This window comes from Cupriavidus sp. HMR-1, assembly GCF_000319775.1.
GTDB classification, from domain to species: Bacteria; Pseudomonadota; Gammaproteobacteria; order Burkholderiales; family Burkholderiaceae; genus Cupriavidus; species Cupriavidus metallidurans.
In genome coordinates, this window is record NZ_ANKP01000228.1 from 1 (window position 1) to 56,363 (window position 56,363).

General features: G+C 63.8%; 51 protein-coding genes, 3 tRNA genes and 1 riboswitch (1 of these 55 running past the window's edge). Of the genes, 27 read left to right on the plus strand and 27 right to left on the minus strand.

Going from position 1 to position 56,363, the window contains the following annotated elements:
• Positions 1-188 precede the first annotated feature (188 nt).
• Entirely contained in the window at positions 189-2,609 is a 2,421-nt protein-coding gene (locus D769_RS22295) for a bifunctional (p)ppGpp synthetase/guanosine-3',5'-bis(diphosphate) 3'-pyrophosphohydrolase (RefSeq protein WP_008649723.1), read from the plus strand.
• Here the strand turns inward: D769_RS22295 and greB are convergent.
• Positions 2,606-3,166: a transcription elongation factor GreB gene (gene greB, locus D769_RS22300; protein ID WP_008649726.1), complete on the minus strand. Its 561-nt coding sequence runs from the start codon at positions 3,164-3,166 to the stop codon at positions 2,606-2,608. The two genes, D769_RS22295 and greB, sit on opposite strands and share 4 nt — an antisense overlap.
• Before the next feature lie 124 nt (positions 3,167-3,290).
• Here greB and D769_RS22305 point away from each other — a divergent pair.
• The 4 genes from D769_RS22305 (at position 3,291) to D769_RS22320 (ending at position 4,418) form a co-directional block, all read left to right on the plus strand.
• Positions 3,291-3,367: transfer RNA gene (locus D769_RS22305), tRNA-Arg, on the plus strand.
• A 197-nt stretch (positions 3,368-3,564) separates the two neighbouring features.
• The gene (locus D769_RS22310) at positions 3,565-3,831 is read left to right on the plus strand and encodes a hypothetical protein (RefSeq protein WP_008649729.1); all 267 of its coding nucleotides are present in this window, start codon (positions 3,565-3,567) and stop codon (positions 3,829-3,831) included.
• Between the two features lie 163 nt (positions 3,832-3,994).
• A complete protein-coding gene (locus tag D769_RS22315) occupies positions 3,995-4,234 on the plus strand; it encodes a hypothetical protein (protein WP_008649731.1) in 240 nt (79 codons plus the stop codon).
• 107 nt (positions 4,235-4,341) lie between these two features.
• Positions 4,342-4,418, plus strand: a tRNA-Met gene (locus tag D769_RS22320).
• A gap of 178 nt (positions 4,419-4,596) precedes the next feature.
• Here D769_RS22320 and D769_RS22325 read toward each other — a convergent pair.
• Positions 4,597-4,857, minus strand: a complete 261-nt coding sequence (locus D769_RS22325) for a hypothetical protein (RefSeq protein ID WP_008649733.1) — start codon at positions 4,855-4,857, stop codon at positions 4,597-4,599.
• Between the two features lie 50 nt (positions 4,858-4,907).
• On the minus strand, positions 4,908-5,198 hold the full coding sequence (locus D769_RS22330) for a hypothetical protein (RefSeq protein ID WP_008649735.1): 291 nt from the start codon (positions 5,196-5,198) through the stop codon (positions 4,908-4,910).
• A gap of 244 nt (positions 5,199-5,442) precedes the next feature.
• On the opposite strand from D769_RS22330, the gene D769_RS22335 reads away from it, so the two are divergent.
• The 3 genes from D769_RS22335 to lpxO all read left to right on the plus strand — a co-directional run bounded on the left by D769_RS22335 (position 5,443) and on the right by lpxO (position 8,216).
• Positions 5,443-6,855: a DUF2252 domain-containing protein gene (locus tag D769_RS22335; RefSeq protein ID WP_008649736.1), complete on the plus strand. Its 1,413-nt coding sequence runs from the start codon at positions 5,443-5,445 to the stop codon at positions 6,853-6,855.
• A gap of 26 nt (positions 6,856-6,881) precedes the next feature.
• A complete protein-coding gene (locus tag D769_RS22340; protein WP_008649737.1) occupies positions 6,882-7,193 on the plus strand; it encodes a hypothetical protein in 312 nt (103 codons plus the stop codon).
• 120 nt (positions 7,194-7,313) lie between these two features.
• Positions 7,314-8,216, plus strand: coding sequence for a lipid A hydroxylase LpxO (lpxO, locus tag D769_RS22345; protein ID WP_008649738.1), 903 nt, complete (start codon positions 7,314-7,316; stop codon positions 8,214-8,216).
• A 59-nt stretch (positions 8,217-8,275) separates the two neighbouring features.
• On the opposite strand, the gene D769_RS22350 is transcribed toward lpxO, so the two are convergent.
• Together D769_RS22350 and D769_RS22355 are read right to left on the minus strand one after the other, a co-directional pair.
• Positions 8,276-9,754 (minus strand): GGDEF domain-containing protein, encoded by a 1,479-nt coding sequence (locus tag D769_RS22350; RefSeq protein ID WP_008649739.1) that lies wholly within the window; start codon positions 9,752-9,754, stop codon positions 8,276-8,278.
• Between the two features lie 114 nt (positions 9,755-9,868).
• Positions 9,869-11,332: a PLP-dependent aminotransferase family protein gene (locus D769_RS22355; protein ID WP_008649740.1), complete on the minus strand. Its 1,464-nt coding sequence runs from the start codon at positions 11,330-11,332 to the stop codon at positions 9,869-9,871.
• Positions 11,333-11,510: 178 nt separating this feature from the next.
• On the opposite strand from D769_RS22355, the gene D769_RS22360 reads away from it, so the two are divergent.
• The 3 genes from D769_RS22360 to D769_RS22370 are packed head-to-tail and all read left to right on the plus strand — an operon-like array spanning position 11,511 to position 14,123.
• Positions 11,511-11,930: a hypothetical protein gene (locus D769_RS22360; RefSeq protein WP_008649741.1), complete on the plus strand. Its 420-nt coding sequence runs from the start codon at positions 11,511-11,513 to the stop codon at positions 11,928-11,930.
• Positions 11,914-13,533 (plus strand): NAD(P)/FAD-dependent oxidoreductase, encoded by a 1,620-nt coding sequence (locus tag D769_RS22365; RefSeq protein ID WP_008649742.1) that lies wholly within the window; start codon positions 11,914-11,916, stop codon positions 13,531-13,533. Before D769_RS22360 ends, D769_RS22365 begins: the two co-directional genes overlap by 17 nt.
• Positions 13,530-14,123 carry a DUF1415 domain-containing protein gene (locus D769_RS22370; protein WP_008649743.1) on the plus strand — a complete coding sequence of 198 codons (594 nt, stop codon included), beginning with the start codon at positions 13,530-13,532 and terminating at the stop codon, positions 14,121-14,123. The genes D769_RS22365 and D769_RS22370 overlap by 4 nt, the downstream gene beginning before the upstream one ends.
• 48 nt (positions 14,124-14,171) lie before the next feature.
• On the opposite strand, the gene D769_RS22375 is transcribed toward D769_RS22370, so the two are convergent.
• Complete coding sequence (locus D769_RS22375) at positions 14,172-15,002, minus strand: SAM-dependent methyltransferase (RefSeq protein ID WP_008649744.1); 831 nt, start codon at positions 15,000-15,002, stop codon at positions 14,172-14,174.
• 216 nt (positions 15,003-15,218) lie between these two features.
• Between D769_RS22375 and D769_RS22380 the strand changes: the two genes are divergently transcribed.
• The 4 genes from D769_RS22380 (at position 15,219) to D769_RS22395 (ending at position 18,384) form a co-directional block, all read left to right on the plus strand.
• On the plus strand, positions 15,219-16,844 hold the full coding sequence (locus tag D769_RS22380; RefSeq protein WP_008649745.1) for a FapA family protein: 1,626 nt from the start codon (positions 15,219-15,221) through the stop codon (positions 16,842-16,844).
• A gap of 238 nt (positions 16,845-17,082) precedes the next feature.
• Positions 17,083-17,496: a response regulator transcription factor gene (locus D769_RS22385; protein ID WP_008649746.1), complete on the plus strand. Its 414-nt coding sequence runs from the start codon at positions 17,083-17,085 to the stop codon at positions 17,494-17,496.
• Positions 17,497-17,656: 160 nt separating this feature from the next.
• Positions 17,657-18,001, plus strand: a complete 345-nt coding sequence (locus D769_RS22390) for a hypothetical protein (protein ID WP_234706944.1) — start codon at positions 17,657-17,659, stop codon at positions 17,999-18,001.
• On the plus strand, positions 17,998-18,384 hold the full coding sequence (locus tag D769_RS22395) for a hypothetical protein (protein WP_008649748.1): 387 nt from the start codon (positions 17,998-18,000) through the stop codon (positions 18,382-18,384). Before D769_RS22390 ends, D769_RS22395 begins: the two co-directional genes overlap by 4 nt.
• A gap of 262 nt (positions 18,385-18,646) precedes the next feature.
• Here the strand turns inward: D769_RS22395 and D769_RS22400 are convergent.
• From D769_RS22400 to pepN, 3 genes are all read right to left on the minus strand, one after another.
• A tRNA-Thr gene (locus tag D769_RS22400) sits at positions 18,647-18,722 on the minus strand.
• 350 nt (positions 18,723-19,072) lie between these two features.
• Positions 19,073-20,089, minus strand: coding sequence for a class 1 fructose-bisphosphatase (locus D769_RS22405; RefSeq protein WP_008649749.1), 1,017 nt, complete (start codon positions 20,087-20,089; stop codon positions 19,073-19,075).
• A gap of 66 nt (positions 20,090-20,155) precedes the next feature.
• The gene (gene pepN / locus D769_RS22410) at positions 20,156-22,849 is read right to left on the minus strand and encodes an aminopeptidase N (RefSeq protein WP_008649750.1); all 2,694 of its coding nucleotides are present in this window, start codon (positions 22,847-22,849) and stop codon (positions 20,156-20,158) included.
• A gap of 246 nt (positions 22,850-23,095) precedes the next feature.
• Between pepN and D769_RS22415 the strand changes: the two genes are divergently transcribed.
• Both D769_RS22415 and D769_RS22420 read left to right on the plus strand, forming a co-directional pair.
• Complete coding sequence (locus D769_RS22415; RefSeq protein ID WP_008649752.1) at positions 23,096-23,707, plus strand: DUF4136 domain-containing protein; 612 nt, start codon at positions 23,096-23,098, stop codon at positions 23,705-23,707.
• Positions 23,708-23,894: 187 nt separating this feature from the next.
• Positions 23,895-26,216: an NADP-dependent malic enzyme gene (locus D769_RS22420; protein WP_008649755.1), complete on the plus strand. Its 2,322-nt coding sequence runs from the start codon at positions 23,895-23,897 to the stop codon at positions 26,214-26,216.
• Between the two features lie 152 nt (positions 26,217-26,368).
• Here D769_RS22420 and D769_RS22425 read toward each other — a convergent pair whose 3' ends face one another.
• The 6 genes from D769_RS22425 to D769_RS22450 form a co-directional block, all read right to left on the minus strand.
• Complete coding sequence (locus tag D769_RS22425; protein WP_008649756.1) at positions 26,369-26,614, minus strand: hypothetical protein; 246 nt, start codon at positions 26,612-26,614, stop codon at positions 26,369-26,371.
• A 252-nt stretch (positions 26,615-26,866) separates the two neighbouring features.
• Positions 26,867-27,952 carry a porin gene (locus D769_RS22430; RefSeq protein WP_008649758.1) on the minus strand — a complete coding sequence of 362 codons (1,086 nt, stop codon included), beginning with the start codon at positions 27,950-27,952 and terminating at the stop codon, positions 26,867-26,869.
• Between the two features lie 196 nt (positions 27,953-28,148).
• Positions 28,149-28,670: a 2-oxo-4-hydroxy-4-carboxy-5-ureidoimidazoline decarboxylase gene (gene uraD / locus D769_RS22435; protein ID WP_008649759.1), complete on the minus strand. Its 522-nt coding sequence runs from the start codon at positions 28,668-28,670 to the stop codon at positions 28,149-28,151.
• Positions 28,667-29,611, minus strand: coding sequence for an allantoinase PuuE (gene puuE, locus D769_RS22440; RefSeq protein ID WP_008649761.1), 945 nt, complete (start codon positions 29,609-29,611; stop codon positions 28,667-28,669). The genes uraD and puuE overlap by 4 nt, the downstream gene beginning before the upstream one ends.
• A 182-nt stretch (positions 29,612-29,793) precedes the next feature.
• Positions 29,794-31,200 carry a nucleobase:cation symporter-2 family protein gene (locus D769_RS22445; protein ID WP_008649762.1) on the minus strand — a complete coding sequence of 469 codons (1,407 nt, stop codon included), beginning with the start codon at positions 31,198-31,200 and terminating at the stop codon, positions 29,794-29,796.
• Positions 31,201-31,411: 211 nt separating this feature from the next.
• The gene (locus tag D769_RS22450; protein WP_008649764.1) at positions 31,412-32,155 is read right to left on the minus strand and encodes a GntR family transcriptional regulator; all 744 of its coding nucleotides are present in this window, start codon (positions 32,153-32,155) and stop codon (positions 31,412-31,414) included.
• Between the two features lie 343 nt (positions 32,156-32,498).
• On the opposite strand from D769_RS22450, the gene uraH reads away from it, so the two are divergent.
• Positions 32,499-32,852 (plus strand): hydroxyisourate hydrolase, encoded by a 354-nt coding sequence (gene uraH / locus D769_RS22455; protein ID WP_008649766.1) that lies wholly within the window; start codon positions 32,499-32,501, stop codon positions 32,850-32,852.
• A 31-nt stretch (positions 32,853-32,883) separates the two neighbouring features.
• A complete protein-coding gene (locus tag D769_RS22460; RefSeq protein WP_008649771.1) occupies positions 32,884-34,092 on the plus strand; it encodes a urate hydroxylase PuuD in 1,209 nt (402 codons plus the stop codon).
• A 165-nt stretch (positions 34,093-34,257) separates the two neighbouring features.
• Here the strand turns inward: D769_RS22460 and D769_RS22465 are convergent, their stop codons facing one another.
• The 7 genes from D769_RS22465 to xdhA form a co-directional block, all read right to left on the minus strand.
• Positions 34,258-34,833, minus strand: a complete 576-nt coding sequence (locus D769_RS22465) for a TMEM165/GDT1 family protein (RefSeq protein WP_008649773.1) — start codon at positions 34,831-34,833, stop codon at positions 34,258-34,260.
• A 61-nt stretch (positions 34,834-34,894) separates the two neighbouring features.
• A riboswitch (yybP-ykoY riboswitch) is annotated at positions 34,895-35,084 on the minus strand.
• 91 nt (positions 35,085-35,175) lie between these two features.
• Positions 35,176-36,357 (minus strand): fatty acid desaturase, encoded by a 1,182-nt coding sequence (locus D769_RS22470; protein WP_008649774.1) that lies wholly within the window; start codon positions 36,355-36,357, stop codon positions 35,176-35,178.
• 210 nt (positions 36,358-36,567) lie between these two features.
• Positions 36,568-37,908 carry a guanine deaminase gene (gene guaD, locus D769_RS22475; protein WP_008649776.1) on the minus strand — a complete coding sequence of 447 codons (1,341 nt, stop codon included), beginning with the start codon at positions 37,906-37,908 and terminating at the stop codon, positions 36,568-36,570.
• Between the two features lie 77 nt (positions 37,909-37,985).
• Complete coding sequence (locus tag D769_RS22480) at positions 37,986-39,050, minus strand: adenosine deaminase (protein WP_008649777.1); 1,065 nt, start codon at positions 39,048-39,050, stop codon at positions 37,986-37,988.
• A gap of 44 nt (positions 39,051-39,094) precedes the next feature.
• The gene (gene xdhC / locus D769_RS22485; protein WP_008649778.1) at positions 39,095-40,093 is read right to left on the minus strand and encodes a xanthine dehydrogenase accessory protein XdhC; all 999 of its coding nucleotides are present in this window, start codon (positions 40,091-40,093) and stop codon (positions 39,095-39,097) included.
• A 19-nt stretch (positions 40,094-40,112) separates the two neighbouring features.
• Positions 40,113-42,464: a xanthine dehydrogenase molybdopterin binding subunit gene (xdhB, locus tag D769_RS22490; protein WP_008649780.1), complete on the minus strand. Its 2,352-nt coding sequence runs from the start codon at positions 42,462-42,464 to the stop codon at positions 40,113-40,115.
• A gap of 11 nt (positions 42,465-42,475) precedes the next feature.
• Positions 42,476-43,972: a xanthine dehydrogenase small subunit gene (gene xdhA, locus D769_RS22495; protein ID WP_008649782.1), complete on the minus strand. Its 1,497-nt coding sequence runs from the start codon at positions 43,970-43,972 to the stop codon at positions 42,476-42,478.
• Between the two features lie 277 nt (positions 43,973-44,249).
• Here xdhA and D769_RS22500 point away from each other — a divergent pair, with 277 nt between their 5' ends.
• On the plus strand, positions 44,250-45,200 hold the full coding sequence (locus D769_RS22500; protein ID WP_008649783.1) for a LysR substrate-binding domain-containing protein: 951 nt from the start codon (positions 44,250-44,252) through the stop codon (positions 45,198-45,200).
• Between the two features lie 64 nt (positions 45,201-45,264).
• Here D769_RS22500 and D769_RS22505 read toward each other — a convergent pair whose 3' ends face one another.
• Positions 45,265-46,119 carry an extracellular solute-binding protein gene (locus tag D769_RS22505; RefSeq protein WP_008649784.1) on the minus strand — a complete coding sequence of 285 codons (855 nt, stop codon included), beginning with the start codon at positions 46,117-46,119 and terminating at the stop codon, positions 45,265-45,267.
• A 142-nt stretch (positions 46,120-46,261) separates the two neighbouring features.
• Between D769_RS22505 and D769_RS22510 the strand changes: the two genes are divergently transcribed.
• From D769_RS22510 to D769_RS22540, 7 genes are all read left to right on the plus strand, one after another.
• Positions 46,262-47,359, plus strand: coding sequence for a substrate-binding domain-containing protein (locus D769_RS22510; RefSeq protein WP_008649785.1), 1,098 nt, complete (start codon positions 46,262-46,264; stop codon positions 47,357-47,359).
• Positions 47,360-47,455: 96 nt separating this feature from the next.
• Entirely contained in the window at positions 47,456-48,052 is a 597-nt protein-coding gene (locus D769_RS22515) for a DUF4126 domain-containing protein (protein ID WP_008649786.1), read from the plus strand.
• Between the two features lie 66 nt (positions 48,053-48,118).
• Entirely contained in the window at positions 48,119-50,674 is a 2,556-nt protein-coding gene (locus D769_RS22520) for an FtsX-like permease family protein (protein WP_040011197.1), read from the plus strand.
• Between the two features lie 15 nt (positions 50,675-50,689).
• Positions 50,690-51,133 carry a group II truncated hemoglobin gene (locus D769_RS22525; protein ID WP_008649788.1) on the plus strand — a complete coding sequence of 148 codons (444 nt, stop codon included), beginning with the start codon at positions 50,690-50,692 and terminating at the stop codon, positions 51,131-51,133.
• The gene (locus D769_RS22530) at positions 51,120-51,722 is read left to right on the plus strand and encodes a DUF924 family protein (RefSeq protein WP_081596849.1); all 603 of its coding nucleotides are present in this window, start codon (positions 51,120-51,122) and stop codon (positions 51,720-51,722) included. Before D769_RS22525 ends, D769_RS22530 begins: the two co-directional genes overlap by 14 nt.
• Before the next feature lie 101 nt (positions 51,723-51,823).
• Positions 51,824-52,534 carry a TetR/AcrR family transcriptional regulator gene (locus D769_RS22535; RefSeq protein WP_008649790.1) on the plus strand — a complete coding sequence of 237 codons (711 nt, stop codon included), beginning with the start codon at positions 51,824-51,826 and terminating at the stop codon, positions 52,532-52,534.
• The gene (locus tag D769_RS22540; RefSeq protein WP_008649791.1) at positions 52,531-53,115 is read left to right on the plus strand and encodes a TIGR00730 family Rossman fold protein; all 585 of its coding nucleotides are present in this window, start codon (positions 52,531-52,533) and stop codon (positions 53,113-53,115) included. Before D769_RS22535 ends, D769_RS22540 begins: the two co-directional genes overlap by 4 nt.
• 43 nt (positions 53,116-53,158) lie before the next feature.
• Here the strand turns inward: D769_RS22540 and D769_RS22545 are convergent, their stop codons facing one another.
• The 4 genes from D769_RS22545 to D769_RS22560 form a co-directional block, all read right to left on the minus strand.
• Positions 53,159-53,593: a diacylglycerol kinase gene (locus D769_RS22545; RefSeq protein WP_008649792.1), complete on the minus strand. Its 435-nt coding sequence runs from the start codon at positions 53,591-53,593 to the stop codon at positions 53,159-53,161.
• On the minus strand, positions 53,583-54,701 hold the full coding sequence (locus D769_RS22550) for a glycosyltransferase family 1 protein (protein WP_008649794.1): 1,119 nt from the start codon (positions 54,699-54,701) through the stop codon (positions 53,583-53,585). Before D769_RS22550 ends, D769_RS22545 begins: the two co-directional genes overlap by 11 nt.
• 99 nt (positions 54,702-54,800) lie before the next feature.
• Positions 54,801-55,838, minus strand: a complete 1,038-nt coding sequence (locus D769_RS22555) for a UDP-2,3-diacylglucosamine diphosphatase (RefSeq protein WP_040011202.1) — start codon at positions 55,836-55,838, stop codon at positions 54,801-54,803.
• A 72-nt stretch (positions 55,839-55,910) separates the two neighbouring features.
• Positions 55,911-56,363: the final stretch of an alpha/beta fold hydrolase gene (locus D769_RS22560; RefSeq protein ID WP_008649797.1), read on the minus strand. Its footprint extends 582 nt past the window's final position; 453 of the gene's 1,035 nt are visible here — the last part of the coding sequence; the start codon falls outside the window, past its right edge — the gene reads right to left on this strand; it ends in the stop codon at positions 55,911-55,913.

Consider the following 56,363-nt stretch of genomic DNA (forward strand, 5'->3'; position numbering starts at 1 on the left):
CCGCCCCTGCCGTCCCCCCCCCCGCCGAACCGGCGTCGCGGGCTCCGCATGGCCGGCCGGCGACCAGCGGGCAGTCCGCCTCCGCCATGACAGTGGCTTCCGGAGCGCCGCTGCCGGCTTCCTCCGCACTGGCGTCCACACCATCGCAAGCCGGACCGACCGGACGTAAGCGTCCAGGACAATCCACTGTGACTGCCCGTACCGGTGCTCCCAATCTTCCCGATCCGCTCGGCGACAACGTCGTCGGCGAGCGTTCCGTCGTACCCCCGATTCAGCAGGGCAAGTCACGCGCCGCGTTGACCAACGAGCTCAATGCCGAGCCTGTGGCGGGCACGGTGCCCGCGGCTCCTGGTGGCGATCTGTTCATCGACGCCGTGCTGGCGCAATCTTATCGGCACTTTTTCGGGCCGACCTCGCAGCCGGCGGTGCCGCCGCGCCAACAGGTCATCTCGATCACGAGGCTGATGGAGAAGCTCGTGTACCTGAAGCCTGCCGATCAGGCCCTGGTGCGCGAGGCATTCCAGTTTTCCGACGAGGCCCACCTGGGCCAGTATCGGCAAAGCGGGGAACCGTACATCACGCACCCCGTGGCGGTGGCCGAGCTTTGCGCCGACTGGAAGCTTGATGTGCAATCCATCATGGCGGCGCTGCTGCACGACGTGATGGAGGACCAGGGCATCACGAAGAGCGAACTGGCCGAGAAATTCGGTCCGAAGGTCTCCGAACTCGTAGATGGTCTGACCAAGCTGGACAAGCTCGAATTCCAGAGCCGGGAGCAGGCGCAGGCGGAGAGCTTCCGCAAGATGCTGCTGGCGATGGCGCGCGACGTGCGGGTGATTCTGGTCAAGCTGGCCGATCGTACGCACAACATGCGCACGCTCGATTTCGTGCCGCCCGAGAAGCGGCGACGGATTGCGCTGGAGACCATGGAGATCTACGCGCCGATCGCGCATCGGCTGGGTCTCAATACGATCTATCGCGAGCTGCAGGAACTGTCGTTCAAGGTCGGCTCGCCATTCCGATACGCCACGCTCGAGAAAGCCGTGAAGGCCGCGCGCGGCAACCGGCGCGAAGTGGTCAAGCGGATTCTGGAAGCCGCCCAGTCCGCGCTGGCCGGGGCCGGTATCGTGGCGGAACTGTCGGGCCGCGAGAAGACGCTCTACAGCATCTATCGCAAGATGCACGACAAGCAGTTGTCGTTTTCGCAGGTACTTGATGTCTACGGTTTCCGCGTGGTCGTGGAAACGCAGATGCACTGCTACATGGCGATGGGCGCGCTGCACGGCCTTTACAAGCCGATGCCGGGCAAGTTCAAGGACTACATCGCCATTCCGAAGATCAACGGATACCAGTCGCTGCACACGACGCTGGTAGGCCCGTTCGGTACGCCGGTGGAGTTCCAGATCCGCACCCGTGGGATGCACCAGATCGCCGAGGCCGGCGTGGCTGCGCACTGGATGTACAAGCACCAGGCGGACCATGCCAACGATATCCAGCAGCAGGCGCACCAGTGGCTGCAGTCGCTGCTCGATATCCAGAGCCAGACCGGCGATTCGCAGGAATTCCTCGAACACGTCAAGATCGATCTGTTCCCGGACGCCGTGTATGTGTTCACGCCGAAGGGGCATATTCGCGCGCTGCCTCGCGGCGCGACGGCACTCGACTTTGCCTACGCAGTCCACAGCGATCTGGGCAACCAGTGTGTGGCGGTCAAGATCAACAACGAGCTTCTGCCGTTGCGCACGGAGCTCAAGAGTGGCGACATCGTCGAGGTCGTGACGGCGCCGTACTCAAAGCCGAATCCGTCATGGCTGGCGTTCGTGCGCACGGGCAAGGCGCGCGCGGCGATTCGCCACTACCTGAAGACCACCAAGCTCGACGAAGCGATCCAGCTCGGCGAGCGCCTGCTGGAACAATCAGCGCGCCAGCTCGGCATCGAACTCAAGGCGGTGCCGCAGTCGGTCTGGGATCGCATGATCCAGTGGACAGGCAATAAGCTCAAGGAAGACATCTTCGCCGACCTCGCGCTGGGACGCCGTGTGCCCGCAGTGGTCGCGCGCCGGATGGAAATCCTGCTGCAGGAACTGTCGGGAGATGTCGACAGCGCGTTGCTGGCAGCCGTCCAGACGTTCGCGGGCGAAGACGCGCCGGCCGTGCCGATTACCGGCGACGAAGGCATGTCGATGATCTTCTCGGCCTGCTGCCGTCCGATCCCCGGCGATTCGATCGTCGGCTACCTCGGCAAGGGTGAAGGGCTGCAGATCCACGTGCAGGATTGCAAGGTGGCCAAGCGGCTGCACAGCAAGGACCCGGAGCACTGGATCGAGGTGATGTGGGCCAAGAAGACGACGCGCGCCTTCGACGTGTCGATCAAGATCATGGTCCGCAACGTCAAGGGTATCGTGGCCCGCGTGGCTGCGGACCTGACCTCCGCAGATGCCAACGTCGCGCACGTGGCGATGGAACCGCAGCAGGGCGGCCATCAGGAGGCTACCTACATGCAGTTCGTGATCCAGGTACAGAACCGCCTGCACCTGGCCAACGTCATGCGGGCGCTGCGACGCAACCCTGATGTGATCCGAATCTTCCGCGACCGCAACGACGGCTAAGACTTCTGCGGGTAGCGGACTTCCAGAATATCGATCTGTTCGATGCCGGCCGGTGTGCGAAGCGGCACCGTGTCGCCCTCGCGCGCCTTGATCAGCGCCTTGGCGATCGGCGAAATCCAGCTTACGTGATTGCTGTCGAGATCGACCTCGTCCATGCCTACGATCGTGATCGTCGTTTCCTCGCCTGACTGATTGGCATAGGTGACCGTGGCGCCGAAGAAGATCTGATCGTTGTCGCCCTGCATCGAAGGATCGACGACTTCGGCCTTGTCCAGGCGACGGGTGAGGAAGCGAATGCGGCGGTCGATTTCGCGCAGGCGCTTCTTGCCGTAGAGATAGTCGCCATTCTCGGAGCGGTCGCCGTTCGAGGCGGCCCACGACACGATCTGCACGATGTCCGGACGCTCCACGTCGATCAGGTGCATCAATTCGTCGCGCAAGCGCTTGTAGCCTGCGGCGGTGATGTAGTTCTTGGTGCCGGCGGGCAGCGGGGTCGCGCCTTCGGGAAGATCTTCGTCGTCATCGTTCGACGACTCTTTGACAAAAGCCTTGTTCATGGTCCGGATCACTTCATCGGGTTCTCATTATAGGAAGTTGCGACTGCCGAACCCTTCACATGAAAAAAATGCACGAAGGGGGTTCACAAAACTGAAAACTTCTATATAATCTCTTTTCTCGGTTGCGGCTGTAGCTCAGTTGGATAGAGTACTTGGCTACGAACCAAGGGGTCGTGGGTTCGAATCCTGCCAGCCGCGCCAACCTATACGAGAAAAGGGCTTCCAGAAATGGAAGCCCTTTTTTCATTTGCGCATTCGGCGCAATCTTCATCTTCTCCTCCCGTACTTCCCAGGCTCTCGCGCCTATCCTTTCTCCAGTGGTGGATCTTCGAATCGGAACGCATCGCGGCGGACCGGCTCCAGTTTCATATCGTCAGGACCGTCGAGGGAGGCAGCATATGCAGCAGCAAGCAGAAGAGTGGCGAGTGGAAGGTTATCGCGGCATGGATGCGTATGTGCTGGTGACGGAAGGCGCGGATGCTGCGGGAAGGCGCTGCTGGGGCTATGAGGTCCGCGTAGGTCAGGAGGGGATGGATCCTTCAGATGCCGGCGATACCGAACTCCTGTCATGTGCTCCATCCTTCGTCACGCGCCATGCGGCGGAGGTTGCCGCATTCAGTGCGGCATATGCCCTGATCGACAAGTTGATTGGGCCGATGCGCTGAGTCCGGCAGTAGCGGGCCAGCCATTGCGATACACGCAATGACGCATATCAAGCCGAATCCGGCATCGTTTGATCGCGATCATTTTTGCTTCCGGGGATGACTCCTAGCCTGAATGTGAGGCGCGCCAGTACGTGCGCGTCAGCAGCAGAGAAGGGAGTTCACCATGCCCGAGTACGATGGATTCAAGATCATCTACGAGGTAGTTGCCTTGCCGAGGGGCAAGTGGGCCATCATGATCGAAATCATTCGCCGTGAGGATGGCGAGGTGTTGATGGCATTGCACAACCCGTTCCCGCGCCAGCCGTTTGATACCAGGCTGGAAGCGCTGGATAACGTGAATCGCTATGTCGATGCCACGATCAACGAGTTCGAGGCCGCATCGCGTGCGAGCCGCGCCGCATAGGTGCATCGGGGAGGCGATGCTGGTGCCGTTCGCGCGGTCATTCTTCGGATTGGTGCAGGAAAGGCTTGCGATGCTCGTGCAATTGCGTCATAATCTCCTTCTTCAGACGCGGGGTGGAGCAGTCTGGCAGCTCGTCGGGCTCATAACCCGAAGGTCGCAGGTTCAAATCCTGCCCCCGCAACCAAGACCTTTATGTCTTGGGTCTAAGTCCTCAAGTTGTTCATCGGCCGTCCGGCCAACGTTTCCCAGTTATACGAATTGAAGTTGAGTGCGCGTAAGCGCGGCACTTTTTCGTGCGCCGTGTTCGCATGTGCTGCGTAGAAGCTTGTGTCGTGCTCGTGTGTCGGAAGGGAGCTAGCAGCCTAGCCCTGAATCAGCGAAGCAGCCATGGCGAAGGTGTCGCGTACTTGAGGCTGATCCTCGCGATCAGCAGCGTCAATGCGATCTCTCAATCGCGACGTCAGCACTTCGAGGTTGCCGCCGGAGCAATGTCGTTTTGCCTCATGCATGAGCTGCGTGAGTTCCTGACCCACATCCGCCCCATCAAACGCACTGACGGACAGCGCCGAGATGCGCTCGAGGTAGTTGTTGACCAGCGCTTCGTCATGCTTCGGTTCAGGCATGGCAACTCCTTGTCGAGCGATTGAGAAACGCCTCGGCGCCGGTCAACGAGTTACCGGTCGCGCAGCAGACGCTCCGGTATCGTGGCGCGTCGGCGCACGGGTTTCAGCGCGCGGTTCGGCCACAGAACATAGTTGGTGTGCGGGTCCATGGGCTTGCCGAAGTAGGAGACCCATACCTGCACACCTTGTTCGGTTTCGGCAACGATCGCAGCGACCGCGCGGGCCGCGGCGGAAGGGGACTTAAGCAGGTCCGACAGCGCTTCGACGCCTTGGACCACATGATGCTTGACCCCTTTGAACCACACGTATTGACGCATGGCAGCAAGAAAACTTTTGGTCATGAAATTCTGATGTTCTCGTTGGCAATGCGAAACTCAGACCACAGCTTACACGGATAGTTGTGACAGATTTGTAGGGGCCCGTCTGATTTTCTGTGGGCGATCAAGGGAATGTGACGCTAAGGCACTTTCATGGAGGCTGTACCCAGTGTGGGGCGCCAAATTGACAAGCCGTCGGCGTTCGCTTAGCGTGGTTGCATATGCTGCACAAATCAGAAATGTCGTAACGCCCAGACATGGAGGATGTGTGGAAAACGTGGCAGAAGTCGAAGAACGCCGCGCGCGCGGCAAGGCCCTGCGGCAGAAAGTGCAGCGCCGTGATCATGCAGTGATTGGCAACGTCGACCGCGATCCGATTTCGTTGCTGGAAGAGAGCAGCGCTGGTCGCGTCTCACGCCTCATCCCCCTGCGTTACGGGCGAATGATCGCTTCGCCTTTCACGTTCTATCGCGGCAGCGCGATCATCCAGGCGCACGATCTGGCCGGAACGCCGAACTCATCGCTCACGATGCAGATCTGCGGCGACTGCCACCTGATGAATTTTGGCGGCTTTGCCACACCCGAGCGCGCGCTACTGTTCGACGTCAATGATTTCGACGAAACCAGCCCGGGACCATGGGAGTGGGACCTGAAGCGCCTGGCCGCAAGTTTTGTCGTTGCCGCACGCCATCTTCGCCACGGCGCCACTGCCGCCGACAACATGGTCTACCAGGTCGCCAACAGCTACCGTGACCGTATGGCCGAGTATGCGGAGATGGCCATTCTCGATACCTGGTACGATCGCATTACCTTCGAGCGCCTGCTCGAATCCGCGGTCAACCCGGAAGTGCAGAAGCGCATCCGGCGCGCGATGGAGAGGGCCGCGGCGCGAACCCATGAATCGCTGTTGCCAAAGCTTACCGAGCACGATGGGGACCGCTGGCGCATTCTCGATGCGCCGCCTGCGGTGTTCCATGTCCATGGCGCGCAAACGCTGTTCGAGACCGACGATGACTGGCTCAGCATCGACGATCCGTCCAAGCTGATCGACCAATCCTTCAGCGACTACAAGTCGACGCTTGCGGCCGACCGGCGCCGGCTGCTCGACCATTTCAAGCTGCAGGACATGGCTTTCAAAGTGGTCGGCGTTGGCAGCGTCGGCACGCGCTGCCTGATCCTGTTGCTGATCGATGGCCACGGCAAGCCGTTGTTCCTGCAGGTCAAGGAGGCTACCAAGTCGGTGGTCGCGCGCTACTTCAAGTCGGCGGCGGTGTCGCATGAAGGCCGTCGCGTCGTGGACGGGCAGCGTCTGATGCAGGCGGCCAGTGACCTGTTTCTCGGTTGGTCGAAGGGGCCGTTCGGGCGCCATTTCTACATCCGCCAGTTGCGCGACATGAAGTTCTCGGTCGATATCGAACTCATGGACGCCGATCTGCTGGCGACCTACGGCCAGGTGTGCGGCTGGGTGCTGGCGCGCGCCCATGCCAAGGCCAGTGGACACGCCGCCGAGATCAGCGGGTATCTCGGCGCCAGCGACCGCATGGCTGAGTCCCTGATCGCCTATTCGAACGCTTACGCCGACCAGGTGGAACGGGATTACGATCTGTTCGTGAAGGCCTGTCGTTCCGGGCGCCTTGAAGCACGTACAGATGTCGACATGGCTGCAGATTTCCGCGTGTGACGATCGCTTGTCAGAGGAGGTTGCCGATGACCGAACAGATGCTGCTGCAACTGATGGTGGAGGTGGAGAAGGCCGATCCCATCGACTATGCAAACCTGCCGTTCGACGATGAAGCCCTGCGGGCGATGGCCTGCAAACTGATCGCCGAGCGTTCCACCGAACTCGAGACTTCCGGTATGTCGCATGAGGCGCTGCTGGCCACGCTTTGGGCGTCCACCGCCAAGCTCGTGCTCGAGAACATCGTGCTCAATGCCAGGCTGCTTACCCTGCAGGGCAAGTCGGATGACGCGCGTGTGCTGATCGACAGGATCTCCCGCCAGTCGCGAGGCAAGTCCTGAGAGCCTGTGGGAAGATAAAAGAGTTGCCTGAATCACACGAGTGCACCGGGATCGCCGATTCGCTAAAATAGCGCGTTTCCCGCCCGGCACTCGGGCGGCGTCTGTCCTGGAGGATTTCGGGTGATCAAGTGGATTATCGTCGCGGCCTATCTGGGTGCCATCCTGTATGTGCACTTCCGCGGCAAGGTACGTCTGCCTTTTATGCGGCAGTTGCTGGATCATTCAGCGCTGGTCGCGCCTTTTAACTGCTTCATGTACATCTTCTCCGGAGTGCCGCGCACGCCGTACATTCCGGTCGAGCGGTTTCCCGATCTGGAGAAAATCCGTTCGGCCTGGCCGCAGATTCGTGACGAAGGCCTGGCGCTGATCGCGATGCGCAAGATCAAGGCAGCCGACAAGAACGATGACGCCGGATTCAATTCGTTCTTCAAGTACGGCTGGAAGCGCTTCTACCTGAAGTGGTACGAAGCCCAGCACCCGTCGGCGGAAGCGCTGTGCCCCAACACGGTCGCACTGCTGCGCGATATGCCATCGGTCAAGGCCGCGATGTTTGCCGAGCTGCCGCCCGGCGGCAAGCTCAATCCGCACCGTGATCCATTCGCCGGATCGCTGCGCTATCACCTGGGCCTGGCCACGCCGAATGACGATCGCTGCTTCATCGAGGTAGATGGCGAGCGGCATAGCTGGCGTGACGGGCAGGGTGTGGTGTTCGATGAAACGTACCTGCACTGGGCCGAGAACAAGAGTGAGACCGATCGCCTGATCCTGTTCTGCGATATCGAGCGGCCGATGCGCTACCGCTGGGCTGCTGCGGTCAACCATTGGTTGGGTCGCAAGGTGATGACCGCCGCGAGTTCGCCGAACGACGAAAACGACCAGACCGGCATGATCAACAAGCTGTTCCGCTTTGTCTGGCTCGGCGGTCAGTACCGTCGCCGCTTCAAGGCCTGGAACAAGAACCTGTACTACGTGACCAAGTTTGGCCTGATCATCGGTGGCGTCGCGTTGATCGTGTTTATCTGAGTGACGTGCGTCGCTGCAAACGAAAATGAAAAAGCCGGCTTAGCCGGCTTTTTTCGTACTCAGTCGTTCTGCGTCGCGCGTTCGTTGCCCAGCGCCTCGTAGTAGGCGCGCTTGGCGTCGTACATCCGTCTGTCCGCAGTTTTCACGGCATCGGTCAGGCGGTCGCCCTGCATGCAGGTGGCCGACCCGATCGAGAATGACAGCCGCGCGCCGGGATAGAACTGGTTGTTGAGGACGACCACCTCTTCGATCTGCTCCACCACCGTCGCAGCACCCCGCTCGTCGCGCCCGGGAAGCAGCACCATGAACTCGTCGCCACCGGTGCGCGCGATGCAAGCCTGTTCGCCCACGGCTTTCTTCAGCACTTCTCCAGTACGGCGTAGCAGGCCGTCGCCGTCCCCGTGGCCGAACTGATCGTTCACGGCCTTCAGTCCATTCAGGTCCACCGCGATCACGCTGACCGGCCACGGCCCCTTGCGGCCCAGCCGCGCCAGTTCATCCTCGTAGTACGCGCGGTTGTAGAGTTTGGTCAGCACGTCGTGCTTGCCGAGGAACTCGACGTAGGCTTCGGCCTTCTTGCGTGCCGTGATGTCGGTCAGCGACACCAGCACCTGGTCCCAGTCAGCCTCTCGCCCCGGAAACACCGACCACTGCATGAACACGTCCACCGGGCGGCCGTCCAGCGCGTAGTTGATGACTTCGCGCTGTTGCCAGAGCTTTTCATGCCAGAGGTCGACCAGTTGCTCGGCAAAGTGGATGCGCATGTCGTCGCGAAACACGTCGCCGAGTCGCGACAGCAGGATTTCCTTGCTGGGTGCGCCGAACATCGCCAGCGTCTGCTGGTTGACGTCGAGCACGCGGATCTCCTGCATGCAGCGCGAGACGAAATCGGGGTGCACGTTCAGGAACGTGCGGAAATCCGTGATCCCTGCCGCGCGGACTTCGTCGAGCAGCATCTTGACCACGCTGAAGTCTTCCACCCAGAGCGATACCGGTGAATGCTCGAACAGGCCCACGGCGTACTGCTGGGCCCGGCGCAGGTCACGTTCGTTGCGCACGCGGGCCGTGATGTCCTCGATCGACAGCAGCACACTCGACCAGTCGTCCTCGTGCCCGGGCATGACGCGGGCCTCCAGGCGGATGTCGAGTCGCTCGCCGTCCAGCGTGTAGTTGACGGTCTGGCTCGAGAAACGATTGTCGCCGTCCCACAGTTGTCCGAGTTCCTCGACGTGTTGATCGAACATGTCGTCGCGAAACACGGTGTGGAGGTTGGCAACCAGCGTATCCAGATCGGCGGCGCGGAAGAGGTCCAGCGTCCGGCGGTTGACGTCGAGCACGCGAATCAGAGAAGAGCACCGTGCCACTTCCGAGGGGTTGTCGCGCAGGTGGCGGCGCAGATTGGTGACGCCATCGGCCCGCAACTGCGTGAAGGCCTGCCGCACCGCGCTGAAATCCTCCAGCCACAGCGAAACGGGCGCTAGCTGGAACAGCGTTCGATAGTCATCGTCGAGCCGCGAAGCGGCGGGTCCTTGCGCCAATTTTTTCTCCCCATTTTTTGTGTTCGGCGTATCGCGCAATAGGATAGGCGAGCGTGCCCGAATCGGGGAAGAAATCTCGCAAGAACGATGCCGGCGTCGGCATCGGCGCCACGTTCAGGCGGCCATGCGCCGAACCACGCCCGCCACGGTATCGAGCGCGCGCTCGATTTCCGGAGATCTGGGAATGCCGCAGTTCAGCCGCAGGTAGTGATTGAATCGATTCGAGTTCGAGAACATGGCGCCTGGCATCACCCGGATGCCCTCGGCCAGCGCCTGTTCGAAGACCGCTTCCGACGAGATCGACTGGGGCATTTCCACCCAAAGATGCAGTCCGCCGCGCGGCAGCGTCAGGCGGGTACCCGACGGGAAGGTGGCTGCGATCCTCTGGGCCATCCATTCGCGCTGGGTTCGCAACTGGGTGCGCAGGCGACGCAGGTGACGCTCGAATGCCCCCGTGCCCATGAACTCGGCCACGGCGATCTGCGTCAGCATCTCGTTCGGGCGCGACAGGCCGAACTTGAGCATCTCCACGCGCGCCTGCCACTTGCCCGCCGTGATCCAGCCGAGTCGCATGCCGGGTGCCAGGATCTTGTGGAGTGACCCGCAGTAGATCACGGAGCCCGTTGTGTCCCATGCCTTGGCGGCCGTCAGCGGCACCTCGTCGTCGAAGGTGGCCGAGCAGCAGTCGTCTTCGATCAGCGTGAGGCCGCGTGTGGCGCACCAGTTCACTAGGCGCTGTTTGTGTGTGTCCGGCATGACGCAGCCGAGTGGATTCTGCAGGTTCGGCACCACGCAGACGGCCTTGATGTTGTCGTAGGTCTGGGCAGCCAGATCCAGCGCCTCGAGCGACATGCCGGTCTGCGGGCTGCAAGGAATCTCGAGCGCGCGCATTCCCAGGCTTTCGAGAATCTGCAGCAGGCCGTAGTACGTCGGCGATTCCACGGCGATGACATCGCCGGGGTTGGCCACGGCCCGCAGGGCCAGCGTCAGGGCTTCGGTGCAGCCGTGTGTGACCACGATGTCCTCGGGCGCGACGTTGATCCGCGCGCGCAACGCGTGCCTGGCCAATGCCGCGCGAAACGCGGGGTGGCCGTCGAAGTCGACCGAACTGCCAAAGAGCATCGGGTATCGCCGCAGTGCCCGCGTGGCGGCATAGCGCAACGCGGCGGCCGGATACAGCTCCGGCGCCCCGCAGGCACCGCCGAAGTTGATCCGGTAATGCTGGCCGCGCGCCAGGATTGCGGAGATGCGCTGGTGGATGCCGACGTACTGCGCGGGGTCCGGCAATCCGGTGGCCGGTTCTTCGATCGGGGCCAGCGAGGGCCGCGCGGGAGCACGCACGAAATAGCCCGAGCGCGGCCGCGCTTCGAGCAGGCCGGCCGCCTCAAGCTCGCGGCAGGCCTGGAGCGCCGTGGACAAGCTCACGTCGTGCAGCCCCATCAGCGAACGCACGGACGGCATCCGGTCACCCGGCGCCAGCGTGCCCACCGAAATCGCCTGCCGATAATGGCCCGCCACCTGCTGGTAGAGCGGGGCGGAGGACTGAGGCGATGCGGCGGGGGCGAGGTTGGCGGTCATGGGGGCATCTTCGCGCGATGGGGCGAAGTGGAACAGATACAGATGCGGTGTCTCTGTATCGTAACAGGGCGCAAGTTTGACATCTGTTCTGCTTGCGCTCGCGATGGCTTGTGCCTGTTGGCAAGGCGGGCGGCTCGGTAGCCTTGTTTGCATGATTTTGCGACCCAGGAGCCACGCCATGTCATTCATCAAGCCCGCCGAATCTACCGAATCGACCGAACTTCCCGGACCCGTTTCCCGCACTATCCGGCTCGCTGCCGGCCAGTGCTTTTTCGAGCACCTGTCAGCCGGCACGATCGTGCATGTCGAGGGCGGGGGCATTGTCGTGACCACCGCGCCACGCTGGCTGGCCAGCGATATCAGCCAGGCCGTGCACACGCTGTATGCCGGGGACGTGCTTGTGATCCAAGTCACAGGTTGGACTTGCCTGGCCGCGCAGGGGGCCGCGCGCTGCCAAATCATGGTGCCGGCGCCGCGCCCAGGATGGTGGCGGCTGATAAAATCCCGCTTCGGCCGTTCTGGCTTCCTGCTGGGCAACTCCCGGCCACCAGACACCAAGGCCACAGAACCATCGGTACCCCATGCTACGTCTCAGTGAAGTCAAACTCCCGCTCGACCATACCGAAAGCGACCTGGACGCCGCCGTGCGCGCCCATCTCGCGCAGATCGGCGTCAAGGGCGACGGGCTCATCGGTTTTACCGTCTTTCGCCGCGCGCATGACGCGCGCAAGCGCGACGATATCAAGCTGACCTACATCATCGATATCGAGGTCAAGGACGAGGCGGGCGCCCTGAAGCGGATGGCTCGCAAACCGAACTGGAGCGTGACGCCGGACATGGCCTACCACTTCGTTGCCCGCGCACCCGAGGGCGGGCCGAAGTCGCGACCAGTGGTGATCGGCCTGGGCCCATGTGGCCTGCTTGCCGGCCTGATCCTGGCGCAGATGGGCTTCCGCCCGATCATTCTCGAGCGCGGCAAGGAAGTACGCGAGCGAACCAAGGACACGTTCGGACTCTGGCGCAAGAGCGTGCTGAACCCCGAGTCGAACGTGCAGTTCGGCGAAGGCGGCGCGGGCACGTTCTCCGACGGCAAGCTCTACAGCCAGATCAAGGATCCGAAGCACTACGGCCGCAAGGTGCTCGACGAGTTCGTGCGCGCGGGCGCGCCGGAGGACATCCTGTACAAGGCGCGGCCGCACATCGGCACGTTCCGGCTGGTGAGCATGGTCGAGAAGATGCGCGCGGAGATGCTGTCGCTGGGCGCCGAGATCCGCTTCGAGACGCGCGTGGACGATGTCGATATTGACAACGGCCAGGTGCGCGGGCTGAAGCTGTCCACTGGCGACTATCTGCCTTGTGACCACGTGATCCTGGCTGTGGGCCACAGCGCGCGCGACACGTTCGAGATGCTGCATGACCGAGGCGTCTTCATGGAGGCCAAGCCGTTCTCGCTGGGCTTCCGCATCGAGCATCCGCAAGGCTTGATCAACCGCAGCCGCTTCGGCAAGTTCGCCGGTAACAAGCTGCTGGGCGCCGCCGACTACAAGGTGGTTCACCACGCCAGCAATGGCCGCGCGGTCTACAGCTTCTGCATGTGCCCGGGCGGCACCGTGGTGGCCGCCGCGTCCGAGCCGGGCCGGCTCGTGACCAACGGGATGAGCCAGTACTATCGCGCCGAGCGCAATGCCAATGCCGGTATCGTCGTGGGGATCACACCCGAGGAGGACTTCCCGGGTGGCCCGCTGGCCGGGATCGCATTCCAGCGCAAGTGGGAAGAGCGCGCGTTTGCGCTGGGCGGCAGCGACTATCGCGCCCCGGGGCAACTGGTTGGCGATTTCATCGCAGGGCGTGCCTCGACGGCGCTCGGCTCGGTGGAGCCGTCGTACAAGCCGGGTGTGACCCCGACCGACCTGAGCACGGCGCTGCCAGACTATGTCATCGACGCGATCCGCGAGGCGCTGCCCGAGATCGACAAGAAGATCGCAGGGTTTGCGATGCACGATGCGGTGCTGACCGGCGTGGAGACGCGCACGTCTTCTCCGCTGCGGATTCGCCGTGATCGCGAGAACTATCAGAGCATCAACGTGAAGGGGCTCTATCCCGCTGGCGAAGGTGCCGGTTATGCCGGGGGAATCTACTCGGCGGCGATCGACGGCATCGAAGTCGCCGAGGCCGTGGCCTTGAGCATCGCGAACGCATGAGCGTGAACACGACCGATCAGGCAAGGCTGGCCAATCCCGCCGACAACGATGGCATCATCGCGGACGTGCGCCACTGGTTGGCGCGCGCTGTGATTGGCCTGAACCTGTGCCCGTTTGCCAAGAGCGTGTATGTCAAGGATCAGGTCCGCTACGTGATCAGCGACGCGACGCGCGACGAGGACGTGCTGGACGATCTCGAGCGCGAGTTACGCCTGCTGGAGACGTCCGATCCGGAGAAGATCGACACGATTCTGCTGATTGTGCCGCACGCGCTGGGCGACTTCCTGGCCTACAACGACTTCCTGTATTTCGCCGATCGCCTGCTGCGTAGCCTGAAGCTCGAGGGTACGTTGCAGATTGCGAGTTTCCATCCGCGCTACCAGTTCGAGGGCACCGAGCCCGACGACATCGAGAACTACACGAATCGCGCACCGTATCCGATCCTGCACTTGCTGCGTGAAGACAGCATCGCGCGTGCCGCCGAAGCGGTCCCGGAGGCGGAGGATATCTACGAGCGCAATATGGAAACGATGCGCCGGCTCGGCCACGCAGGCTGGCTCGAATGGATGGCTGGCAAGAGCGATCTCTGACTCGATTGCTGACGCGATCTCCGATGCGTCCTCCGACCGCAGCCCGGATCAGGGCGCGGTGAAGAATCGCTCGTTCAGTTCTTCCAGGCCGAGCGATTCCAGTACATTGTGCAAGCGCTCCGCCGGACGGCGGCGCGGCAAATCCTTGTACTGGGCGATGATCAGTTCGTTCTTCATCGAGTGTTCCCAGCCCACCAGCTCCGTCACGCTGACCTGATAGCCGTGCGCTTCAAGCTGCAGGCAGCGCAGCACGTTGGTGACCTGGCTGCCGAACTCTCGCGTGTGCAGTGGGTGGCGCCAGATTTCCGTCAGCGGATTGCCGGCCAGCAACTTGCCTTTGTGCTTGCGCAGCACGCTCGCGACCTCGGCCTGGCAGCAGGGCACCAGCACGATGTGCCGCGCCTGCTTGGCCAGCGCGAAGTGGATCGCATCGTCAGTGGCCGTATTGCACGCGTGCAGGGCCGTCACGACGTCGATGGTCTGCGGCAATGCGGGCGACGTGATCGAATCGGCCACGGAGAGGTTCAGGAACGACATCCCACCGAAGCCCAGGCGGCTGGCCAGCGCCTGCGAGCTGGTCACCAGTTCCTCGCGGGTCTCGATGCCGTAGATGTGTGAGCTGTCCTTCAGGTCCTTGAAGAAGAGATCGAAGAGGATGAACCCGAGATACGACTTGCCCGCGCCGTGGTCCACCAGCGAGACCGTGCCTTTTTCGTCCTTTACCTCGCGCAGCAGTGGCTCGATGAACTGGTACAGGTGATAGACCTGCTTGAGCTTGCGGCGGCTGTCCTGATTCATCTTGCCGTCACGCGTCAGGATGTGGAGTTCCTTGAGCAGTTCGATTGACTGGCCGGGACGGACTTCGTAGGTGCTGGACATCGGGGTGGTGCCTTGGGGCGGGGACATCGGAGGGCGCTAGTTTACCGAAATTGCGCCCCCCCTACTTTTGTGGGCTCAAGTTCACACCGCCGGCGCCGTTGAACATGGATCGACGACAAGCACAGTTGGCGACGGATTCGGTGGGTCTTTGCGGAAAGTCCCCGGGCGATGGGCCCAGGCCGGCTGTTGCGACATGCAGCATAGAGGCGGGGACACATGACAGCCGACGCGGGGTTGCGCCTGGAACTCAGCCAGCCTGGGAGCCAGGTCAGGGCTTGCTTTACACCGGACGTGGGCCACTTGCCGCCCGATCGCGCCAGCCTGGACGCTTCGCTGGAAGCTTGCCTGGCCGAGCACGGCTGGCAGGGCGCGCGGCTGGACGCCGCCGCCGTGACGGGCTTCCTGACGCAATGCCAACTGACCGATCGCGAGATTGACGCAGTGATCGGCAGCGTCCTGGATGGCGAATTCGAACTTGAGATCACGGCCGACAAGCTGCGGCTGTTGCTGACGCTGGTGGCCTCGGAAGGCGGCCGGCCAATCACGGCCGAAGAGATCGCCGCCGCCGCGGCTTCGATGGGGGTGGTGGCCTTGCTCGACAGCGCGGCAATCGGCGTTGCACTGGAGGCCGGTAGCTGCGAGGGTCGCGAGATCGCGCGCGGCGTGGCGCCCGTGCAGGGTGAGACAGCGCGCTTCGAGAGCCTCGTCCAGCCCCGCAGGCCTGTCCTGGCGGAGAACGAGGACGAGCGTGTCGACCTGCGCGATCTCGGTAGTCTCCTGCTCGTCAACCCGGGTACCGCGCTAATGCGCCGCACGCCGGCCAGATCGGGCAAGGACGGCATGGATGTGCTTGGCAAGACGATTCCGGCCGACCCTGTGGTGGATACGCCCTACGCGTCCGATCTGACCGGCGTGGCAAGCGATCCGAATGATCCACTGCTGCTGATCGCCGTGATCGCAGGCTCGCCCCGGGTGCTGCCACATGGTGTGATCGTCAGCCCGGTGGTCGACGTCGATGCCGTCGACCTGCATTCCGGCAACGTCAATTTCGATGGGTCGCTCCGCGTGTCGGGCGATATCCGCACCGGCATGTCGGTACGTGTCACCGGTGATGTGGTTGTGCAGGGGACGATCGAAGCCGCCAGTGTGCAGGCCGGCGGCGATGTGATCGTCAAGGGCGGCATCATCGGCAAGGCAGAAACCGCGAGCGGTGGCGCCCCGAGTGAGATTGCCAGCGTGCGCAGCAAGGGCTCCGTTCATGCGCGTTTCATCCAGAATGCGATTGTCGAGGCAGTGGCCGAGGTGATCGTGGAGAGCGGGATCCGGCAGAGCGACGTCTCCGCGGGCGAACGGGTGGTGGTTGGCGTGCCGAGCGCGCCAGGCAGCATCAGCGGCGGGCGTACGCGGGCGATGCAGAGTGTCAGCACTGGGACCCTGGGCGCGCCGGCGGGTACCGCCACTACCGTGCAGGTCGGACTCAACCCGCTTGCCGACGAGCAGAAGGCGGAACTGGAAGTCCGGCGCGGCAAGATCGTCGAGGAACAGTGCAAACTCCAGCAACTCGTGGCGTTCTTTGCCAAGCACCCCGAACGCGCCACGGGGGACATCCGCGAGAAGGCGCGTGCCACGATGTACAGGATCAATCGCGACCTGTTCGAGCTCGACGCGGAGATCGCCCACCTGGCCGAGCAGATGAAGCCGTCCGAGCAGGCGCAGATCGCGGTGGGCCGGCATATCCACGGCGGCGTGACGCTGCAGGTCGGCCACAAGGTGCTCAAGGTCATGGAAGACAAGCCAGGCGGCCAGATACGCGTGGTGGACGACCGCATCGCCGTGAACTGACGCGGGTGGCGCACCTTCCGTTCCTGCTTCCAAACGGATGCAGCACGTTACGGGGAACGTGACACGTTACGCGAGTCGTAACGTCGCCGCCCCAGGCCACTCTGGCGCGATCGCCCGCCATCCCGCCTCCGGTAACGCATCGCCGCCACGCCGCGCCGTCGTCCGGTGCGCGCCACCGCTGGCACGACGTTTGCGCCATGTGTCTCCGCAGACAAACAGCGGAGCACAGGAGCACACCATGGGCGCGATCGTGATTGAGAGCCATCCACTGACCAGGCTGGGTATGCAACGCCTGCTTGAACGTATGCCAGGCATCGGCCCGGTGGAGAGTATCGATCCCGAGGGGATCCTGCTGTTCGCGCATAGCCTGGAAGACGTGCTGGTCATCTACGGCATGACAGTGGACGCCTTCGACAACTGGTATCTGCTGCGGCGCTTGCACCAGGCGCTGCCCAATGCGCGCATCCTGCTGCTGTCGGACAACATGTGGATGCATGTGCCGTCGTCGCTGCGCGCGTGCGGTGTACAGGAGCATCTGCCGAAGTCGGCGTCGATCGAGCGGATGGAAACGGTGCTCGTGCGTATGCTGGGAGACCCCGATGTTGCGGTCGATGCTCCGATGGATGACTCCATGTTCCGATCGCATCGATAGTCGGCACGCTTTCGGACTGTCTTTGGGCAGCCAGTGCGCGGCCGTTGGGATGAGACGAATCGCATTTTGCAGGTCCCTCGGTTTTTCACCGTTCCCCACGCCTAGAATTTCCGTCATCCAATGTTGGATGGTCACTGGCAGGGAGGGAATGATGATGGAAATGACTCTGGACGATCGGACCACGAGATGCGAGGTGGAGCTTGGTCCGATGCAGGCAATGGCGCCTGTCGTGTCGTTGAGCGGCGACGGCGGTCTGCCAGACGATCCCGAAGCGGCGCATCTGGAGGCGGCCGACGAACTGCTGCATCGCCGTGGCATGTCGCTCGCGGACTGTGAGGTCTCGCGTGTCTATGCAGGTTTTGACGGCGGTGACGATGCGGTGCTGCTCGTCGTGCGCGTGGGTCGTGGCGTTGATATGTTCGCGCTCAACGAGGCGTTGACCGCCGTCCAGCTTGCGCGAGGCCTGTTGCCTTCGGCCCAACTCGACGTTGTGTTTCAGGCATGAGTGTCGATGCGCGGGAGATGCTCCATTTCGCCGCCGACATTGCCGGGGCGGCGATGGGGGAGGTGGCCTACCGCTCGTCGATCAGCCGTAGCTACTACGCGGCCTATCACGCGGCCTACGCCTGGCATACCGCGCTGCCCGTTCCGGGTAGCGCGGGTTCGCGCCGGACAGGACGGCACGAAACACTCGTCAACCAGCTCTACCAGCCGGGGGTAAAACGGTCTCACTTCGCCTATTGGCAATCGATTGCACTGGCAAGAATGCTGAATCGCAACAGGCTGCTGCGAGTCGAGGCCGACTATTACGTCGACGCGGTGGTCGAACGCGGCAAGATGATGGAGGCGCTTGCCAACAGCACGGCCATTGTCGAGCGGTGCACGTAGCGGGAGACTCCGATGCCGACTCAAGCATGGTGCCGGCACGACAGTTGCCGCGCCCGAGGAATGTGGCGGCCAGCGGACGGCATGAGGCAGATGCACGCAGGTCGTGCCAGCCAGGCTGGCGTAGCCCAGCGCAGGTCGGGGGAGAAAAAGAGGGATGGCGATGTGGCAGCTGCGGATTATATGGGCGTCGTCGTGCCCAAGTTATCTGTCGACTGCAAAGCAAAAAGGGCAACCCGTGAGGGTTGCCCTTTCTACTTTCAAGTGGTGCCGGAGATAGGAGTCGAACCTACGACCTTCGCATTACGAATGCGCTGCTCTACCAACTGAGCTACACCGGCGAAACCTTAAACTTGCGAAACCTGTTCTACCGCTTGATCTCGATTTGCGCTGTTGCTTGCGAATCGATCGAATCGGATAGAGCCCGCAATATTATCAGCGACTTTTTATTTTGTGAAGCCCCCGATGCGACTTTTTTCAAAGTTCCGCTGTGGCAGTCCCTGTTCGCTGGGAGTTGCCAGCCACGGCGGTGGGCGACAGATGGCAATCATCGCACGAGTGGCGCTCACGCCGCGGGCGAAAAAACGGGCAAAGCCTGCCGCTTTTTTACGGATCGCCGTGAGGCTGTTGGCTTCAGGAAAGCAGACAGGGCGCCGAGGCGCCCTGTGCTTGTCGAAACCAGATCTACCCGTTACGCCTTGGCGGCGTCTTCCTGGTGATACCGCGTGACGCGTTCGACTTCATTCTTCGAACCGAGGATGACCGATACGCGCTGGTGGAGCTTGGTCGGCTCCACGTCCAGAATGCGCTGCTGGCCATTGGTGGCCGCGCCGCCTGCCTGCTCGACCAGGAACGCCATCGGATTGGCTTCGTACATCAGGCGCAGCTTGCCCGGTTTCTCGGGCTCGCGCTTGTCCCACGGATACATGAAGACGCCACCGCGCGTCAGGATGCGGTGCACGTCGGCCACCATCGACGCGATCCAGCGCATGTTGAAGTTCTTGCCGCGCGGACCTTCGTCGCCGGCCAGGCATTCGTCGATGTAGCGGCGCACGGGCGGAGCCCAGTGGCGCATGTTGGACATGTTGATCGCGAATTCCTTGGTGTCTTCCGGGATCATTACGTCCGACTGGGTCAGCACGAAGCTGCCTGCCTCGCGGTCCAGCGTGAACATGTGCACGCCATTGCCGACGGTCAGCACCAGCGTGGTCTGCGGGCCGTACACGGCATAGCCGGCCGCCACCTGCTGGGTGCCCGGTTGCATGAAGTCATGCTCGGTCACGGTCTGACCGGGCTTGTGCATGTGCAGAACCGAGAAGATCGTGCCGATCGACACGTTCACGTCGATGTTCGACGAGCCGTCGAGCGGATCGAACAGCAGCAGGTATTCGCCCTTCGGGTAGCGGTTCGGGATCTCGTAGAACGAGTCCATTTCCTCGGACGCCATGGCAGCCAGATGGCCACCCCATTCATTGGCGTCGAGCAGCACCTCATTGGCGATCACATCGAGCTTCTGCTGCGTTTCGCCCTGAACGTTGCCGGTGCCGGCCGAGCCGAGCACACCCGCGAGGGCGCCCTTGCTGACGGCGTTGGAAATGGCCTTGCAGGCGCGCGCGACCACTTCGATCAGCAGCCGGAGTTCCGGCTCGATCGTGTTGTGCTTGCGCTGCTCCTCGACCAGATAGCGGGTGAGGCTGATGCGTGTCATGGTGGGGTTCTCCTTGGATGGCCGCAATTCTACATGTGTGCCGCTGCGGACATGCCACTTTCCAGGTCAGGCCGACAGGGCCTTGCTGACGATCTCGCGCACATCGCGCGACAGCGTCGACGAGGCGGCCACGCGTTCCAGCGCCGCTCGCATCCGTTCGCGCAGGGGCATCTCGTACTTCTGCCAGCGGTCCATGACGCGTGCCAGGCGCGCGGCCACCTGCGGGTTGATCGCATCTAGCGCCAGTACCTGGTCGGCCCAGAATGCGTAGCCCGAGCCGTCCTCGGCGTGGAACTGCGCCGGGTTGCCCGAGCAGAAGCTGAAGATCAGCGAACGGGCACGGTTCGGGTTGCGCAGATTGAAGGCCGGATGCTGCATCAGCGCGCGCACGGTATCAATCGTGCGCTTGCCCGCGTGCGGGCCAACTTCGCCGCGCTGCATTCCCTGCAGCGAGAACCACTTGTCGATGACCAGCGCGTCGTCTTCGAAGCGCTCGTAAAAATCAGTCAGCGCGTGTTCGCGGCCCGGCGCGAAGCTGTTGACCAGCGCAGACAGCGCGGCGAAGCGGTCTGTCATGTTGTCGCTCTGCTGGTAGTGGCGGTCCGCAAGTGCCTGCATGTCGGCGTCTCCACTGTCGGCCAGATAGCCGAGCGCGAGATTGCGCAGCGCGCGGCGGGCCATCGAGTCGGCATCGGGGCTGTACTCGCCCGGTGTCGCGTTGGCCTCGTATGCGGCCAGCCATTCGGCCTTGAGCGTGCGGGCCAGGCCTTCGCGCAGGAACAGGCGTGCGCGGTGAATCGCCGTCGGGTCGGCCACGCCCATGCGTTCTGCCAGATAGGCCTCCGCGGGGAGCATCAGTGCCTGTTCGCGGAAGGCGGGATTCAGCGCACCATCGGTCAGCACGCTACGGAACGCCGACACCAGCGCCGGGTCGAGCTTCAGTTCACGATTGGCCTGGACGTCGGCCACCAGATGCAGCAGCGCGCGCGTGGCCAGGCGTTGGCCGGCTTCCCAGCGGTTGAATGCGTCGGTGTCGTGCGAGAGCAGGAAGGTCAGTTCCGCATCGCTATATTCGTAATCGACAACGACTGGTGCCGAGAAATTACGCAGCAGCGAGGGCAATGGCGCCTTGCCACCGCGAGGCAGGTTGATGAAGCGGAAGGTCTGCTCGGCTTGCGTGAAATCGAGCACGCGTGTGCTCGCGCCTGCCTTGGGCTCCCCTTCGCGTTGCAGCGGCAGGTCGTTGCCTTCTGCGTCGATCAGGCCGAGCGCGAACGGGATGTGGAACGGCTGCTTGTCCGGCATGCCAGCGCGCGTTTCGATGCCAACCTTCGGGCAGCGCTGCGACAACGTCAGCGTCAGCGTGCCGGAGGCGCCGTCCCATGCGGTCTTGACCGTGACCACGGGCGTGCCAGCCTGGCTGTACCAGAGGCCGAACTGCTTCAGGTCGCGGCCGTTCGCGTCAGCCATCGCCGCGCGGAAGTCGTCGCATGTCACCGCCTGGCCGTCATGACGCTGGAAGTACAGGTCCATGCCCTTGCGGAAGCCGTCACGGCCAAGCAGGGTCTGGTACATCCGCACGACTTCGGCGCCTTTCTCGTAGACCGTGACCGTGTAGAAGTTGTTGATTTCCTCGTAGCTGTCCGGGCGCACCGGGTGGGCCATCGGACCCGCATCCTCGGGAAACTGCACCTGGCGCAGCACGCGCACATCCTCGATGCGCTTGACCGCGCGGCCCGATTCCGAGCCCATCATGTCGGCCGAGAATTCCTGGTCGCGGAACACGGTCAGGCCTTCCTTGAGCGACAACTGGAACCAGTCACGGCAGGTCACGCGGTTGCCGGTCCAGTTGTGGAAGTATTCGTGCGCCACCACCGATTCGATATTGGCGAAGTCGACATCCGTCGCGGTCTGGGCGTTGGCCAGCACATACTTGGTGTTGAAGATGTTCAGGCCCTTGTTTTCCATCGCCCCCATGTTGAAGTCGCCCACGGCGACGATCATGAAACGGTCGAGGTCAAGTTCCAGGCCGAAGCGCTGCTCGTCCCAGCGGATCGCGTGAACCAGCGAGTCCATCGCGTGACGCGTCTTGTCCAGGTCCTGCGGTTCCACCCAGACTTGCAGCAGCTTCTGCTTGCCCGATGCCGATACGATGGTCTGCTCGATACGCTCGAGCTTGCCGGCCACGAGGGCAAACAGGTATGACGGTTTGCGGAACGGGTCTTCCCAGACGGCTTCGTGTTTGCCATCCGGCAGATCGCGTTGCGAGAGCAGGTTGCCGTTCGAAAGCAGTACCGGGCTTGCGGCGCGATCGGCGCGCAGCGTAACGCGGTAGGTCGTCATCACATCCGGGCGATCCAGGAAATACGTGATGCGGCGAAAGCCCTCGGCTTCGCACTGGGTGAAGAAGTTGCCGTTGGAGACGTACAGGCCGGACAGCGTGGTATTGGCGGCGGGATTGCAGGCCGTGGTGATTTCCAGCGTGCCAGCTCCCGGCAGGCCAGTCAGGGTCAGCGAGTCGCCGTCCTGCCTGACGCCGGAGAACGGCTGGCCATCGAGGCGCACGCCAACCAGTTCCAGCTCCTCGCCGGCCAGAATCAGCGGCGCGTCGGCCGCGCCAGTGCGCTGGATCTTCAGCGTGCTGGTGACGACGGTACGCTGCGGATCGAGGTCGAGCACGAGATCCACGTGGTCGATGGCGAAAGCGGGCGGAGTATAGTCCTTGCGATAGACGGTGACGGGCGTATCGGTGCGCAGCATGGGGAATCCTGTCTTCGGAGTGACCGGGGGGCGGGCGGCGTGCTGAAGATCGCGACGGCCCTCGAAGCCCTCATTGTAGCCAAGGGGTTCGGGCAATGCGGGATGCCAGATGCGGCGTGGGAATTCAAAAGGGTTGTTCCTGTCTGAGGAAATGCAACCAAATCAGGAAGAACGAGGTATCAGGGAATGCGTGCATCAGGGAAAGCAGTGACGAAGTGGGGAAGACGGGGCGCCTTCTGGGCGCTGATGGCGCTGGGCTCGCTCTGGCTGGCGGGATGTGCCACCACGGTGACCACCGAGGTCACCGCGTTCCGGCAGGCCGGCTGGCAGAACGATGCGCCGCGGACCTACGCGTTCGAACACACGTCGCAGCAGGAAGAGCAACTCGAGCGCCAGACCTTCGAGCAGTGGCTGGCAGACACCTTGTCCGGACTTGGCTTCGAGCAGCGCCCGGCCGGCCAGGCACGCTATCTGGTGACAATGGACTACGACGCCGCGCCCGGGATTGCCCAGGTGGCGGAGACCGTCTATCCCGACCCCTGGTACGGACCTTGGGGGCCGTACTGGGGCCCTTATGGCGGGTATCGACCCTATGGCCCCTGGGGATGGGGCCCCGGCTACTGGCCGCCCCAGACCGTGATACGCGACGTGCCCGTGACGTATTCGAGCGTGCGCGTCTATTTCAAGGATGCAGCCAGCGGCAAGCGTGTCTATCAGGTCACCGCCACCAATACGACAGAGAGTGGTAATCCGGCGGCGGTGATGCCCTACATGATCCGCAGCGCGTTCGCGGACTTCCCGGCCGAGAGCGGGCGGCCGCGTCGCGTGACGCTGGAGGTCGACAAGGACAAGAAGTAGCAGGGCGCCGCGCAATATCCTTTCGCCGGCGGGGGTGAAAGGTATTGGCTACCGTACGGTAAAAGGAGTTTTGCGTCCGGTGGCGGCAAAATCTTCCAATCGGGCGTGCCAAAGCCCTGCCGCCGCGTGGCGGCTGGGCTAGAATGGCTCCTCGATTTTTTCCCGCCTTTACCCGGACGAGCAGAGAATGAGCAGCAAGACCACCGGTGATGCACCGCAACATGCCCCCAATAGTCCCGAAGCGCAACTGCGCCTGGCTGCGCTGGAATACCACCGCAGCCCGACCAAGGGCAAGATCCAGGTAACGGCCACCAAGGCGCTGTCCAATCAGCGCGATCTGTCGCTGGCCTACTCCCCGGGCGTGGCCTACGCCTGCGAAGAGATCCACAAGGACCCCGCGATGGCCGCCGAGTACACCTCGCGCGCCAACCTCGTGGCCGTGGTGACCAACGGTACCGCCGTGCTGGGCCTGGGCGACATCGGTCCGCTGGCCGGCAAGCCCGTGATGGAAGGCAAGGGCTGCCTGTTCAAGAAATTCGCCGGCATCGATGTGTTCGACATCGAACTCGATGCACGCGACCCGGACAAGATCGTCGAGATCGTGGCGGCGCTGGAGCCGACGCTCGGCGGCGTGAACCTCGAGGACATCAAGGCTCCCGAGTGCTTCTACATCGAGCAGAAGCTGCGTGAGCGCATGAACATCCCCGTCTTCCACGACGATCAGCACGGCACGGCAATCATCTCGACCGCAGCGCTGCTGAACGGCCTGAAGGTGGTGGGCAAGGACATCGCGAAGGTCAAGCTGGCCGTCTCGGGCGCGGGCGCCGCCGCAATCGCGTGCCTGGATACGATGGTCAGCCTGGGCGTGAAGCGCGAGAACATCTACGTCGTCGACTCGAAGGGCGTGATCTTCCACGGCCGCGACGCGAACATGGAGGCCAACAAGGCTCGCTACGCACAGGACACGACGGCCCGCACGCTGGCCGACATCGTCAAGGATGCGGACGTGTTCCTGGGCTGCTCGACCGCGGGCGTGCTGACCGGTGACATGGTCAAGACCATGGCCGACCGTCCGATCATCCTGGCGCTGGCCAACCCGGAGCCGGAAATCCGCCCGGAAGTGGCCAAGGCCGCGCGTCCGGACTGCATCATCGCCACGGGCCGTTCGGACTATCCGAACCAGGTCAACAACGTGCTCTGTTTCCCGTACATCTTCCGCGGCGCGCTCGATTGCGGCGCCACGAAGATCACGGAAGCAATGAAGCTGGCCTGCGTGAAGGCGATCGCCGAACTGGCCGAAGCCGAACTGAACGACGCCGTGGCCGCCGCCTACGGTGGTCGTGAACTGAAGTTCGGCCCGGACTACATCATCCCGACGCCGTTCGACCAGCGCCTGATCGAGAAGATCGCGCCGGCCGTTGCCAAGGCCGCCGAGGAATCCGGCGTGGCCACGCGCCCGATCAAGGACCTCGAAGCCTACCGCCAGCAACTGACCAGCTACGTGTACCACACCGGCATGATCATGAAGCCGGTGTTCACGGCCGCCAAGGCCGCGCCGAAGCGCGTCGCCTACGCCGAGGGCGAAGAAGAGCGTGTGCTGCGTGCGGTGCAGGGCGTGGTGGACGAAGGTCTGGCCCGCCCGATCCTGATCGGTCGCCCGCACGTAATCCAGATGCGTATCGAGAAGGCGGGCCTGCGTCTGCGTCCGGGCGTCGATTTCGAACTGATCAACCCCGAGGACGATCCGCGCTATCGCGCCTATCACGAGGAGTACCACGCGCTGCGCGGCCGCGATGGTGTGACGCCGGACATGGCCAAGGTGGCGCTGCGCCGTTCGAATACGCTGATCGGCACAATGCTGATGCACATGGGCGATGCCGATGCACTGTTGTGCGGCACGGTGGGCCGGTTCGAGGCACATCTGGAGCACGTGCGCGACGTGATCGGCCTGGCGCCGGGTGCCAAGGTGTTCGCGGCCATGAACGCGCTGATGCTCGAAAAGTACACGCTGTTCATCACGGATACGTTCGTCAACGATGATCCGAGCGCCGAGGAACTGGCTGCCATCACGCAGCTTGCAGCCGAGGAAATCGCACGCTTCGGCCTGCACCCGAAGGTGGCGATGATGTCGCACTCGATGTTCGGTTCGTCGAACCGACCGTCGGCGCGCAAGATGCGCGACGCGGCCGAGATCCTGGCCCGTGTGGCCCCGCAGCTCGAAGTGGAAGGCGAGATGCAGGGCGATGCGGCGCTGGTCGAGGAAGTGCGCCGTCATTTCCTGCCGGGCACCAAGCTGGCCGGCAGCGCCAATCTGCTGGTGATGCCGACGCTGGATGCCGCCAACATCGCGTTCAATCTGCTCAAGATCACGGGCGGCCAGGGCGTGACGGTGGGTCCGATCCTGCTGGGCGCGGCCAAGCCGGTGCACATCCTGAATCCCCAGGCGACCACGCGCCGTATCGTCAACATGACGGCCGTGGCCGTGGCGGAGTGCAACGCCATCCGCTGATGTTCACGATCTGAATATCTGCCGGAAGCAAAAAGAAACAGGGCCGCGAAAGCGGCCCTGTTTCATTGTCGGTGCGCTGGCACGTCTGCCGGAGTGTCAGCGCGTCGGCGGGTCAGTACGCACGGGTCGTGCCCTGTCATGCCTACTACTCTCTACTGCAGCACGTTGTACTGCTCCCGCATCACCACGATGATCGAACGGGCCGCGGCCATCTGCTGTGCCAGATCGGGGAAAGTCTCCTGGCGAAAATCCACCTCGGCGCTCCAGTTGCAACCCGTATGGTCCGGCTGATGCACGCGCATTGCGTGCAACTCAACCTCGCCGCACTCCGGATTGTTGTCCAGGCACTGGCTCAGGATGGCCATCAGTTCCGACCGGGATTTCACATAGCGCCGCATGCGTCACCTCATTCGTTCCTGTTTACGTGGCCCAGCACAGAGGCCGGGAAACTAATCTAGGCAGCGGACGAAGGGCTTGCCAATTGAATCCGCCTATGGAGCAGTGGCTTCCCATCCTGCTTTGATTGCGCCTTGTTGCAATGCGGCGCAGCATTGTGACGCCTGTGTCATGGGGACACGCAACAAAAAAGCCCGCCGGAGGCGGGCTGTACGACCATTGATCCGGCGGAATATTCCGGGATCAGAACGGGATCAGAAGCGGTGGCGAACGCCGACACCGAAGGTGTCGCCGTGCTCGACGCCCGACACCTTGTCGTAGTAGTAGGCACCATAGACGTCGGTGCGCTTCGACAGGTTGTAGTCGTAGGCGACGGCGAACGTGTTGCGCTTGATGCCGGCAACTTCGTTCAGCACGCGGCCGTAGGTGTACGACGCCAGGATATTGCCTGCGCCAACCGGCACCGCGACGCCGGCCTGGCCGTCGATGTGCTTGATGTCGCCGCCATTGGAGCTCGTATTGAAGTTCGTCTTGATGTACTGGCCTTGCAGGAAGGCCTTGACGATCTTGAAGTCGTACGTCACGCCAGCCTGCACGGCGGACTGCTTGTCGAGGCCCGCGAGATTGGCATTCTGCGGGTCAAACGGAGCAACGTCGAACTTGACCTGCTGGAATGCCAGCGTCGCAGCGAAGTTGCCGGAGAAGTAGGTCAGGTTGCCGCCCCACTTGTTCTTGCCGTTGTTACCGGGCGATTCGCCAAAGCCGTAGATGAAGTTCGCGGTCAGGCCACCGAAGTTCGGCGTCGAGTACAGCAGCGAGTTGTTCCAGCCCGAATCGCCCAGGATGCCCGGATCGGACACGCCGCCAACGTTCTGAGGCGTCGGGAAGTACGTGTGGAAGATCATCGGGCTGAACGTGTACGAGTCGACCAGCGGGTTGAACAGGATCGTCGACACGAAGTACGGCGTCGTGTTGCGGCCGATCTTCAGCGTGCCGTAGGTTTCGTTCGTCAGACCGACGAAGGCATTGCGGCTGAACATCGAGTCGCCGGTGAAGCGGCCCATGCTACCGGTGTCGGGGCGGAAGAAGCCGTTCAGGTCGAAGATGGCCTTCGTGCCCATGCCCAGGTCCTCGGTACCCTTGATGCCCCAGTACGAGGTTTGCATGCCACCCGAGTTGACTACGTAGGCGCGGTCGCCCGAGCCCGGATTCTTGACGCCTCCGATGAAAGCATCGGCCATGCCGTACAGCGTCACGCTGGACTGGGCCATGGCCGCGCCGGAGAAAAGGGTGGCTGCGATCGCCGCCAGCTTGAGAGCCGGCTTGTACTGCTTCTTCATGTTTAAGACCTCCGTGGTTGTAATGCTGCTCAGAACGCTTGCCTGTGTGCTGGAACCTGCTGGGTTCTCTCTAGTTCCGTGCCTGGGCGGCGCGCGGGAATTGGCGCCGCCTGGCACGTTCTTGTCTCACAGTGATGCTCGATCTGCTGCTGAACGCTCCTGATTTCTCTCTCTTTTTTCGATGTGCTTTTTTTGGTCAGGCGGATACTAAGTCGTTCAGACGGAACTGCGCAATCCGATGAATCTGGTTGATGCAAGTTTGCAACTCGACCTCCGGCGTGTTTTCCAGGCGCCTTGCAAAAGCGTCGATGATGCCGTGCCGGTCATAGCCGCGGACCGCGAGGATGAACGGGAAGCCGAACTTGCGGTTGTAGGCTTCGTTCAGTCCCTGCAGGCGCTGGAATTCCTCGGGCGTGCACTGATCGAGTCCGGCGCCAGCCTGCTCGCGCGTGGATTCCGCCGTCAGCTCGCCGCGCACCGCGGCCTTGCCCGCCAGTTCCGGGTGAGCGCGCACGAGCTTGAGCTGTGCTTCCTGGCCCGCGGCATCTACGGCGCCGCGCAGGGCCGATGCCAGTTCCGCGGTATTGGCGAATGGGCGCTTGTGTGCCGCCGTTTCGGCGAACCAGGGGGAGTGTTCGTAGATGCCGCCGAGGACCGCGATGAATTCGGCCTCGGGCATCGTGTTGAGTTGGGCGATCGTGTAGGTGGTCTGGCTCATGCGTGGCTCCGATAGGGGTGGGTCTCAATCCAGTGGCGGGCGATATCGACACGCCTGCAGATCCACACCTTGTCGTGAGACTGCACGTAATCCAGGAATCGCTGCAGCGCGCGGAAACGTCCCGGGCGGCCCAGCAAGCGGCAATGCATGCCGATCGACAGCATCTTCGGGCGGTCCTGGCCCTGCGGATCGCCTTCGGCGTAGAGCACGTCGAAGGCATCCTTCAGATACTGGAAGAACTGCTCGCCCGTGTTGAAGCCCTGGGGCGTGGCGAAGCGCATGTCGTTGGTGTCGAGTGTGTACGGCACCACCAGATGGGGCTTCTTCTGGCCACCGGTGATTTCCACATCGGTCCAGAAGGGCAGGTCGTCGCCGTAGTAGTCGGCGTCATAGAGCAGCCCGCCGTGCTCGACAACCAGCCGGCGCGTGTTGGGGCTGTCGCGGCCGGTGTACCAGCCCAGCGGCATCTCGCCGGTCAGCTCCTTGATGATCTCCATGCCGATGCGCATGTGCTCGCGCTCGATGGCTTCGTCGATGCCCTGGTAGTGAATCCAGCGGTAGCCGTGGCAGGCGATCTCGTGGCCGAGTTCGACGAACGCGCGGGTCAGTTCCGGATGGCGCTGCAGCGCCATCGACACGCCGAAGACCGTCAGCGGCAGCTTGCGTTGTTCGAACTCGCGCAGCAGGCGCCAGACGCCGGCGCGCGAGCCGTATTCGTAGATGCCCTCCATGCTCATGTGTCGAGCCGGATAGGCGGCGGCACCAACGATCTCGGACAGGAACTGCTCGGATGCCGCGTCGCCGTGCAGCACGCAGTTCTCGCCGCCTTCCTCGTAATTGAGCACGAACTGCAGCGCGATGCGCGCGCCGCCCGGCCAGCGGGCGTGCGGCGGCTGCGCGCCGTAGCCAATGAGATCGCGTGGATAGTTATCGTGTGTCATTTCTATATTTCTGCTTCAGGAGAAACTGCCGCGCCCCGCGGGAGCCATGCTTCGAAGCGACCAGACTTACGCAAGGCGTATGCCAGAAACGCTCCCGTAGGGCTTGACAATCTGATGCCGACCGATGTCGATTGTCGGTGTCAGATTGTCGCTATTGATTGTTGTATTTGAATTGTCCGGAATCACTCCGTGCCGTGCGAGTTCGCGGCGGCATTGCGCATGGCTTCCTCGGCCGACTGGATGCCGTTGAAGAACAGGTTCAGCGCTACGGCGACGATGGTGCCCAGCACGATGCCACTGTGGGTGAACGGGTCGGTCCACTTGGGCAGGTACTGGAACAGCGTCGGCGACAGCGTCGGGATCATGCCGAAGCCGATCGAGATCGCAACGATGAAGAGGTTGTGGCGGTTGCGATTGAAATCGCACGAACCGAGGATGCGGATGCCGGTGGCGGCCACCATGCCGAACATCACGATGCCGGCGCCACCCAGCACGAACTGCGGCACCGAGGCCACCACGTGGGCCATCTTCGGGAACAGGCCGAACGCGATCAGGATCACGCCACCGGCTGCGGCGACGTAGCGCGAGCGCACGCCGGTCACCGTGACCAGGCCAACGTTCTGCGAGAACGACGTGTACGGGAACGTGTTGAAGATACCGCCGATCACGGTGCCCAGGCCGTCTGCGCGCAGGCCGGCGGTCAGGTCGTCACGGCTGAGCTTGCGGCCGGTGATGTCGGACAGGGCCAGGAACATGCCAGTCGACTCCACCAGCGTGATCAGCATCACGATGCACATCGAGAGGATGGCGGTGAGTTCGAACTTCGGGATGCCGAAATGCAGCGGGGTGATCACGGCGACGTAGCTGGCTTCGTTGAGGCCTTCGAACGAGACCTTGCCCAATCCCATCGCCACCAGCGTGCCGATGATGATGCCGAGCAGCACCGCGCAGTTGGCCACCAGGCCACGACCGTACTTGGTCAGCAGCAGGATGACGACGAGCACCAGGCCCGCGATGGCCAGGTTGCTGAGGTCTCCATAAGCGAGGTTGGGCACTTCCTTCACCACGCCGTCGATCACGGCGCGCGTGGTCGGCTGTCCGCCACCGGCCCAGTTGATACCCACCCGCATCAGCGACACCCCGATCAGCGTGATCACCGTGCCGGTGACCACAGGCGGGAACAGTCCCAGCATCCGGCCCATCATCGGTGCGATCAATATGCCGAAGATACCGGACGCGATCACCGCGCCATAGATGCCGAGCAGGCCGACATTCGGATCGTTGCCGATGGCGATCATCGGCGCCACCGACGCGAACGTGACACCCATCATCACCGGCATGCGGATGCCGAATTTCCAGAAGCCGAAGGCCTGAATCAGCGTGGCCAGGCCGGCGGCGAACAGGTCGGCGTTGATCAGGAACGCGAGTTGATCCTTGGGAAGCTTGAGCGCACCGCCGACGATCAGCGGAACCGCAACCGTGCCGGCATACATCACCAGCACGTGCTGCAGGCCCAGGGCAAGCAATCGCCCGGAGGGCAACCGCTCGTTTGTGAGATCCGTGGGGACCGTGGTGCTTGCGGAATTCATGGGTGTGTCTCCTCTCCTTTGGATTTGGATGGGAACGCGCGCCGGGTTTTTGTCCTGGCCATTCGCCGGTGTCTCTTTTTGGTGGACTTCCGTCGATGACTCTTGTCCGGTCTCGTGCCTGGCCTCTGGTTGGGCGTCTTTCGGCAGATGAGACCGCTGGTTCTAGATCGGCAACAGGGGGTGGCTGTTGCCCGGCGGCGGGAACATTGCGCTAGGTGGAGCGGCCCAGCACACTGCGAAGATCGAAGTTGCCGGGTTCATCCGGCTGAACGCGTTCCGCGCAGGCGCCAAGGTGGTGCGCCATGCGCGCCTGGGCCAGGGCGGCATCGCCCTGTTCCAGTGCATCGAGGATTTCGTCGTGCTCGTCGAACGAGCAGGCGTTGTGGCCCGGCGACTCCACGCTGGCAATCATCAGCGTGGTGCGCGACACCAGCCGGCGCATCATCGTCACGAGCAACTGGTTGCCGGACAGTTCGGCCAGCGCGGTGTGGAACTCGGCCGAGAGGCGGATCCAGCGCGGGCGCTCATGCGTCAGGAAGGCCTGGCGCTCGTCGTTGACCATCTTGCGCAGCGGGGCGATCACGGTGCGCACGTTGGGCAGGGAGGCGAGCTTCTCGAGCACGGCGCGCTCCAGCATCTGGCGCAGTTCGAACATGTCGTGCGCCTCGTCGGTGGACGGGCTGGCGATAAACGCGCCGCGATTCGGCTCCAGGTCGACCATGCCGTCGGCGGCCAGGCGCGACAGCACCTTGCGTACCGTATGACGGGCCGTGGCATAGATCTCGCAAAGCGAATGCTCGGTCAGCTTGGTCCTGGGAGGCAGCCGGTGCTCCATGATCGCGTCATAGATCTCGTGATACATGCGCTCCTCGACGGAGCCCTTGCGGGCCGGTTTGTTGTCGGTGAGCGCCGGCAGGGCGTCGGTCGCGGCAATAAGCTTGAGATTCTTGGACATCCTGGTCACTCGCAATGCAAGGTGGCGATGGTCGGCGATCGTAGCGAGTGGTTATCAAACCGACATCACGCGCCTTGATACCGATCATGCGGCCGTGCAGATCTAAAAATTGTTGACAATTATTTGGATATGCAAGCACCATTGTCAACAAAACCGCCTCAGGTTTTCGACAACTACGGGTATATACCGAGTTGTCATCAGGATGGCGCGGGCGCATTGTCGCCTCGCACCAATCCAGCGCCGGGATGCGTTGAAACACGTACCGAGCGGGCACCATTCCTCAAAATGGTGCTAGTGAAGGCAGCGGCGCCCCTCACAACCCACACCCCAAAGGAAGAACAGGATGGGACGCTTGACCACTCACGTTCTCGACACGGCAGCCGGGACGCCTGGCGCCGCAATGTCGGTCACTCTCCATAAAATTGTCGACAATCGTCGCGAGACCCTGAAGACGGTCACGACGAATCACGATGGCCGTTGCGACCAGCCGCTGCTGGAAGGCGCCGACCTCGTAGCGGGCGTCTACGAACTCGAGTTCGGCGCCGGCGACTATTTCCGTGCCCAGGGCGTCAAACTGCCCGAACCGGCATTCCTGGACGTGGTGACGCTGCGCTTCGGCATTGCCGATACCGCCGCGCACTACCACGTGCCGCTGCTGGTGTCGCCGTGGTCGTACTCGACCTACCGCGGCAGCTGATCAAGGCGGACGGGAATAAAGGAGACAAGTCATGGAAGGCTATATTCTCGACTGGGCCAATTTGCTCTTGCGTTGGCTCCACGTGATCACGGCGATTGCCTGGATCGGTTCGTCGTTCTACTTCGTCTGGCTGGACAACAGCCTGACGCGCCCCACGGCCAGCGACCTCAAGGTCAAGGGTGTCGACGGTGAACTCTGGGCCGTGCACGGCGGCGGCTTCTACAACCCGCAGAAGTACCTGACCGCGCCGAAGAGCCTGCCGGAGAACCTGCACTGGTTCTACTGGGAGTCGTATTCGACGTGGATGAGCGGCTTTGCGCTGCTGGTGGTGCTGTATCTGTTCAACGCGAGCACGTTCCTGATCGACAAGAATGTGTACGACATGTCGCCCGGCGCCGCCGTTGGCTTTGCCGTGTCATACCTCGTGCTTGGCTGGGTGGTCTACGACTCGATCTGCCGCATCTTCGGCAAGAGCGACCGTACCGTAGGCATTCTGGTGGCGGTCTATGTGGCAGTCGCGGCGTTTGTGGCGTGCCATATCTTCTCGGGCCGCGCGGCATTCCTGCTGACCGGTGCGATGATCGCGACGATCATGAGTGCCAACGTGCTGTTCTGGATCATCCCGGGCCAGCGCAAGGTGGTGGCGTCGCTGAAGGCCGGCCAGCCGGTGGATCCGATCCACGGCAAGCGCGGCAAGCAGCGTAGCGTGCACAACACGTACTTCACGTTGCCGGTGCTGTTCGCAATGCTGTCGAACCACTACAGCATGACGTACGCGGCCAAGAACAACTGGCTCGTGCTGATCATGGTGATGCTGGCCGGCGTGCTGATTCGCCAGTTCTTCATCCTGAAGCACAAGGGCAAGATCAACTTCGCATGGCCGACGGCCGGCGTGGCCTGCCTGGGCGTGGTGGCGTTCATGATCGCGCCGCAACCGCGTCCGCAAGTTGCCAGCAATGCTGCTGGTGACGCCGCCAATGCCGTGAGCTTCGTGAAGGTCCAGGAAATCATCAACACGCGTTGCGTGCAGTGCCACGCCGAGCAGCCGAAGATGATGCCGACCGCTGCCAAGGGGATCAAGCTGGACTCCGTCGATGGCATCAAGGCACACGCTCAGCTGATCTATCAACAGGCCGTGCAGCAGAAGGCGATGCCGTTGGGCAACGTCACGCAGATCACGGACGATGAACGCGCGCTCCTTGGCCAATGGTTCGAAGGCGGCGCGAAAACCACCAACTGATTTTTGACCGAGCATCGGTGATCGACGGTCCGGAGGCTGCGCAGTTTGCAGCTGGCTGTTCCGGACCGGCGAGGGTTTGAGCGGGGCTTAGGCCCCGTTTTTTTATTTCCGGATCGGAATTGCTTCTCCCCGCGCCCGCTGAGCGGGAGAGGGGAGCCACGATCCTCAGCCGCCGACGTTGAACAGCGCCAGCAGACCCAGCACCAGGAAGATCGCAGCGGCGATCTTGTGCACCAGGGCGATCGGCATCTTGTTGGCGAAACGGTCGCCAAGCAGGACGGCGGGGGCGTTGGCGAGCATCATGCCGAACGTCGTGCCGGCCACCACCGCAATCACTTCGCCATGGAAGCGCGCGGCCAGCGCCACGGTGGCGATCTGCGTCTTGTCGCCCATCTCGGCGAAGAAGAACGCGATGATCGTGGTGCCCAGGATGCCGAGCGCGCCCTTGACGGGTTTGGCTTCCTCGGCGTCGTCGAGCTTGTCTGGAATCAGCATCCAGCCGGCCATCGCAATAAACCCGAGGCCGAGAATCCAGCGCAGCAGGTCTACACCGACCACGCCTGTGATCCAGCCGCCGAGCGCGCCGGCAAAGCCATGGTTGACCAGTGTCGCGATCAGGATTCCCAGGATGATGGGAATTGGCTTGCGGTAGCGAGCAGCCAGGACGAGCGACAGCAACTGCGTCTTGTCGCCCATTTCAGCGAGCGCGACGATGCCTGTGGAGACGAGGAACGATTCCATTTTTTGTCGTTTGAATAACCGGGCCGCAAATGCATCGCGAGATGCCAATGACGCACACCTTTCCCGGCCCGGCCAGAAAGGTGAGGTCATCGGTCTCGCCAGGCACTGGACGCAAGGTCCTGGGCTGCGCACGCCATAACCGCCTGCCATGTCGGCATTTGGTCAAGTCTGTTGACGTACGCCCCTGTCTTCCGGGTGCCGCATTGCGCGGCGCGGTGAGATCAGGGCGGCTACTCCCCAATGGAAGGTCGCATTTTAGCGAGACTGGCGACCGAAGTCCACCCGTCTCGCAGTTTCTGTCAATTCAAGGGAATGTCGCTAACGCCGCCATTCCCGATGTGCTCAGACCGGAGTCGGAGCGTTTTCGCTGGTCTGGCGACCGCGGAAATCCGTCCAGCACAGCGCCTTGAAGTCGTAGAGCTTGCAGCGGCGAGCTGTATGGAAATACCAGCGCCACGAGAACTTCTCGATGATGATGCGACCCGGCAGTGCGTGCTCGAGCAGCGCCTGGGCGCGCTTGAGCTGGTACAGCGGGATGCTCATGTCCACGTGGTGGGCCGTGTGCTCCATGATGTGATGCAGGGCCGCGCCGATACCGAAGTTGAAGCGCAGATGCACGGTCGTCGACACGAACGGCTGGGCCTTCGCCCACATGGCCTTGGTGTCGTACCACGCCACGCTGGTATGCGTATGGTGGACGTACAGCACGAAGCCAACGGTGGCGTTCCAGATCAGGAAGGGCAGCACGAAGCCGGTGCCGACCAGCAGCAGCGGGGATTGCCCGGTGGCCACGGCCAGCCAGACCAGCGCGCCGATCCAGAGCGCGCCGAAAGCTGCCACGAGCGCGCAGTCCCACATGAAGATCGGGCGACGGGTCGCCATCTGGCGCTTGCTGGGGAAGAACAGCTTGAACCACCAGATCTCGATCAGGTAGTAAAGGCCGGCGCCAAGGCCGTTGCGGTAGATGCGTTCCAGAATCCGGCGGCTGCGCGGCAGCGCGCGGAATTCCTCGAGCGAGTAGGGCGCCCAGACGAAGTCGAAGCCCTTCAGGTTCGTGTAACCGTGATGGACGACGTTATGGCCGACTTCCCAGAGGCTATAAGGCGTGAGCGACGGCAGGAACGTGAGCCGGCCCAGCCACTTGTTCAGGCCACGATGGTCGGTCAGGCTCTGGTGGCAGGCGTCGTGGCCGATGATGAACAGGCGCGCGATGATCAGTCCGGCCAGCACGCCGAGCCCAACCTTGGCCCACCAGGATGATGCCAGGACCACGCCGGCCAGTACGGCAGCGAACAGCGCGTAATCGAACGCGAACAGAAGCAGCGCGCGCGCGGTGCTGCGGCCGCCGAGGGGAATCAGCCAGCTGCGGATCGTCTTGCGGTTCGGAAACGGGGCCTCGAAGGCGATTGGCTCCGGCAGGGGGATGTTCTTGGCCGGGCGTTTGGGGCGGTTCGTGCTGTGGTTCGGCGCTTGCGAGATCGCGTCGGCGTCGGCCGGCGAGAGGGTGTCGGATGGGGCAGTCATCAAAGGTCTGGCGAGTCGGTATGCATGTGCGTCTGCCCGGATGGGCGGACTTTATATGCGTGACAGGCTAGAAGGCTTTGATGACCGTTGTGTTGATTATGGTCAATGCTCCGCGAGGGCGGATTCGCATTGAGACCAAAAAAGCACATCGGCGGACCATGTTTGGGTGGAATCGGCCGATCCACACAAATATGCCCCGCCTACGCCCGATCAGGCGGCGACCGGGCTGGTGGCCTCGCCCATGATGTAGACGTTCTCGATGACCCGGTCGTCGCCAAGCATCGCGAACGCGAACAACTGCTCTTCGAGCGTTTCCGAGCGGCTGCTGCGGCGCGAAATCAGCGGCGTGGCGTCCGGGTCCAGCACGACGAAGTCGGCCTCGCAGCCCACCTCGAAGCTGCCGATCCGGTCCTGCCAGCCCAGCGCCTCCGCGGCGGCGCGCGTGGCCAGGTAGAACATGCGCAGCGCTGTCAGGTGGTAGCCGCCCATCCGCGCCACCTTGTGCGCGGCGTTCATGGTGCGGAACATCGAAAACGACGTGCCGCCGCCAACGTCCGTCGCCAGCGTGACGTTCAGGCGATTCGCATCCGATTGGTGGAAGTCGTAGAAGCCGCTGCCCAGGAACAGGTTCGACGTAGGGCAGTGCGCCACGGCCGCGCCGCTGTCTGCCAGACGGCGGCGGTCATCCTGGTCGAGGTAGATCGCGTGGCCGTAGAACGCGCCCGGGCGCAGGAGGTTGTAGCGGTCGTAGACGTCCAGGTAGCTGCGCGCATCGGGGAACAGCTCGGCCACCCATTTCACCTCGTCGCGGTTTTCCGCCACGTGGGTCTGGATGAAGACGTCGCTGTGGGCTTTCGCCAACTCGCCGCAGGCTTCCAGCTGTGCCTCGGTGGAAGTCGGCGCGAAGCGCGGCGTGATCGCGTAGGCCAGGCGATCGACGTTGTGCCATTTCGAGATCAGGTCGGCCGATTCACGCGCGCCGCTCTCGGCGGTGTCGCGCAGGAAGTCCGGGCAGTTGCGATCCATCAGCACCTTGCCGGTGACCATGCGCATGTGGCGTTGCTGGCTGGCGGCGAACAGTGCGTCGGCCGATGCCGCGTGCACGGTGCTCCAGACCATGGCGGTGGTCGTGCCATTGCGCAGCAGTTCGTCGGTGAAGAAATCGGCGACGGCCCGCGCATAGGCGGGGTCGCTGAAGCGGCGCTCCTCGGGGAACGTGTAGGTGTCCAGCCAGTGCAGCAGGCCCGGCGACGGCGACGCGATGATGTCGGTCTGCGGGTAGTGGATGTGCGTGTCGATAAACCCGGGCACGATCAGCTTGCCGCGATGGTCGACGACTTCGGCGCCTTGCGGGATATCGCGTGACAGGTCCGCGTAATTGCCGACTGCGGCGATGCGGCCGGCCTTCACGATCATGACGCCGTCTTCCCAATACTGATAGGCGTCGTCATGAAACTGCGGGTCACGCAGGAAGTGCAGAATGCGGCCGCGGATTGCGCGGGTCACGGCGTTGTCGGCGCCAGATGCAGGGGAAGTCGTCGTCATCTTCATGTCTTCGGGGCGGCCGGTGCCTCGCCCGTTCGGTGTAGCAACGGGCGAAGCATCCGGCGTTCTTGAAATGCGCCCGGTCAGGTCGTGGTTGTCACGTTGGCCGTTGCGGGCAGGGATGCGGGCGTGGCCGACCAGAAGTGGTCGACTTCAGCCAGGAATTCGGCCTTCTGCACGTCCGGCAGGAAGGCCGCTTCAAAACTGTTGCGGGCGAGCTTGTGGGCATCGGCCGCATCGAGCGGGAGTGCGTCGAACGATGCCTCCCAGTTCGCGTTCATATAACCGCCAAAATAGGCGGGATCGTCCGAATGGAGCGTCACGGCCACACCGGCGTCGAGCAGACGCTTCATCGGGTGATCGCGCAGGTCGGGGTGGACCATCAGCTTCTGGTTCGACAGCGGGCAAACGGTCAGCGCCACGCGTTCACGTGCCAGGCGTTGGACCAGCGCCTCGTCCTCGATCGCGCGCACGCCGTGGTCGATCCGCTCGACCTTGAGAATGTCCAGCGCATCGGTCACATACTGCGGCGGGCCTTCCTCGCCAGCGTGCGCCACCAGATGCAGGCCGAGTTCCTTGGCGCGGGCAAACACACGCGCGAACTTCTCGGGGGGGTTGCCGCGTTCCGAGGAATCCAGCCCCACGCCGACAAAGCGGTCGCGATAGGGCAGCGCCGCCTCCAGCGTGGCCAGCGCATCCTCCTCGGACAGGTGGCGCAGGAAGCAGAGGATCATGCTGCTCGAAAAATCGTACTCGGTGCGTGCCTGAGCCAGTGCGTCGGCGATGCCGTCGATCACCGTGCCCATCGGCACGCCACGCGCGGTATGGGTCTGCGGGTCGAAGAAGATCTCGGCATGGCGGACGTTGTCGGCGGCGGCGCGCTTGACGTAGTCCATCGTCATGTCGAAGAAATCTTCTTCGGTCAGCAGCACGCTGGCGCCGGCGTAGTAGATGTCCAGAAACGATTGCAGGTCCGTGAAGGCGTACGCGGCGCGTAGCGCTTCCACGTCCGGATAGGCCAGCTTGACGTTGTTGCGCTGGGCCAGCCTGAAGATGCGCTCGGGTTCGAGCGTGCCTTCGATATGCACGTGCAGTTCGGCCTTGGGGGTACGGCGGATCTTGTCCGCCAGCGCGGCATCAATGGTCATGGGGCCTCTTGTCTTATGGCGGCAGCCGGATCACGGCTGCCCGGTTACGGATGCACCGCCTCCCGCCGGCTGGCGGCCAGCGCAGCTGCGCGCTGGTCGCGGACCTGGAGCAGTTGGGCGACGATGGCTACCGCAATCATAGCCGGTGCCTTGTCCGTGATGCCGGAGACTCCCATGGGACATGTCATTTCCGGAAAGCGCGCGGCGTCGATGCCGTGCTCGGCCATCCGGTGTTCGAACTTCGCGCGCTTGGTCTTCGAGCCGATCAGGCCGAAGTAAGCGAAATCGGTGCGGCGGAAGATCCGCTCGCAGAGGGTCTGGTCGAGCGCATGGCTGTGCGTCATGACAAGGAAATAGCTGCCTGCCGGGGCCTGGTCGACCACGGCTTCTGCCGTATCGGTCGCTTCGGCCTCGATGTTCTCGGGCAGGCCGGCGGGGAAGAGCGTGTCGCGTTCGTCGACCCAGTGCACGCGGCAGGGCAACGTGGCCAGCACCTTGACCAGCGCGTGGCCGACATGCCCCGCGCCAAACAGCACGACGTGCATGTCGTCCGGCACGAGCGTGTCGATCCAGCTGTCATCGGCGGCAAGTTGCACCGACGGCAACAGGTCGCGGCTGGCTTCCGTGCGAACCGCTCCGGTCACCGGTACATGCCGCGCGAGTGCCTTGCCGGTCGCGAAGGCCGATTCCACCGCGTCGAGCCAGGCCAGATCGTCATGGGTCAGCACTTCAAACGCCAGGCGCACGACGCCGCCGCAGCATTGACCCAGTGCGGGCCCAAGCGGAATACGCTCGATGCGGCGCTGCTCCCCGTTTTCGCCCTTTGCGATCATCTCTCGGGCGATGTCCATGCCGCGCCACTCCAGGTGGCCGCCGCCGATCGTTCCGACCAGGTCGTCGGCCGTCACCAGCATGCGGATGCCCGCCTCGCGCGGCGCGGAACCCTTGACTTCGACGATGGTGACCATCGCCACGGGCACGCCGGCGCGCACCCAGCGGGTGGCGTCGGCGAAGCGGAACGGTTTGAGGGGGGCGTCCTGCATGATCGGTCCTGGTATTGCGTCAGGCGGAAACCACGGCGGCCTGCACGGCCTCCACGGCGTCGAGGATCGCTTCGCTGGTGGCGGGCGCGCGCAGCGGCGGGTTGACCTTGTAGTCGCCCACCGCAGCAATCGCATCGCGGATCGCGAAGAACACCGAGAACGGCAGCAGCAGCGGTGGCTCGCCAACGGCCTTCGAGCGATGGATGCTGTCCTCGACGTTTCGGTTCTGGAACAGCCGCACGTTGAACGCTTCCGGGCAGTCGTTGATCGTCGGGATCTTGTAGGTCGAGGGCGCGTGCGTCATCAGCTTGCCATTCTGGTTCCACCACAGTTCCTCTGTGGTCAGCCAGCCCATGCCCTGGATGAACGCGCCTTCCACCTGGCCGATATCGATGGCCGGGTTCAGCGACTTGCCCGCATCGTGCAATGCATCGGCACGCAGCAGCTTCCATTCGCCGGTCAGTGTATCGACCAGCACTTCCGAGCACGCTGCGCCGTAGGCGTAGTAATAGAACGGGCGACCCTGCAGCGCCTTCTGGTCCCAGTGCAGCTTGGGCGTGGTGTAGAAGCCGTCGGACCACAGTTGCACGCGGGCCACGTAGGCTTCGCGGGCCAGATCACCGAATGACTGGCGCAGCTCGCCAGCCACCACGAGGTCGTCGCCGAAGCGCACGTCTTCGACGGGCACGCCGGCCTTGCGGGCGGCGAACGCGGCCAGCCGCTCGCGGATCTGGCGGGCGGCGTCCTGCGCGGCCTTGCCATTCAGGTCGGCGCCGGTCGATGCGGCGGTTGCGGACGTGTTGGCTACCTTGCTGGTGTCCGTAGCGGTCACGCGCACACGTTCCATGCGGATGCCGAGTTCGTGCGCCACGACCATCGCCACCTTGGTATTCAGGCCCTGGCCCATTTCCGTGCCACCGTGGTTCACGAGCACCGAGCCGTCGTTGTAGACGTGCACGAGCGCGCCGGCCTGGTTGTAGTGGGCCACGTTGAACGAGATGCCGAACTTGACCGGCGTGATGGCGATCCCTTTCTTGAGGATCGGGCTGGTCTCGTTGAACGCGCGCGTGGCGGCGCGGCGGGCCTTGTATTCGCTCGACGCCACGAGTTCATCGATCAGCTCGTGGATGACGTTGTCTTCGACGGTCTGGCCATACGGCGTGACGTTGTTGTCCGTCTTGCCGTAGAAGTTGGCGAGGCGCACGTCGAGCGAATCCTTGCCCACGTTGCGCGCGATGTTGTCGAGGATGTACTCCACGGCGAATGCGCCCTGCGGGCCGCCGAAGCCGCGGAACGCGGTGTTGCTCTGCGTGTTGGTCTTGCCGCAGTAGCCGTCGATCTGCACGTTCGGCAGCCAGTAGGCATTGTCGAAGTGGCAGATCGCGCGCGTCATGACCGGACCTGACAGGTCGGCCGAGAAACCCGCGCGAGACACCATCTCCACGCGCACGCCTTCGATGCGGCCGGCGTCATCGTGGCCGACATCGAAGTCGAACACGAAGTCGTGGCGCTTGCCGGTGATCATCATGTCGTCGTCGCGGTCCGGACGCAGCTTGACCGGGCACAGCAGCTTCCACGCGGCCAGCGACGCGCAGCACGCGAACATGGCCGACTGCGATTCCTTGCCGCCGAAGCCACCGCCCATGCGGCGGCACTCCACCAGCACCTGATGCGCGTGCCAGCCGAGCATGTGGGCCACGTGATGCTGCATTTCGGTCGGGTGTTGCGTCGAGCACCAGACGTGCATGCCGTCGTTCTCGCGCGGCACGGCGTAGGCGATCTGGCCTTCCAGATAGAACTGCTCCTGACCGCCCAGGTGGATCTTGCCGGCATCGCGGTGGATGGCTGCGTCGATGTGGCGGGCAGGTTCGCCGCGCTTCAGGTGCATCGGCGGCAGCACATAGCTGCCTGCGGCGTGCGCGGCCTCGGGCGAGAGCACGGGGGGCAGGTCTTCGTACTCGATGTCGGCCAGACGGGCGGCGCGGCGTGCCGCGTCATGCGACGTCGCGACCACGATGAAGATCGGCTGACCGATGAACTGGACGACGTCCTTCACCAGGATCGGGTCGTCATGGATGATCGGGCCGCATTCGTTGGCACCGGGAATGTCGTCGACGGTCAGCACGGACACTACGCCAGGCGCCTTGCGTACGCGCTCGAGACCGATCGACTTCAGGCGCGCATGGGCGCGCGTGCTCATGCCGAGCGCGGCGTGCAGCGTGCCAGCCAGCTCGGGAATGTCGTCCGTATAGGTGGCGGTGCCTGCCACGTGCAGGTGGGCCGATTCATGCGGGCGCGAGATGCCCACTTGCGGCGCCGATTCGGCGGCGACGCTGGCGTCGAGCAGGAAAGGTTCGGTTTGCTTGTTCATGCAGGCTCTCCTCAGGCGCTCACGGTTTCACCGGCGCCGATGGCGCGGACGTTGACCATGGCGGCGGGCAACGCGCTGTCGCGTGTCTCCAGCCAGAAGCGATAGAGCAGGTTGGCGGCGCCCCGGCTGCGATAGTCGGCAGTGGCGCGCATATCGGTCAGTGGCGTGTAGTCCTGGCCCAGCGCCGCCATGCCGGCGCGCGCGGTGGCCTCGTTCCAGGGCTTGCCGGTCAGCGCATCCTCTGCCAGCACAGCCCGTTTCGGGGTGGCGGCCATGCCGCCGAAGGCGATGCATGCTGCCGTGACGATGCCGTTCTCGACCGTGATACCGAACGCGGCGCACACGGCGGAGATATCCTCGTCAAAGCGCTTGGACAGCTTGTACGTGCGGAAATGCTGCGGCCCTTGCACCGGCACGCGCAGTCCGGCGACGAATTCGCCTTCGACCATGGCCGTCTTCTGGTAGGCCAGGTACAGGTCCTCGAGCGGCATCACGCGGCGGATGTCGCCACGTTGCAGCACGACTTCCGTGCCCAGGGCAATCAGCGCCGGCATCGAGTCACCGATCGGCGAGCCGTTGGCAATGTTGCCGCCCAGCGTGCCGGCATTGCGGATCGGCAGGGAAGCAAAGCGCTTCCAAAGTTCCTCGAGCTCCGGATGGGCGGTGTTCAGCGCGGCATAGGCTTTTTCCAGCGTCACGGCGGCGCCGATTTCGATGAAGCCGTCGCGCTCGGCGATCTGGTTCAGATCTTCCACCTGACCGACGTAGAGCAGGTTGCCCAGTTCGCGGAACTGCTTGGTTACCCACAGGCCGACGTCCGTGCTGCCGGCCAGGATGCGGATGTTCGGCTCGGCGGCCTTGATCGCGCCGAATTCGGCGGCCGTGCGCGGGGCGTAGAAATGCTGGCCGCGCGCGTTGTAGTGGAACGTCTCGCCGCGCTTCAGGCTGCGCAGCGTGTCGGCGATCTGGCGGGGGTCGATGCGGTCGGCCTGCGGCGCGGGCAGGGCCATCATGCGCTGGCCGGCGTCGACGATCGGGCGATAGCCGGTGCAGCGGCAAAGGTTGCCGGTCAGGGCGTCGCAGATGGTCTGGCGCGGGGGCGGCTCGCCACCCGGGGTGTGCTGCTGGTACAGCGCCCACAGCGACATCACGAAGCCTGGGGTGCAGAAGCCGCATTGCGAGCCGTGGCACTCGACCATGGCTTCCTGCACGGGGTGCAGCGCGCCATCTGCCTGACGCAGGTCCTCGACCGTGATCAGGGCCTTGCCGTCGAGCGTGGGCAGGAACTGGATGCAGGCGTTGACGGCCTTGAATTCGACATCGCCGCTGTCCTGCAACTCGCCGATCACGACAGTGCAGGCGCCGCAGTCGCCTTCGGCGCAGCCTTCCTTGGTGCCGGTACAGCGGACATCTTCGCGCAGGTACTGCAGCAGGGTGCGCGTCACGGGGGCGTCGGATACTTCCTGGACCTGGCCGCGGTGGTAGAAGCGGATGGTTTGCGTCTCCATGATCTTCTCTCTTTCGGGGATGGCGGAAACATAGCACTGGCCCTTTGACGCAATATTCGGCCCATGTGATATGCCCCATCAACGCGCGCATCCGGCGGCGGCCCGGCCGGAGCCGCGCCAGTCCACGGGCCGTCTGGCGGCGATCTACGGGTCTTCCCGTAGATCGTCCGGACGGTGTGCCGGATTTGACCGTTTCGGGGGTGGCTGTCTTACACTATGCGCCGTTCCCATCCCCCACGCCACCCACGCCAAGCCATATGGCGGGCTGGCACCTGCCATGCACGGACGCGACCATCTCGATACATATTTACTGCGGGTGCTTCACACACTGCTGACCGAGCAGAGCGTGACGCGCACCGCCGTGCGCCTCGGCCAGTCGCAGCCCGCCATCAGCAACACGCTCAAGCGGCTGCGCGAAATCACCGGGGACGCCATTCTGGTGCGCGGCAAGAGCGGCATGGTGCCCACCGAGCGCGGCCGCGAACTACTACTGCTGGCCGAGCAGAGTCTGGCCGCGATGGATCGCATCGCCCGTCCCCCGCAGCAGTTCGATCCGGCCACCACCACGCGGACGTTCCACCTCGGGGCGCCCGACTATCTTGACGCGTTCTTCCTGCCGAATATCGTCGAGCGCGTGCGGCGGCTGGCGCCGGGCGCGAAGCTGTTCGTCCACCCGATGACGCAGTCGACCGACTTTCTGGATGCGCTGGAGCAGGGCCACCTCGATCTCGTGGTCGGTAACTGGCTGTCGCCGCCCGAGCATCTGCATATCTCGCCGCTGTTCGATGACGAGGTCGTCTGCATGCTGGGCGCGCAGCACCCGCTGGCGCGTCACGGGCTGACGCTGCGCCACTACCTGGAAATGCCGCATCTGGCGCCGGCGCCGTATGCGTCGATGCAGCGCAGCATGATCGACCAGGCGCTGGCGGAGCAGGGCTACAAGCGGAATATCCAGGTCACGCTGCCGTATTTCGGGCTGGTGCCCTACGTGCTGATGAAGACGGACATGGTGTTCACCACGGGCCGGCAGTTTGCCGCGCATTACGCGCAGTACCTGCCGATCCGCATGGTGCCGTCGCCGGTGCAGTTCCCACGCATGCGCTTCTACCAGCTCTGGCACGAGCGTTGCCATGCGGCGCCGGACGTGATGTGGATGCGGCGGATGATTGCCGAGGTCGCGACGGATCTGCCACAGCTTCCACGGCTGGAGGCCACCGGGGCGGGCTGAGTCCGGCGCCCCCGTGGTTATGCCGGGACTTCAGCGCCGTCCCGGCTCCGGTTGCGTCGCCTGGTTACTTTGCCTTGTAGTCGGGGAAGAAGAGTTGTTCGCCCTCGACCTTGTAGCTGGCAATCGCGTCCTGGCCTTCCTTCGACGTGACCCATTCGACGAACTTCATCGCGTCGGCGTAGTTGATGCCGGGGTGCTTGGCCGGATTCACGGCGATCACGCCGTACGGATTGAACATCTGTGGGTCGCCCTGTAGCACGATGGCCAGGCCCGTCTTCGCGCGATACGCGCCGTAGGTAGCTCGGTCGGATAGCGTGTAGCCCGGGAGCTGGGCGGCCATCGTCAGCACTTCGCCCATGCCGAGCCCGGCGCTGACGTACCACGGCTGGCCCTTGGGCTCGATGCCAGCCTTCTTCCAGTAGTCCTTCTCCATCACGTCGGTGCCGGAATTGTCACCGCGCGAGATGAACTTGCTGCCGCTGCCGGCCAGCTTCTTGAATCCGGCGATGACGTCCTTCCCGCCCTTCAGGTTGGCCGGATCGTTCGCGGGGCCGACGACGATGAAGTCGTTGTACATCACGTCCCGACGGTTCACGCCGTAGCCGGCCGCGACGAATTCGTCTTCCATCTTGCGTGCGTGCACCAGCAGCACATCCACGTCGCCCATCTCGCCCATCTTCATGGCCTTGCCCGAGCCGACGGCGATCACCTTCACGTTGATGCCGGTTTTCTGCTCGAACTTCGGCAGCAGGTACTTGAGCAGCCCGGAATTCTCGGTGCTCGTGGTTGTGGCCATTTTCAGATCGGCAGCATTCACTGCGCCATATGCTGTCGAGAGCACAATGAATGCCAGCGCGGCCGTCGTGGCGGGTGAGGTGAGAAACCGGCGAATTGGGCGGGGAAGACGGCGATCAGACATGTGCAATTCCTTCTCTTATGTTTTCGGAAACACAATTGCCATAGCGACGATGCTTCATGGAGAATGCGCGAATCGTCGTGGAAACCGAGGCACACGATTGTCAATGAGCCTGTAGGCCTCGTAAATATGCAAGGCGAAACATATGACCTTCCGCTTTGACCTGTTCCCGGTCATTGCCGCCGATGACAACCCCCGCGCCAACGGCAAGGTGTTCCAGCTACTAAAGGCCGTGCGCGAAACGGGGTCGCTCCATCGGGCGGCACAGGAAATCGGACTTTCCTATCGTCATGCCTGGGGCGTGATGCGCACCTGGGAAGAGATGCTCGGCCGCTCGATGCTCGACATGGAGCGCGGGCGTGGCGCATCGCTGACGCGCTTCGGCGAACGGCTGCTACGGGCCGAACTGCGACTGCGTGAGACGATCGATCCCGCCGTGCAGAAGGCCATGGCCGATTTCCTGACCGATCTCGATGAGGCCGCACGGCCTCAGACCGTGCTGCATTTCTCCGGCAGCCACGACCCGGCCGTGGAAACGCTGGCCGCCGCGCTCAGGGAAACGCCGGCGCCGCTGCAACTCGATACCGTGTTCTGCGGCAGCGTGGAAGGGCTGGTCTGCCTGCAGGAGCGGCAGTCGGAACTGGCTGGCTTTTATGTCTCGCCGATCCAGACCGCTGGTTCGGTGGCGCATGTGACACTGCGCAAGTGGCTGCGGCCGGCCACGGTGCGGCTGGTGCGGCTGGCGTGGCGCGAGCAGGGCTTGATCGTGGCGCCGGACATGGCGCGCGAGATCCGCGACCTGCGCGATCTGGCTCGCACCGGCGCGCGCTTCATCAACCGCCAGCGGAGTTCGGGCACGCGGATGCTGTTCGATCAGTTGCTGGCCACGCAGGGGTTGTATCCAGACCAGATCACCGGCTACGACGATCCCGAGTTCAGCAATGAGAAGGTGGCCGAAGCGGTGCACTCAGGCCGCGCGCAGGTCGCCTTTGGCCTGCGCATGAACGCTGAAGCGCACGGCCTGGCATTCGTCCCGCTAACCCGCGAGGCCTACTATCTGGCGCTGCGCAAGAACGACCAGACCGCGCCGTGGGTGACCGCGCTGCTGTCGCTGATTGCCGACCCGGCCTTCGCGCGACGCATCGAGCAACTTCCGGGATACACGGCGGCGGAACCGGCAGGCATCCTGACGCCGCAGCAGGCGTTGCCCTGGTACGGCGCGGACGGCAAGGAAGGGGCTTGATCCGGGCCTGAGAGGCGCCTGGGCGCAGGCGTATTACACTCTTCGCAAGTCCGCAGCGACAAATAGCGATAAACCGCGACAAACGCGAGGAGTGCAATGCTGGAAACCGCCGCGCTGGCCGCAGGCATGTCCTGGGCCAGCGGCATTCGTCTCTATCTGGCCGTGCTGACGGCTGGTGTGCTGGCCCGCCTTGGCTGGCTCGACCTGCCGTCAGGCCTGCACGTGCTCGAGTCCTGGTGGGTGATCGGCATTGCCGGCGCGATGGCCGCGGCCGAGTTCGTCGCGGACAAGGTGCCGGGCTTCGATACGGTCTGGGATGGCATTCAGACCTTCATCCGCATTCCCGCCGGGGCGATCCTGGCTGCCGCCGCATTCGGTCAGCTCGATCCCCAATGGATGGTGGCGGCCGGCCTGATCGGCGGCACGCTTGCCGGCGCCGCCCACGCGACGAAGGCGGGCACGCGGGCATTGATCAATGTGTCGCCCGAACCATTTTCGAACTGGGTGGCCTCATTCACCGAAGACATCACCACGGCCGGCGGGCTGCTGCTGGCGTTCTTCCTGCCCGTGGTATTCCTGATCCTGCTGGTCCTGTTCCTGATCACTGCCGCATGGCTGCTGCCGAAGCTGTGGCGTGGCGTGCGGCGTCTGCACGCCGGGCTGCGCAGCAACGCGGACAACCAGCGCCCTTAACGTCCCTAGCGTTCCTATCGTCCCTGGTGCGCCGATACACCGATAGATAACCTGAACCGATCGCCGATGTCTGCCGAAACGACCGTCATAGCTTCTCAGCCGCGTTTTTCCGCCTGGCGGCAAGCCTTGCGCATGGCCCGCCGGGACTGGCTGGCCGGGGAACTGACACTGCTGTTGTTCGCGCTCGTGCTGGCCGTGGCGGCGCTGACCAGCGTGGGCTTTCTGGCGGACCGGATGCGTCTGGGCCTGGAGCGCGACGCGCGGCAGATGATCGCGGCCGATGTGCTGTTGATCTCCGACCAGCCATTCGACGCGGCTTTCGCCGAGCGCGCGCAGCATGATGGACTCCGGGTGGCGCAGACTGTCACGTTCCCGAGCATGGCCACGGCGCGCGTGAAAGGCGCGCCCGAACATGCCGAGGCACCGAGCCAGCTGGCGGCGCTGAAGGCGGTGACCGGCGACTATCCGCTGCGCGGCCGGCTCAAGGTGGCCAGTGCGCCGGGCGGCGCCGAGACGGTGGCGGAGGGCATTCCCGCCCCGGGCAAGGTGTGGGTCGACGAAGCGCTGCTGATCGCGCTCGGCCTGCATGTTGGCGACAGCCTGCAACTCGGCAGCAAGACGTTCTATATCGACCGGATTCTCACGCAGGAACTCGATCGTGGCGCGGGATTTATGAACTTCGCGCCGCGTGTGTTGTTGCCGCTGTCCGACCTTGATGCGACGAAGCTGATCGGCTGGGGCAGCCGTGTGACATACCGCTTGCTCGTTGCGGGATCCGATGCGGCAGGCGAGGGGTATCGGAAGTGGGCAACCGACGAAATCCAGCGCCGGCATCTGCGCAATACGCGCGTGGAGTCTCTGGAATCGGGGCAGCCGCAGATGCGTGCCACGCTCGATCGCGCCGAGCGTTTCCTGTCGCTGGTGGCGGTGCTGTCGGCGATGATCGCGGCGGTTGCCATCGCGATGTCCGCCCGCCGCTACATGCAGCGCCACACCGATGCCTGCGCGGTCTACAAGTGCCTGGGCCTGTCACGCCGGCAGATCCTGACCGCTTTCGCGATCGAATTCGCGCTGCTCGGCCTCGGCGGCGCGGTGGTGGGCGTGGTGCTGGGCTACCTGGCGCACTATGGATTGCTGATGTCACTCGGCGGGTTGCTGCAGGTGTCGTTGCCGCATCCGTCGGCGGTGCCCGCGCTGATCGGCGTGGCCGCGGGGCTGGTATTGCTGGTGGGCTTTGCATTGCCGCCGCTGCTGGCGCTGACGCGTGTGGCGCCGTTGCGTGTGCTGCGACGCGATATCGGCGTACCGCCCGTGTCCGTCTGGGTGGCCTATGCGCTCGGGCTCGGTGCTTTCGTGGCGCTGCTGCTGGTGGCGGCGCGCGACCTGAAGCTCGGGATGACCACGGCTGGTGGGTTTGTTGGCGCAGGTATCGCGTTTGCGGTGCTGGCGCTGGGCCTGCTGCACCTGCTATCGCGCGTGATGCGTGGCCGCGCGCGCGGCAATGTCGGCTGGCGCTTCGCGCTGGCCGTGCTCGAACGCCGCCGTGGCGTGACCGTGCTGCAGACCGTTGCGCTTGCCGTCGGGCTGATGGCGCTGTTGCTGCTGGGTATGACGCGCAACGACCTGATCGATTCCTGGCGCAACGCCACGCCGGCCAATGCGCCGAATCGCTTCATCATCAATATCCAGCCGGATCAACGCGATCCGCTGCAAGCGATGCTGGCAAAGGATGGCGTGGAAGATCTGCTCTATCCGATGGTGCGCGGCCGCCTGACGCAGATCGGCAGCCGGCCGATCCAGGCCGAGAGCTACCCGGAGGGACGCGCGCGCAATCTGGTGGAGCGCGAGTTCAACCTGTCGTACATGGACCGGCTTCCCGAAGGCAATCAAGTCACCTCGGGCCGCTGGGACGAAGGTGGTGCGTCGGTGGAAGAGGGCATCGCCAAGACGCTACATATCCAGCTTGGCGACACGTTGCGGTTCGATGTGGCCGGGCAGACCGTCGAGGCACCCGTCACGTCGCTGCGTAAGCTCGACTGGGGTTCGATGCGTGTGAATTTCTTCGTGATTTTGCCGACGGCCAAGATGCAGGGCCTGCCCGAGACCTACATCACCGCGTTCCATCTGCCGCCCGCCAAGGCCGCGCTTGGCAATCAGCTTGCCGCTGCATTCCCGAATATCACAGTCGTGAACACCGACTTGATCCTGCGGCAGATCCAGCAGGTCCTGGACCAGGTGATTGCCGCCGTGGAGTTCCTGTTCGTCTTCACGCTGCTGGCCGGCGTGACCGTGCTCTATGCGGCGCTATCCGGTGCGCGTGACGAGCGCAAGCGCGATGCCGGGCTGCTCAAGGCGCTAGGCGCGTCGGCGGCGCTGGTACGCCAGACCCAGTACGCGGAATTCCTCGTGGTCGGCGGACTGGCGGGGCTGCTGGCCAGCGTCGGCGCGATCGGGGTGGGTTGGGGCCTGTCGCAGTACGTGTTCGACTTCCCGTACCGATTCAACGTCTGGATCGTACCGGTCGGCGTGGTTTCTGGCATGATCTGCGCTTTTGCGGGCGGCTGGCTCGGTTTGCGCGAGGTATTGCGGCAACCGGCGCTGGCGACGCTGCGCGACGTCTGATTTCCCTGTATCGCCATGAGCACCGAATCCACCAACCCGCCCGACGGGCGGTCCAACCAGCCCGAGGAGCAGCGGGAACAGATTACCGCGTACGAACTGATCGGCGGCGAGGCGCGCGTGCGCGAACTGGTCGATCGTTTCTACGACCTGATGGACCTGGAGACGGAGTTCGCCGGCCTGCGCGCGCTGCATCCGCACTCGCTGGAGGGTTCGCGCGACAAGCTGTTCTGGTTCCTGTGCGGTTGGCTGGGCGGGCCGAACTACTTTATCGAGCGCTTCGGCCATCCCCGCCTGCGTGCGCGCCACCTGCCGTTCGAGATCGGCACCAGCGAACGTGACCAGTGGATGCGTTGCATGGCACTGGCGATGCAGGACGTGGGGCTGTCGGAAGATCTGCAGATGCGGCTGATGCAGGCGTTGTTCCAGACTGCGGACTGGATGCGCAATGTCCAGCGATAACCGGATGCCGGCGGCCGCGCAGACCGTGCTTGATTTCTGGTTTGGCTTGCCGGGTGCGCCCGAATGGAATATTTCGCGGCGCGAATGGTTCACCAAGTGCGTGAACTTCGATACCACGGTCCGCGGGCGCTTCCTGTCGTGCTGGCAGGCCGCGCATGACGGCGCCGAGGACGACTGGTCCGTGACGCCGGAGGGCGCTTGCGCCCGGATCGTGCTACTCGACCAGTTCCCACGCAATATGTTTCGCGGCGATCCACGCAGCTTCGCCACCGATGGCAAGGCACTCGCGGCGGCACGCCGGATGCTGGACCTTGGTTGGGATCGCCAGTTGCCCACGCGGTGGCACCGCATGTTCTGCTACTTGCCGTTCGAGCATGCGGAATCGCTGGATGCGCAGAACATCGCGGTGCGGGAGATGATGGCCCTGCGCGACGACAGCGGCGGGGAAGTCGATGTGGTGGAGTGGGCCGAGAAGCATCGCGACGTCATCGCGCGCTTCAGCCGCTTCCCGCACCGCAACGCCGTGCTGGGCCGGGTGAATTCGGATGCGGAAGCCGCGTATCTGAAACAGCCAGGCTCGTCATTCTGAGCATCGACGCGCAGGTGCGGTTCTCGCCGCACGCCCGGGGGAAGCCTCGGACGCTATGCTTATAATCGCAACTCTGCCGATACAAAGTCGTTCCAACGCCCATGGAAGCCAAACCGCAAGCCGGTCCCCGTCGTACCCGGGATCGCATTCTCGACGTCTCGCTGCGCCTGTTCAATGAACTCGGCGAGCCCAACGTCACCACGACGACGATTGCGGAAGCCATGGAAATCAGTCCTGGCAATCTCTATTACCACTTCCGCAACAAGGACGACATCATCAATTCCATCTTCGTGCGCTTCGAGCAGGAGATGGAGCGTCGCCTGAAAATGCCGGAAGACCACAAGGCCACATTGGGGGAGAGCTGGGGCTATCTGCAGTACATGTCCGAGTTTCTGTGGAACTACCGTTTCCTGTATCGCGACATCAACGACCTGCTGGCGCGCAACCGGATGCTGGAGACCAACTTCAAGCGCATCGTCGATCAGAAGAAGCGCTTCGCGCTCGAGATCTGCCGCCAGTTCCAGGAGGATGGCGACATGGACGCCACGCCGGAACAGGTGGACGCGATCTGCACCAACATCGTCGTGATCGCCACGTACTGGCTGTCGTTCCAGTTCGTGCAGCACCCGCGCCAGTACAACGACCCCGAACAGATTCGCGGCTATCTGCATGGGTCGAGCTATCACATCTTCTCGATTCTCGCGCCGTACCTGCGTGGCAAGGCGCGTGAGGCATTCGACCAGCTCGCGCGCGAGTACGCGGCGCAGAAGGCCGCGGCGGATGCCGCAAAGCTTGAAAAGGACAGAAAGTGAAGTCGGTTTGCGTTTATTGCGGGTCGAGCCCAGGTTTTCGGCCCGAGTACGCCGAAGCAGCGCGAGCGCTTGGGCAGGCCATGGCGGAGCGGGGTCTGGCTCTGGTCTATGGCGGGGGCAATGTAGGCCTGATGGGCATCGTGGCCGATAGCGTCATGGCGCATGGCGGTGCCGCCATCGGCATCATTCCGGAAGCGCTGATGCAGAAGGAGGTTGGTCACCGAGGCCTGACCGAGCTTCACATCGTGCGCAACATGCACGAGCGCAAACAGATGATGGCGGATCGCGCCGATGCGTTCATCGCCATGCCCGGCGGCGTTGGCACGTTCGAAGAGCTGTTTGAAACGTTCACGTGGGCGCAGCTCGGCTACCACGACAAGCCTGTTGGCCTGCTCAACGTAGCGGGGTTCTACGACGGTATGCTCGGGTTCCTGAAACACGCCGTAAGCGAGGGCTTCCTGAAGCAGGTCCATGCGGACATGCTGCACGTGTCCACCGAACCGGTGGATATGCTCGCCCGCCTGGCGGCAGCGCCGCGCGTGCATGTCGACAAGTGGCAGGAAGGCCGCGAGAAGGCCTGACCCTCCGCCCCCGGGATGCTGGCCGATCGGCTGATCAGGCTGATCAGTTGAACAGCATCCCCACCCACCGCACCACGTACGGTCCCGCGATGGCGGCCCACGTGCCGCCACACAGGATCAACGCCAGCATCACCGCCGCGCTGCCGAAGTCCTTGGCGCGCTTGGACAGGCTGTGCCGTTCCAGCGAGATCCGGTCGATCGCGGCTTCCACGCTCGAGTTGAGCAGTTCCACGATCAGCACCAGCAGCAGCGTGCCCAGCAGCATCACGCGTTCGACGACCGTTGCCGGAATGACGAACGCGCACGGCGTGAGGATCACTACCAGCGTCAGTTCCTGACGGAACGCGCTTTCTTCCAGAATCGCGTAGCGCAACCCCGACGCCGAGTTGATTGCCGCGTGCCAGGCGCGCGTCAGCCCCCGATTTCCCTTGTGTGGATTGCTGGCGATTGAATATTCGGACTCGACTTCAGCCGCCATGTGAGCGGCCGTCGGCCGGTGCAGCGACGGATCGGGCGGTAGCGTGTGATGAGGCTTGGCCATGATCTGGGGCGACTGGGGGCGCTGAATTGTCGGTTCCGCCCGTGCCTGCTGGCAGCGGACGCAAATGGGTGAGGAACTGCTCGGATGCGGCGCGCCACGAGAACTTCTCCGCGTGGCCGCGTGCCGTTGCGCGGTCGATGCGCAGGGCTTCCAGGCAGGCCTCTCTCAGGTCTTCGTGCATCACGCCGGCCGGGCTGTTGCCGAGCACGTCGATCGGCCCGGTGACAGGGTAGGCCGCCACCGGTAGCCCACTTGCCAATGCTTCGAGCAGGACCAGTCCGAACGTATCGGTGCGGCTCGGAAACACGAAGACATCTGCTGAAGCATACACCTTTGCCAACTCGGGCTGCTTGAGCACGCCGAGGTAGTTCGCCGACGGATAGCGCGCCTTAAGGCCGGCCAGCGCGGGGCCATCGCCCACCACCCACTTCGAACCTGGCAGGTCGAGTTGCAGGAATGCCTCGACGTTCTTTTCCACCGCCACGCGGCCCACGTAGAGGAAGATCGGGTGCGCGGTGTTCAGGACGTTCGCCCGTTGCGCGGTGAAGACATCGAGATCGACGCCGCGCGTCCACAGCACGCCGTTCGTGATGCCGTAATCGTGCAGATCCTTGAGCACCACGGGCGTTGGCGCCATCACCGCACGCGCGGAGCCATGGAACCAGCGCAGAAAACGGTAGGTCCACGCCAGCGGAATGCCGAAGCGCGCCTGCACGTACTCTGGGAAGCGCGTGTGGTAGGCCGTGGTGAACGGCAGGTCGTGCCGCATCGCGTAACGGCGCGCGGCCAGACCAAGTGGCCCTTCGGTGGCGATATGGAGCGCGTCGGGACGGAACGCGTCGATGCGCCGGCGCACCTTGCCCGAGGGCAGCAACGACAGCCGGATCTCGGGATAGGTCGGGCAGGGGATCGTCTGGAATTCGAGCGGCGTGATCAGGTCCACGGTGTGACCCATGGCTTCGAGTTCGCGGCGCGTGGATTTCAGCGTGCGCACCACGCCGTTGACCTGTGGTTCCCAGGCGTCGGTGACAATCAGGACTCTCATCGAATCTCCTTGCTCAGGTGCGTTGTTGTTGTGACGAGCAGGCATCGCGCGCCATTCATGCAATGGCGCGACTGCCGGGGGCGGGTGGTAAGGCAAGGATCAGGCAGCCAATTCGGCCGTGCGACGGCGGCGGCGGCCTGCGGGGATCGGCGGATCGAGCAGCGTGGTCCAGTAGACGATTTTCAGTTCGCCTTCCATGGTCTCCACGAGGGCGGACAGGCTTTCCACCCAATCGCCGTCGTTGCAGTAGAGCTGGCCATCGACATCGCGGATCTCGGCCTTGTGGATGTGGCCGCAGACCACGCCGTCGCAGCCGCGCCGGCGGGCTTCGTCGACCATCGCGTGCTCGAACGAATTGATGTAGCTCACCGCGTTCTTGACCTGATGCTTCAGGTATTGCGAGATCGACCAGTAGTCGAATCCGAGCCGCGCGCGCACGCGGTTGAAGTGGCGGTTCAGCGCGAGGATCATCGTGTACGCCGAATCGCCCAGGTAGGCCAGCCACTTCGCGTGTTGCACCACGCCGTCGAACAGATCGCCATGCACGACCCAAAGGCGTTTGCCGGTGGCGGTCACGTGGACAGCATCCTCGCGCACCGTGATGTCGCCGAATGCCATGCCGTCGAACTGGCGCGCCACTTCGTCATGATTACCCGGCACGTAGATGACGTCGGTGCCCTTGCGTGCCTTGCGCAGCAGCTTCTGCACGACGTCGTTGTGGCTTCGCGGCCAGTACCAGCCACGACGAAGCTGCCAGCCGTCGATGATGTCGCCGACGAGATAGAGCACGTCAGATTCGTTGTGTTTGAGGAAGTCGAGCAGGTATGTGGCCTGGCAACCCGGCGTGCCCAAATGGATGTCGGACAGCCAGATCGCGCGGTAGCGGTGCGTGGGATGCTCCACAGACGGCGTGGGTGTGGAACTGGGTTCGTCGGGGGCGCGCTGGGTGTCGCGGGACGGATCGCTGATGTCGCCGGTGTTGCTAGTGTTGCGGGAAAGGGCGGCAGTCAGGTCGGCCGGTGTCGGCATGAATGCCGCGAGCGCGGCTGAGAGCGGTAGCGTGGCGTCAGGCTTGCCGCGCAGTCGCAGCGCGACATTCGTCAGACGTCCGCGGGCGAATCGGATTGATGGAATCATGGCGGCCCCGGTATCGGCGATGGCTGCATTGAGCCAGTGCGCCATGACGGAGCCGTGACGGAAACATGAATGTCACATGAACCTTGTCGAGGCGTTTCCGTGGGGCAACGGTAGGGCTGAGTCCGATGTCGAGGCGGCTTGTTTTCGCAGTGTCGCTAGGCCATCCAGCGTGGCCTGCACCGCGCGTGGATCGCGCAGCAGCGAGACGTGCCCGATCCCGCTCAATGGGATATGGCGCGCGCCCTCGAGCCACGCCGTATCGGCGGGGCCCGCGATCGAGTCGTGCCAACTGAAGACTGAGATCATGCGACCGCGCATCGCGGGGCTCTCCGCCTCGGCCAGGGTCGTCAGCCATGGGCTGGCCCAACGCATCTGACGGGCGTTCGTTCCCGCGCCGAAGGTGGCCAGCGGGCAGCCGCGATGCGGGCTGCCAAGCGTCACGATGCCGGCGCATGGCACGGATTCTCCTGCTGCATCGGCCATCACCTGTGCCGCGCGGGCTGCCAGCCCGCCCATGCTGTGGCA

What these genes read in the sequence shown, in the direction of transcription:
- D769_RS22510 (WP_008649785.1), top strand. Translation starts at nt 46,262, where the DNA reads ATGACCTTCCGCTTTGACCTGTTCCCGGTCATTGCCGCCGATGACAAC.
- D769_RS22330 (WP_008649735.1), bottom strand. Translation starts at nt 5,198, where the DNA reads ATGACCAAAAGTTTTCTTGCTGCCATGCGTCAATACGTGTGGTTCAAA.
- D769_RS22450 (WP_008649764.1), bottom strand. Translation starts at nt 32,155, where the DNA reads ATGTCCAAGAATCTCAAGCTTATTGCCGCGACCGACGCCCTGCCGGCG.
- D769_RS22355 (WP_008649740.1), bottom strand. Translation starts at nt 11,332, where the DNA reads ATGACCGCCAACCTCGCCCCCGCCGCATCGCCTCAGTCCTCCGCCCCG.
- D769_RS22370 (WP_008649743.1), top strand. Translation starts at nt 13,530, where the DNA reads ATGAGCGTGAACACGACCGATCAGGCAAGGCTGGCCAATCCCGCCGAC.
- D769_RS22515 (WP_008649786.1), top strand. Translation starts at nt 47,456, where the DNA reads ATGCTGGAAACCGCCGCGCTGGCCGCAGGCATGTCCTGGGCCAGCGGC.
- xdhA (WP_008649782.1), bottom strand. Translation starts at nt 43,972, where the DNA reads ATGGAGACGCAAACCATCCGCTTCTACCACCGCGGCCAGGTCCAGGAA.
- guaD (WP_008649776.1), bottom strand. Translation starts at nt 37,908, where the DNA reads ATGAAGATGACGACGACTTCCCCTGCATCTGGCGCCGACAACGCCGTG.
- D769_RS22525 (WP_008649788.1), top strand. Translation starts at nt 50,690, where the DNA reads ATGAGCACCGAATCCACCAACCCGCCCGACGGGCGGTCCAACCAGCCC.
- D769_RS22380 (WP_008649745.1), top strand. Translation starts at nt 15,219, where the DNA reads ATGACAGCCGACGCGGGGTTGCGCCTGGAACTCAGCCAGCCTGGGAGC.
- D769_RS22395 (WP_008649748.1), top strand. Translation starts at nt 17,998, where the DNA reads ATGAGTGTCGATGCGCGGGAGATGCTCCATTTCGCCGCCGACATTGCC.
- D769_RS22520 (WP_040011197.1), top strand. Translation starts at nt 48,119, where the DNA reads ATGTCTGCCGAAACGACCGTCATAGCTTCTCAGCCGCGTTTTTCCGCC.
- uraD (WP_008649759.1), bottom strand. Translation starts at nt 28,670, where the DNA reads ATGAGCCAGACCACCTACACGATCGCCCAACTCAACACGATGCCCGAG.
- D769_RS22375 (WP_008649744.1), bottom strand. Translation starts at nt 15,002, where the DNA reads ATGTCCAGCACCTACGAAGTCCGTCCCGGCCAGTCAATCGAACTGCTC.
- D769_RS22415 (WP_008649752.1), top strand. Translation starts at nt 23,096, where the DNA reads ATGGCGCTGGGCTCGCTCTGGCTGGCGGGATGTGCCACCACGGTGACC.
- D769_RS22360 (WP_008649741.1), top strand. Translation starts at nt 11,511, where the DNA reads ATGTCATTCATCAAGCCCGCCGAATCTACCGAATCGACCGAACTTCCC.
- greB (WP_008649726.1), bottom strand. Translation starts at nt 3,166, where the DNA reads ATGAACAAGGCTTTTGTCAAAGAGTCGTCGAACGATGACGACGAAGAT.
- D769_RS22470 (WP_008649774.1), bottom strand. Translation starts at nt 36,357, where the DNA reads ATGACTGCCCCATCCGACACCCTCTCGCCGGCCGACGCCGACGCGATC.
- D769_RS22390 (WP_234706944.1), top strand. Translation starts at nt 17,657, where the DNA reads ATGACTCTGGACGATCGGACCACGAGATGCGAGGTGGAGCTTGGTCCG.
- D769_RS22325 (WP_008649733.1), bottom strand. Translation starts at nt 4,857, where the DNA reads ATGCCTGAACCGAAGCATGACGAAGCGCTGGTCAACAACTACCTCGAG.
- D769_RS22385 (WP_008649746.1), top strand. Translation starts at nt 17,083, where the DNA reads ATGGGCGCGATCGTGATTGAGAGCCATCCACTGACCAGGCTGGGTATG.
- D769_RS22500 (WP_008649783.1), top strand. Translation starts at nt 44,250, where the DNA reads ATGCACGGACGCGACCATCTCGATACATATTTACTGCGGGTGCTTCAC.
- D769_RS22310 (WP_008649729.1), top strand. Translation starts at nt 3,565, where the DNA reads ATGCAGCAGCAAGCAGAAGAGTGGCGAGTGGAAGGTTATCGCGGCATG.
- D769_RS22545 (WP_008649792.1), bottom strand. Translation starts at nt 53,593, where the DNA reads ATGGCGGCTGAAGTCGAGTCCGAATATTCAATCGCCAGCAATCCACAC.
- xdhB (WP_008649780.1), bottom strand. Translation starts at nt 42,464, where the DNA reads ATGAACAAGCAAACCGAACCTTTCCTGCTCGACGCCAGCGTCGCCGCC.
- D769_RS22420 (WP_008649755.1), top strand. Translation starts at nt 23,895, where the DNA reads ATGAGCAGCAAGACCACCGGTGATGCACCGCAACATGCCCCCAATAGT.
- D769_RS22365 (WP_008649742.1), top strand. Translation starts at nt 11,914, where the DNA reads ATGCTACGTCTCAGTGAAGTCAAACTCCCGCTCGACCATACCGAAAGC.
- D769_RS22535 (WP_008649790.1), top strand. Translation starts at nt 51,824, where the DNA reads ATGGAAGCCAAACCGCAAGCCGGTCCCCGTCGTACCCGGGATCGCATT.
- D769_RS22425 (WP_008649756.1), bottom strand. Translation starts at nt 26,614, where the DNA reads ATGCGGCGCTATGTGAAATCCCGGTCGGAACTGATGGCCATCCTGAGC.
- D769_RS22340 (WP_008649737.1), top strand. Translation starts at nt 6,882, where the DNA reads ATGACCGAACAGATGCTGCTGCAACTGATGGTGGAGGTGGAGAAGGCC.
- puuE (WP_008649761.1), bottom strand. Translation starts at nt 29,611, where the DNA reads ATGACACACGATAACTATCCACGCGATCTCATTGGCTACGGCGCGCAG.
- uraH (WP_008649766.1), top strand. Translation starts at nt 32,499, where the DNA reads ATGGGACGCTTGACCACTCACGTTCTCGACACGGCAGCCGGGACGCCT.
- D769_RS22405 (WP_008649749.1), bottom strand. Translation starts at nt 20,089, where the DNA reads ATGACACGCATCAGCCTCACCCGCTATCTGGTCGAGGAGCAGCGCAAG.
- pepN (WP_008649750.1), bottom strand. Translation starts at nt 22,849, where the DNA reads ATGCTGCGCACCGATACGCCCGTCACCGTCTATCGCAAGGACTATACT.
- xdhC (WP_008649778.1), bottom strand. Translation starts at nt 40,093, where the DNA reads ATGCAGGACGCCCCCCTCAAACCGTTCCGCTTCGCCGACGCCACCCGC.
- D769_RS22460 (WP_008649771.1), top strand. Translation starts at nt 32,884, where the DNA reads ATGGAAGGCTATATTCTCGACTGGGCCAATTTGCTCTTGCGTTGGCTC.
- D769_RS22445 (WP_008649762.1), bottom strand. Translation starts at nt 31,200, where the DNA reads ATGAATTCCGCAAGCACCACGGTCCCCACGGATCTCACAAACGAGCGG.
- D769_RS22550 (WP_008649794.1), bottom strand. Translation starts at nt 54,701, where the DNA reads ATGAGAGTCCTGATTGTCACCGACGCCTGGGAACCACAGGTCAACGGC.
- D769_RS22465 (WP_008649773.1), bottom strand. Translation starts at nt 34,833, where the DNA reads ATGGAATCGTTCCTCGTCTCCACAGGCATCGTCGCGCTCGCTGAAATG.
- D769_RS22315 (WP_008649731.1), top strand. Translation starts at nt 3,995, where the DNA reads ATGCCCGAGTACGATGGATTCAAGATCATCTACGAGGTAGTTGCCTTG.
- D769_RS22505 (WP_008649784.1), bottom strand. Translation starts at nt 46,119, where the DNA reads ATGTCTGATCGCCGTCTTCCCCGCCCAATTCGCCGGTTTCTCACCTCA.
- D769_RS22555 (WP_040011202.1), bottom strand. Translation starts at nt 55,838, where the DNA reads ATGATTCCATCAATCCGATTCGCCCGCGGACGTCTGACGAATGTCGCG.
- D769_RS22530 (WP_081596849.1), top strand. Translation starts at nt 51,120, where the DNA reads ATGTCCAGCGATAACCGGATGCCGGCGGCCGCGCAGACCGTGCTTGAT.
- D769_RS22480 (WP_008649777.1), bottom strand. Translation starts at nt 39,050, where the DNA reads ATGACCATTGATGCCGCGCTGGCGGACAAGATCCGCCGTACCCCCAAG.
- D769_RS22430 (WP_008649758.1), bottom strand. Translation starts at nt 27,952, where the DNA reads ATGAAGAAGCAGTACAAGCCGGCTCTCAAGCTGGCGGCGATCGCAGCC.